General features: G+C 70.8%; 43 protein-coding genes. 14 read left to right on the top strand and 29 right to left on the bottom strand.

Translation table 11 applies throughout. The features are described 5' to 3' along the window. Both J1M46_RS01300 and J1M46_RS01295 read left to right on the top strand, forming a co-directional pair. The coding region (locus J1M46_RS01300; RefSeq protein WP_206446186.1) for an HTTM domain-containing protein at nucleotides 1-595 on the top strand (595 nt) is incomplete at its 5' end. A gap of 27 nt (nucleotides 596-622) precedes the next feature. Continuing rightward, nucleotides 623-2,830 (top strand): heavy metal translocating P-type ATPase, encoded by a 2,208-nt coding sequence (locus J1M46_RS01295; protein WP_206446185.1) that lies wholly within the window; start codon nucleotides 623-625, stop codon nucleotides 2,828-2,830. Between the two features lie 46 nt (nucleotides 2,831-2,876). Here the strand turns inward: J1M46_RS01295 and J1M46_RS01290 are convergent, their stop codons facing one another. The 4 genes from J1M46_RS01290 to J1M46_RS01275 all read right to left on the bottom strand — a co-directional run bounded on the left by J1M46_RS01290 (nucleotide 2,877) and on the right by J1M46_RS01275 (nucleotide 7,398). Then, complete coding sequence (locus tag J1M46_RS01290) at nucleotides 2,877-3,737, bottom strand: phospholipid scramblase-related protein (protein ID WP_206446184.1); 861 nt, start codon at nucleotides 3,735-3,737, stop codon at nucleotides 2,877-2,879. A gap of 114 nt (nucleotides 3,738-3,851) precedes the next feature. Further along, complete coding sequence (locus J1M46_RS01285) at nucleotides 3,852-5,132, bottom strand: acyltransferase family protein (protein ID WP_206446183.1); 1,281 nt, start codon at nucleotides 5,130-5,132, stop codon at nucleotides 3,852-3,854. Between the two features lie 78 nt (nucleotides 5,133-5,210). Continuing rightward, the gene (locus J1M46_RS01280; RefSeq protein ID WP_206446182.1) at nucleotides 5,211-5,843 is read right to left on the bottom strand and encodes an arsenate-mycothiol transferase ArsC; all 633 of its coding nucleotides are present in this window, start codon (nucleotides 5,841-5,843) and stop codon (nucleotides 5,211-5,213) included. Between the two features lie 121 nt (nucleotides 5,844-5,964). Further along, entirely contained in the window at nucleotides 5,965-7,398 is a 1,434-nt protein-coding gene (locus J1M46_RS01275) for a helix-turn-helix domain-containing protein (RefSeq protein ID WP_206446181.1), read from the bottom strand. Nucleotides 7,399-7,568: 170 nt separating this feature from the next. On the opposite strand from J1M46_RS01275, the gene J1M46_RS01270 reads away from it, so the two are divergent. Beyond that, nucleotides 7,569-9,446 carry a phosphoenolpyruvate carboxykinase (GTP) gene (locus J1M46_RS01270; protein WP_206446180.1) on the top strand — a complete coding sequence of 626 codons (1,878 nt, stop codon included), beginning with the start codon at nucleotides 7,569-7,571 and terminating at the stop codon, nucleotides 9,444-9,446. Nucleotides 9,447-9,642: 196 nt separating this feature from the next. On the opposite strand, the gene J1M46_RS01265 is transcribed toward J1M46_RS01270, so the two are convergent. The 8 genes from J1M46_RS01265 to J1M46_RS01230 form a co-directional block, all read right to left on the bottom strand. Beyond that, complete coding sequence (locus J1M46_RS01265) at nucleotides 9,643-10,317, bottom strand: hypothetical protein (protein ID WP_206446179.1); 675 nt, start codon at nucleotides 10,315-10,317, stop codon at nucleotides 9,643-9,645. Nucleotides 10,318-10,668: 351 nt separating this feature from the next. Beyond that, nucleotides 10,669-12,393 carry a thiamine pyrophosphate-binding protein gene (locus J1M46_RS01260; RefSeq protein ID WP_241248970.1) on the bottom strand — a complete coding sequence of 575 codons (1,725 nt, stop codon included), beginning with the start codon at nucleotides 12,391-12,393 and terminating at the stop codon, nucleotides 10,669-10,671. Nucleotides 12,394-12,539: 146 nt separating this feature from the next. After that, entirely contained in the window at nucleotides 12,540-13,199 is a 660-nt protein-coding gene (locus J1M46_RS01255; protein WP_206446178.1) for a helix-turn-helix domain-containing protein, read from the bottom strand. Between the two features lie 5 nt (nucleotides 13,200-13,204). Continuing rightward, complete coding sequence (locus J1M46_RS01250) at nucleotides 13,205-14,284, bottom strand: arginase family protein (RefSeq protein ID WP_206446177.1); 1,080 nt, start codon at nucleotides 14,282-14,284, stop codon at nucleotides 13,205-13,207. A 55-nt stretch (nucleotides 14,285-14,339) separates the two neighbouring features. Beyond that, the gene (locus tag J1M46_RS01245; protein ID WP_206448511.1) at nucleotides 14,340-15,734 is read right to left on the bottom strand and encodes an NAD(P)/FAD-dependent oxidoreductase; all 1,395 of its coding nucleotides are present in this window, start codon (nucleotides 15,732-15,734) and stop codon (nucleotides 14,340-14,342) included. Between the two features lie 82 nt (nucleotides 15,735-15,816). Beyond that, nucleotides 15,817-16,593, bottom strand: coding sequence for an amino acid ABC transporter ATP-binding protein (locus J1M46_RS01240; protein ID WP_206446176.1), 777 nt, complete (start codon nucleotides 16,591-16,593; stop codon nucleotides 15,817-15,819). Further along, nucleotides 16,590-17,342: an amino acid ABC transporter permease gene (locus J1M46_RS01235; RefSeq protein ID WP_206446175.1), complete on the bottom strand. Its 753-nt coding sequence runs from the start codon at nucleotides 17,340-17,342 to the stop codon at nucleotides 16,590-16,592. Before J1M46_RS01235 ends, J1M46_RS01240 begins: the two co-directional genes overlap by 4 nt. A 2-nt stretch (nucleotides 17,343-17,344) precedes the next feature. After that, nucleotides 17,345-18,193 (bottom strand): ABC transporter substrate-binding protein, encoded by an 849-nt coding sequence (locus J1M46_RS01230; RefSeq protein ID WP_206446174.1) that lies wholly within the window; start codon nucleotides 18,191-18,193, stop codon nucleotides 17,345-17,347. A gap of 365 nt (nucleotides 18,194-18,558) precedes the next feature. Here J1M46_RS01230 and J1M46_RS01225 point away from each other — a divergent pair, with 365 nt between their 5' ends. The 5 genes from J1M46_RS01225 (at nucleotide 18,559) to J1M46_RS01205 (ending at nucleotide 23,803) form a co-directional block, all read left to right on the top strand. Beyond that, the gene (locus tag J1M46_RS01225) at nucleotides 18,559-19,224 is read left to right on the top strand and encodes an FMN-binding negative transcriptional regulator (RefSeq protein ID WP_206446173.1); all 666 of its coding nucleotides are present in this window, start codon (nucleotides 18,559-18,561) and stop codon (nucleotides 19,222-19,224) included. Between the two features lie 50 nt (nucleotides 19,225-19,274). Then, nucleotides 19,275-19,802, top strand: coding sequence for a sigma-70 family RNA polymerase sigma factor (locus J1M46_RS01220; RefSeq protein WP_342384217.1), 528 nt, complete (start codon nucleotides 19,275-19,277; stop codon nucleotides 19,800-19,802). Further along, nucleotides 19,799-20,623: a hypothetical protein gene (locus tag J1M46_RS01215; protein ID WP_206446172.1), complete on the top strand. Its 825-nt coding sequence runs from the start codon at nucleotides 19,799-19,801 to the stop codon at nucleotides 20,621-20,623. The genes J1M46_RS01220 and J1M46_RS01215 overlap by 4 nt, the downstream gene beginning before the upstream one ends. 142 nt (nucleotides 20,624-20,765) lie before the next feature. Further along, nucleotides 20,766-22,904 carry a TPM domain-containing protein gene (locus tag J1M46_RS01210; protein ID WP_206446171.1) on the top strand — a complete coding sequence of 713 codons (2,139 nt, stop codon included), beginning with the start codon at nucleotides 20,766-20,768 and terminating at the stop codon, nucleotides 22,902-22,904. Nucleotides 22,905-23,017: 113 nt separating this feature from the next. Beyond that, nucleotides 23,018-23,803: a PspA/IM30 family protein gene (locus J1M46_RS01205; RefSeq protein WP_206446170.1), complete on the top strand. Its 786-nt coding sequence runs from the start codon at nucleotides 23,018-23,020 to the stop codon at nucleotides 23,801-23,803. Nucleotides 23,804-24,062: 259 nt separating this feature from the next. Here J1M46_RS01205 and J1M46_RS01200 read toward each other — a convergent pair whose 3' ends face one another. Continuing rightward, nucleotides 24,063-25,322 carry a glycosyltransferase gene (locus tag J1M46_RS01200; protein ID WP_206446169.1) on the bottom strand — a complete coding sequence of 420 codons (1,260 nt, stop codon included), beginning with the start codon at nucleotides 25,320-25,322 and terminating at the stop codon, nucleotides 24,063-24,065. Between the two features lie 34 nt (nucleotides 25,323-25,356). Here J1M46_RS01200 and J1M46_RS01195 point away from each other — a divergent pair, with 34 nt between their 5' ends. From J1M46_RS01195 to J1M46_RS01185, 3 genes are all read left to right on the top strand, one after another. Continuing rightward, entirely contained in the window at nucleotides 25,357-25,827 is a 471-nt protein-coding gene (locus J1M46_RS01195) for a hypothetical protein (protein ID WP_241248968.1), read from the top strand. A gap of 132 nt (nucleotides 25,828-25,959) precedes the next feature. After that, on the top strand, nucleotides 25,960-26,370 hold the full coding sequence (locus J1M46_RS01190) for a hypothetical protein (protein ID WP_206446168.1): 411 nt from the start codon (nucleotides 25,960-25,962) through the stop codon (nucleotides 26,368-26,370). Further along, entirely contained in the window at nucleotides 26,315-26,518 is a 204-nt protein-coding gene (locus J1M46_RS01185) for a hypothetical protein (protein WP_206446167.1), read from the top strand. The genes J1M46_RS01190 and J1M46_RS01185 overlap by 56 nt, the downstream gene beginning before the upstream one ends. Nucleotides 26,519-26,589: 71 nt before the next feature. On the opposite strand, the gene J1M46_RS01180 is transcribed toward J1M46_RS01185, so the two are convergent. Further along, entirely contained in the window at nucleotides 26,590-26,844 is a 255-nt protein-coding gene (locus J1M46_RS01180) for a type II toxin-antitoxin system RelE/ParE family toxin (protein WP_206446166.1), read from the bottom strand. A 181-nt stretch (nucleotides 26,845-27,025) separates the two neighbouring features. Beyond that, nucleotides 27,026-28,486 carry an amidase gene (locus tag J1M46_RS01175; RefSeq protein WP_206446165.1) on the bottom strand — a complete coding sequence of 487 codons (1,461 nt, stop codon included), beginning with the start codon at nucleotides 28,484-28,486 and terminating at the stop codon, nucleotides 27,026-27,028. A gap of 31 nt (nucleotides 28,487-28,517) precedes the next feature. Here J1M46_RS01175 and J1M46_RS01170 point away from each other — a divergent pair, with 31 nt between their 5' ends. Then, nucleotides 28,518-28,979 carry a nucleotidyltransferase domain-containing protein gene (locus J1M46_RS01170; protein ID WP_206446164.1) on the top strand — a complete coding sequence of 154 codons (462 nt, stop codon included), beginning with the start codon at nucleotides 28,518-28,520 and terminating at the stop codon, nucleotides 28,977-28,979. Here J1M46_RS01170 and J1M46_RS01165 read toward each other — a convergent pair. From J1M46_RS01165 to J1M46_RS01100, 14 genes are all read right to left on the bottom strand, one after another. Next, nucleotides 28,976-29,374: a hypothetical protein gene (locus tag J1M46_RS01165; protein WP_206446163.1), complete on the bottom strand. Its 399-nt coding sequence runs from the start codon at nucleotides 29,372-29,374 to the stop codon at nucleotides 28,976-28,978. The genes J1M46_RS01170 and J1M46_RS01165 overlap by 4 nt on opposite strands. A 68-nt stretch (nucleotides 29,375-29,442) precedes the next feature. After that, nucleotides 29,443-29,868 (bottom strand): hypothetical protein, encoded by a 426-nt coding sequence (locus J1M46_RS01160; RefSeq protein WP_206446162.1) that lies wholly within the window; start codon nucleotides 29,866-29,868, stop codon nucleotides 29,443-29,445. A 137-nt stretch (nucleotides 29,869-30,005) separates the two neighbouring features. Beyond that, a complete protein-coding gene (locus J1M46_RS01155; protein ID WP_206446161.1) occupies nucleotides 30,006-30,707 on the bottom strand; it encodes a uracil-DNA glycosylase in 702 nt (233 codons plus the stop codon). Continuing rightward, complete coding sequence (locus J1M46_RS01150) at nucleotides 30,704-31,414, bottom strand: Type 1 glutamine amidotransferase-like domain-containing protein (RefSeq protein WP_206446160.1); 711 nt, start codon at nucleotides 31,412-31,414, stop codon at nucleotides 30,704-30,706. Before J1M46_RS01150 ends, J1M46_RS01155 begins: the two co-directional genes overlap by 4 nt. A gap of 77 nt (nucleotides 31,415-31,491) precedes the next feature. Then, nucleotides 31,492-31,989, bottom strand: a complete 498-nt coding sequence (locus J1M46_RS01145) for a GNAT family N-acetyltransferase (protein ID WP_206446159.1) — start codon at nucleotides 31,987-31,989, stop codon at nucleotides 31,492-31,494. Then, on the bottom strand, nucleotides 31,986-32,297 hold the full coding sequence (locus J1M46_RS01140) for a type II toxin-antitoxin system TacA family antitoxin (RefSeq protein ID WP_206446158.1): 312 nt from the start codon (nucleotides 32,295-32,297) through the stop codon (nucleotides 31,986-31,988). The genes J1M46_RS01145 and J1M46_RS01140 overlap by 4 nt, the downstream gene beginning before the upstream one ends. A gap of 128 nt (nucleotides 32,298-32,425) precedes the next feature. Continuing rightward, entirely contained in the window at nucleotides 32,426-33,733 is a 1,308-nt protein-coding gene (locus J1M46_RS01135) for an aspartate aminotransferase family protein (protein WP_206446157.1), read from the bottom strand. A gap of 43 nt (nucleotides 33,734-33,776) precedes the next feature. Beyond that, complete coding sequence (locus tag J1M46_RS01130; RefSeq protein WP_206446156.1) at nucleotides 33,777-34,955, bottom strand: ABC transporter substrate-binding protein; 1,179 nt, start codon at nucleotides 34,953-34,955, stop codon at nucleotides 33,777-33,779. Between the two features lie 55 nt (nucleotides 34,956-35,010). Continuing rightward, nucleotides 35,011-35,850 carry an ABC transporter permease gene (locus tag J1M46_RS01125; RefSeq protein WP_206446155.1) on the bottom strand — a complete coding sequence of 280 codons (840 nt, stop codon included), beginning with the start codon at nucleotides 35,848-35,850 and terminating at the stop codon, nucleotides 35,011-35,013. Then, on the bottom strand, nucleotides 35,847-36,692 hold the full coding sequence (locus tag J1M46_RS01120; protein ID WP_206446154.1) for an ABC transporter ATP-binding protein: 846 nt from the start codon (nucleotides 36,690-36,692) through the stop codon (nucleotides 35,847-35,849). The genes J1M46_RS01125 and J1M46_RS01120 overlap by 4 nt, the downstream gene beginning before the upstream one ends. Beyond that, nucleotides 36,689-37,564, bottom strand: coding sequence for an ABC transporter permease (locus J1M46_RS01115; protein ID WP_342384216.1), 876 nt, complete (start codon nucleotides 37,562-37,564; stop codon nucleotides 36,689-36,691). Before J1M46_RS01115 ends, J1M46_RS01120 begins: the two co-directional genes overlap by 4 nt. Before the next feature lie 4 nt (nucleotides 37,565-37,568). Continuing rightward, on the bottom strand, nucleotides 37,569-38,621 hold the full coding sequence (locus J1M46_RS01110; protein WP_206448507.1) for a TIGR03842 family LLM class F420-dependent oxidoreductase: 1,053 nt from the start codon (nucleotides 38,619-38,621) through the stop codon (nucleotides 37,569-37,571). Nucleotides 38,622-38,673: 52 nt separating this feature from the next. Continuing rightward, on the bottom strand, nucleotides 38,674-40,110 hold the full coding sequence (gene hydA / locus J1M46_RS01105) for a dihydropyrimidinase (protein WP_206446153.1): 1,437 nt from the start codon (nucleotides 40,108-40,110) through the stop codon (nucleotides 38,674-38,676). Nucleotides 40,111-40,120: 10 nt separating this feature from the next. Beyond that, entirely contained in the window at nucleotides 40,121-40,969 is an 849-nt protein-coding gene (locus tag J1M46_RS01100) for a nitrilase-related carbon-nitrogen hydrolase (RefSeq protein ID WP_206446152.1), read from the bottom strand. Nucleotides 40,970-41,224: 255 nt separating this feature from the next. On the opposite strand from J1M46_RS01100, the gene J1M46_RS15570 reads away from it, so the two are divergent. Further along, nucleotides 41,225-42,349, top strand: a complete 1,125-nt coding sequence (locus J1M46_RS15570; RefSeq protein WP_206446151.1) for an ABC transporter substrate-binding protein — start codon at nucleotides 41,225-41,227, stop codon at nucleotides 42,347-42,349. Nucleotides 42,350-42,627: 278 nt separating this feature from the next. After that, entirely contained in the window at nucleotides 42,628-43,632 is a 1,005-nt protein-coding gene (locus J1M46_RS01090; protein WP_342384215.1) for an iron chelate uptake ABC transporter family permease subunit, read from the top strand. The last annotated feature ends 41 nt before the right edge of the window (nucleotides 43,633-43,673 follow it).

Raw genomic sequence — 43,673 nt, 5'->3', positions numbered from 1 at the left:
GGTGCTGCGCCACACGGACCACGTCGTCGCGAAACTCCTTGGGAAACGGCTTGGGCATGATGACATCCTTCCAGGCCAGCCCTCCGGGCTAGCCAACTCAGATGTCACCTATCCGTGCAGCAGACCCTTCAGCCGCAGCGGCGGCCGTTGGGGTGTGGCCGCACTAGGGCCATCCGCACCGCCGACGGTGCCGTGGTGGCCGCAACTGCTGATGCTCACGCAAGTGACGGTCCTATACCTGTTCGCAGGGTTATCGAAGATAAACCCCGTGTTCCTCTCCGGCAGGCCTCTCCAGGGCTGGCTCTGGCTCGACTTACCTGACTGGATTTTCCCGGCACTGTCTGTCGCCACCATTCTCACCGAGCTATTTCTGGCGTTCGCACTCTGGGTTCCTAAGCTGCGGGTGCTCGCAGTGCTGGTCGGCGTCGCATTTCATGCATCCATCGTGCTTGGCATCACAGGTCCCACCGTGTCCCTAGTCGCATTTGCGGCAGCCTCGGTCAGCAGCTACTGGTTATTCCTCGCGCGGCCGAGCCTCTCCGCTGCCCTCGACACCTCGGCAGCCCGCGCTGAGAGCCGGTCCCCGTTGCGATAGATACCCCCTGGGGGTATAGTGAACGGCATGACGGACACTGCACTCGCGACCACCATCGATCTCGAGATCGGCGGCATGACCTGCTCCTCGTGCGCCAACCGCATCGAGCGCAAGCTCAGCAAGCTGCCCGGCGTCGAGGCGAGCGTCAACTACGCCACCGAGGTCGCGCACGTGTCGCTGCCGGCGGGCGTGTCGGTCGACGACGCCATCCGCACGGTCGAGGCGACCGGCTACACCGCCGCGCTGCCCGAGCCGGCGACCGAAGACGACCACGACGCCCGCGGTGCGAGCCTCAAGACGCGCCTCATCGCATCCGCCATTCTCGGTGTGCCGGTGGGTGTGCTCTCGATGGTGCCGTCGCTGCAGTTCGCGGGCTGGCAGTGGGTGGCGCTCGCGCTCACCCTGCCGATCGCGATCTGGGGCGCGTGGCCGTTCCACCGCGCGGCCGCCGTCAACCTGCGCCACGGCGCAGCCACCATGGACACGCTCGTCTCGCTCGGCGTCATCGCCGCGATGGGCTGGTCGCTGTGGGCGCTCATCTGGGGCAGCGCAGGCGAGATCGGCATGCGCATGGAGATGCAGTGGTTCGGCGGCCACGGCGACGAGCTCTACCTCGAGGTCGCCGCGATCGTGACCGTCTTCCTGCTCGGCGGCCGCTACATCGAGCACCGCACCAAGCGCTCGAGCCAGCAGGCGATGCGCTCGCTCGCGCGGCTGGGTGCGAAGGAGGCGAGCGTCATCCGCGACGGCGTCGAGTCGCGCATCGCCGTGAGCGACCTGGTCGTGGGCGACCGCTTCCGCGTCGTGCCGGGCGAGAAGATCGCCGCCGACGGCGTGGTCGTCGAGGGCGCGTCGGCGATCGACGCCTCGCTGCTGACCGGCGAGTCGCTGCCGGTCGAGGTGACCGAGGGCTCCGAGGTCGTGGGCGCCACCATCAACGGCCACGGCATGCTCGTCGTCGAGGCCACCCGCGTCGGCGCCGACACCGAGCTCTCGCGCATCGCCTCGCTGCTGCAGCGCGCGCAGGAGGGCAAGGCCGACGTGCAGCGGCTCGCCGACCGGGTCTCGCAGTACTTCGTGCCGACCGTGCTCGTGCTCTCGCTGCTCTCGCTCGTGGGCTGGCTGCTCATCACCGGCGACGTGCCCGCTGCCTTCACCGCCGCCGTCGCGACGCTCATCATCGCCTGCCCGTGCGCCCTCGGCCTCGCGACCCCGACCGCGCTGCTGGCCGGCACGACCCGCGGTGCCGAGCTCGGCATCCTCATCCGCGACGCGCGCGTGCTCGAGTCGAGCCGCGGCATCACCACGGTGCTCGTCGACAAGACCGGCACCGTCACCGAGGGCCGCATGAGCGTCGAGACCGTCGTCGCCGCGTCTGGCGAGTCGGCCGACGAGGCCCTGCGCGTCGCCGCCGCCGTGGAGCGCGCGAGCGAGCACCCGATCGCGCGGGCGATCGTCGAGGCCGTCTCCTCGGTGGAGGTGGCAACCGACGTGCGAGCCGCGCAGGGTGCGGGCGTCGTCGGCGTCGTCGACGGGCGCGCCGTGCAGGTGGGCAAGCCCGCCTGGCTCGCCGCCGACTGGAGCGTGCCGATGCCGGCAGACCTCGCCGACGCCTTCGAGGCCGCCGAGGCGAAGGGCGCGACCGCGCTCGCGATCGCCTGGGACGGGCGGATGCGCGCCGTCGTGGCCGTGCGAGACACCGTCAAGGCCACCAGCCGTGCCGCCGTCGAGCGGCTGGCTTCGCTCGGGATTGACGTCGTGATGCTGACGGGCGACCACGAGCGCGCCGCGCAGGCGGTGGCGGCCGAGGTCGGCATCCGCCGGGTGATCGCCGGCGTGAGCCCGGCGCAGAAGGTCGACGCGGTCGTCGCCGAGCAGGCTCGCGGCGCGCGGGTGGCCATGGCGGGCGACGGTGTGAACGACGCCGCCGCGCTCGCCGCCGCCGACCTGGGGCTCGCGATGGGCACGGGCACCGACGCCGCCCAGCAGGCCGCCGACATCACGCTCGTGCACGGCGACCTCGCCGGTGCCGCCGACGCGATCGCGCTGTCACGCCGCACGCTGCGCACCATTCGCGGCAACCTCTTCTGGGCCTTCGCCTACAACACCGCCGCGATCCCACTGGCGATGCTGGGTCTGCTGAGCCCGCTCATCGCCGGCGCCGCGATGGCATTCTCGAGCGTGTTCGTGGTGCTGCACTCGCTGACGCTGCGGGGGTTCCGGCCCACGTCATAAGCTACGGCGCAGCGAAATGCGGAGGCAGCGCCAGCGCAACGGGGTACTACCGGCTCCAGCGGCTCCGGCCCCGACGCCTTCTGTTGCTCCGCGCTGCAGCGTCCTCCTCGAACAGCGTCGTATCCAGAGCGAGTGCGGCAGCAACCACGAGCGCTCGCAGGCGCGGCTCCAGCGTCTCGTGCACCTGCAGTGCGTAGTGGTCTCCAGAGGTGAATCGCTCCTTGAGGCCTCCTGCCCACTGCTTTGTGATTCGAGCGATCTCGGCACCGGTCGTATCTTCGATGCCGAAGGTTCGCGAGCGCCAGCCGTCCGACTGCAGCGTTGCGGCATCCCGACCGTCGATGGTCAGGACGAACCGGTCCTTCCCGAGTCCGAGGCTTTTCTGCGAAATCTGTCCGATTGGACGACCGTCCGGCCACGCGACGATCATCTTCGAGCGGATCAACGTCGCCGGCCTGTCGAGGCTGAGCACGACCTGTCCACGCTCGTCCTGCACCTGCAAGCGGTATCGCCTCGTCGCGTCGGAGCGCCCGCTGATTGCCTTGGTGAACGCATTGCGGCCGATCTCTTTCACTGAGCCGATCTGGCGAGCCGCCTGGTCGTAGATCGCGAACTCGACGGTCACTTCGAAGAGTTTTCCACGCTGGTTGATGATCAGCACCGGCTCTGTGAGAATCGGGCTCCCGACGGCATTGACGTGCTGGCTCACTCCCAGATCGCGCACTTGGCGTCGAATTGCGTTGTCCGTGGATCGAGGCGTAGGCGCAGGGGGAGCGACCACTGGTAGGTCGAACGACTGCGAGCCTTGCGAGCCGACATGCTCCGTCCAGCGCACGCCATCCCAATAGCGATGCTGGTAGCGGCCGAACGGATCCGGATACCAATCGGGAGGCACCTGGCTGGTCATGCTTGAGGTTAACCCGATCGTGAGCGGAGGCCAGGACAGCGCGCTTACGTTGCAGCCATCGCCGCAGAGATCCCAACGACCGACTGACCGCACCCCAGCGCCGAGAAACAGTCCTCAGGGCGCGACGAGCTTGGCGCGGCGGCCGCGGATCAGCCAGATCGCGGCCGTCGTGCCGGCCACGCTCAGCGCCGCCAGCAGCGTGTCGAGGCCGAGCACCATGATGAGGAACGGGCCTGCCGCGAACAGCAGCACCGCCACGACGGTGACGGGCAGACCCGGATGCCTCGGGCCCACCAGGTGCGCCGGCCCCTGCTCGTAGCGCACCAGCGCGAGCGAGAGCAGCCACACGACGCCCAGCACCAGCAGCAGCATCGGGATGCGCGTCAGCCACCAGGCGCCGGTCGCCGGCTCGGGCAGCGGCATCGGCAGCAGCAGCTGCACGCCGACCAGCAGCATGATCACCGGCAGGTGCCAGAGGTAGATGGTCATCAGCCGGCTGCCGGCGAACCATACAAGGCCGCGAGCTGCTTTGGTGCGCATCAGCGCGCTGAGCGGGCGATGCAGCAGCGTGAGCGCCGCCGCCTGCGCAAGGCCGAGCACGAGCATCGGCAGCGTCGGCGGGTACTGGTTCGAGAGCATGCTCCACGAGTAGCCCGCCCACGGCACGAGCACCAGCAGCGCGCCGAAGCCGACCACGATGATGAGCGCGAGCATCCATGGGGGATGCGACCGGAACCATCCGTCGTGCATGAAGAAGCCGAGCTGCTGCACCGCCACCCACACGAGCACCACGTTCGGCAGACCCAGCAGCTCGATGCCCGACAGCAGCCGCACGGCATCGACGGCGACCACCGCGAGCGTCAGCGCCAGCATCGTCGCGACCGGCCGGCGCCGGTGCAGCCCGATCATGACGGGCGCGAGCGCCTGCGCCAGCACGTAGGCGGCGAGGAACCACAGCGGCGAGCCGATGCCGATCGCGACCGTGTCGACCAGGGCGGCGTCGACGCCCAGCGCCCACGCGGCGAACAGCGCGACGGTGAGGAAGATGAACAGCGGCAGCGCTGGCCGCGCCAGCCGCGCGAGCCGCGTGCGTACGAAGGCGCTCGCACCGACCGGCGTGCCCGCGGGCGTGCGGCGCTCGAGGCTCTGCCACCCGGCCATCGCCGCGAAGCCGCCGACCACGAAGAACAGCGGCATGATGTCGCCGACCCAGGTGGCTGCCGCGAACCACGGCTGCGCCTCGACCGTGCGCTCGATGACGAGCGAGCCGTCAGCGGCACGCCCGACGCCGACGAACAGCAGATGCACCACGACCACCAGCAGCACCGCCGCGACGCGCGCGAGGTCGAGCGTGAGGTCGCGGGAGGCGAGCTTCTGCTCGGCGTCGGTGGTCATGGCGAAAAGATAGCGGCACAGGGCGCGAGCGGCCGCGCACCGCGGCTCGACCAGCAGGTCGGGCTGACCGGCGAAGCGTCAGCCGTCCAGTGCGTCGAGGTACTCCTGCACGCGGCGGCGCACACGGTCGCGGATGCGTCGCACCTCGTCGGTGCCGCGGCCGGCGGGGTCGTCGAAGTCCCACCGCTCGATGCGCTGCCCCGGCGCGAGCTCGAAGGGGTGCTCGATGAGCATCGTCACGATCACGTCGGCGGCGCGGGCGACATCGTCGGTGACCGGCTTCGGGAAGCTGTCCGTGAGCGGCACCCCCGCCTCCTCCATCACGTCGGCGACGCTGCGCAGCACCTCGTCGGCAGGGCTGATGGCGCCGGAGAGCGCCTCGACGCGGCCGTCGCCGAGCGCGTTGAGGTAGGCGGCGGCCATCTGCGAGATGCCGTCGTTGCGGATCGACTCGATGAGGATGCGCACCGGCCCGCCCTCGCCGCGCCGGTCGCCGCGCTCGAGCGCGCGCAGGCGGTCGGCGGCGAACCTGAGGGCGAGCGCCGGCAGATGGGTGCGGATGCGTGCGCCGCGAGCGAGCGTCGCGTGCGACTCGAAGACCATGCGCTCGACCAGCTGCGCATCGAGCGCCGGGTGCTGCTCCGCGAGGCGCTGGGCGCCCTGCCGCAGGGTCTGCTCCGGAGAGTCGAGTCCATCGCGTGTCTCAGTCATGTCGGCTCCCTCGGTCGACGTGGCGAGATCAGGGTAGGCCGGTGGTGACCGCCTGCCAAGGGCCTTGCGACCCAGGATGGCGGGCCGACGCATCCGCCCCCGCATCTTCATGCGCGCACCTTCACAGCTCTGGCGCGTGGCGCTCGAGGAACTCGTAGAGCTCGGCGTCGTCGACGCCGGGGTAGGTGCCGCGCGGCAGCGGCGCGAGCGTGTGCTGGTGCATGCGCGCCGAGGCCCACGACTTGTGGCGCCAGCGGCCCGCGAGCGCGTCGTCGGGGCGGGCGCAGCAGCGCTCGTCGGGGCAGGTGGAGACCTGCCGGAAGGCGGTCTGCGCGCCGCGGAAGAACTTCGCGTCGTCGAAGGGCACGCCGAACGAGATGGAGAACTCGCCGTCGTGCCCGGCGCCGATCTGCGTCGAGCACCAGTAGGTGCCGGCAGGCGTGTCGGTGTACTGGTAGAACTCGGTCGTGCGGCTGGTGCGCTCGAAGGCGCTGCGGGCGGCGAACTTGCGGCACACCACCTGCCCCTCGGCGTGGCCGGAGGCGTCGACGGGCACCGGGATGCCGTCGTTCTCGTACACGCGCGAGAGGGCGCCATCCTCCTGCACGCGCAGGAAGTGCACGCGCAGGTCGAGGTGGGTGGTGGCGAGGTTCGTGAAGCGCATCGCCGCGGTCTCGTGCGTGACGCCGAACGCGTCGCGGAAGTCCTCGACCGCGAGGTTGCGCTCCTTCTTCGCACGCTTGAGGTAGTCGACCGCCCGCGAGCGCGGCATCAGCGTCGCGGCGGCGAAGTAGTTGATCTCGAGCCGCTGCTGCAGGAACTCGGCGTAGCCGCGCGGCTCGTGGTGGCCGAGCAGCCGGTGCGCGATCGCCTGCAGCGCCATCGACCGCAGGCCGTGCCCGCCGGGGATCGACGCCGGCGGCAGGTAGATGCGACCGGTCTCGAGGTCGGTGACCGAGCGCGTCGAATGGGGCAGGTCGGTGACGTAGACGAGCTCGAAGCCCAGCCGCGCCGCGATCTCGCTGACCGTGCGGTGCGTGAGGCTGCCGCCGTCGTAGCCGACCGCCCGCAGCTGCTCCTCGGCGAGCTCGTCGATCTCGGGCAGCGCGTTGTGCTGCTGGCGCATGCGGTGGCGGATGGCCGTGGCGTCGCGGCGCGCCTGCTCTGGCGTGGCGATCGCCTCACGGGCGCGGCGGTCGAGCTCGCGGTGCAGGCCGACGAGCGCGCGCAGGTGGTCGTCGCTCATCGACCGCGTCGGGCGCACCGCCGGCAGGCCGAGGCGCTTGTAGCTGGCGCCCTCCTGCAGCCGCTGCAGGTCGAGCTCCATGCGGCTGCGCTCGCTGGGCGGCTCGGGGTCGAGCAGCTGCGCGCTCGTGACCCCCAGCACCTCGGCGATCGCCTGCAGGTGGCTGAGCTTCGGCTCGCGGTGCCCGTTCTCGATCAGGCTCAGCTGGCTGCCCGCCAGCCCGATGCGCTCCCCCAGCCCGTCGAGCGTGAGCTCGGCGCCGGTGCGGAAATGACGGATGCGGTGCCCCAGGACTGCTGCGTCGACCATGCGCCCAGTCTACGAAACTTTCGTCGAATCTTCGCCATATTTGTCGCGAACGTCGTCATACACGGTGCGCTCCGCCCCTGGGGCGTCCAAGTTTCGTGGAAGTGAAGGATGGATGGATTCTTCTCTCGGATCGGCGACACCGGGCGGTGCTCGCGGGCAAGACTCGAGACATGACGCTCCTCCCTCCCGCGCCGACCCGCTCATCCGCCAAGCCCGTCAAGCCGGCTCTGGTCAATGCCCCCGAGGGCGCCGACCCGGGTGTGGTCTCGTGGGTGGCGTCGATCGCCGAGCTCACCGAGCCCAAGGACATCGTCTGGGCCGACGGCACGCCCGAGGAGTACCAGCGGCTGGTCGACATCATGCTCGAGGCCGGCACCATCGTGCCCGTGCCGGCGCGGCCCAACAGCTACCTCGCGCGCTCGAACCCCGACGACGTCGCCCGCATGGAGAGCCGCACCTTCATCTGCGCCGAGGATTCCGACGACGCCGGCCCCACGAACAACTGGCGCGACCCCGAGTCGATGCGCCAGGTGCTCGGCGGCCTCTTCGACGGCGCGATGCGCGGCCGCACGATGTTCGTCATCCCCTTCTCGATGGGCGTCGTCGGCGGCCCCATCTCGAAGCTCGGCATCGAGATCACCGACTCCCCCTACGTGGTCGCCTCCATGCACGCGATGACGCGCGTCGGCACGGCCGCGCTCGAGGCGATGCACGGCACCAAGGACTGGGTGCCCGCGGTGCACTCGATCGGCGCGCCGCTCGCCGAGGGCGAGCAGGACGTGCCGTGGCCGTTCAACAGCACCCGCTACATCTCGCACTTCCCCGAGACGCGCGAGATCTGGTCGTTCGGCTCCGCCTACGGCGGCAACGCCCTGCTGGCGAAGAAGTGCTTCGCGCTGCGCATCGCCTCGGTGCAGGCTCGCGACGAGGGCTGGCTCGCCGAGCACATGCTGCTGCTGCGCATGCGCCACGAGGACGGCCGCGTCATGCACCTCGCCGGCGCCTTCCCCTCCGCCTGCGGCAAGACCAACCTGGCGATGCTGCAGCCGACCATCCCCGGCTGGAAGGTCGAGACGCTCGGCGACGACATCGTCTGGATGCGCCCCGGCGACGACGGCCGCCTCTGGGCCATCAACCCCGAGAACGGCTTCTTCGGCGTCGCCCCCGGCACGAGCGAGAAGACCAACGCCACCGCCATGGCGATGATGACGCACGACACGATGTTCACGAACGTCGCCCTCACCGCCGACGGCGACGTCTGGTGGGAGGGCATGACGAAGGAGGCCCCCGAGGGCCTCACCGACTGGCAGGGCCGCCCCTACGACCCGGCCAACGGCCCCGCCGCCCACCCGAACGCGCGCTTCACCGTGCGCGCCGAGCAGGCGCCCTCCATCGCCCCCGACTGGGAGGAGGCCGTGCCGCTCGACGCGATCATCTTCGGCGGCCGCCGCCCGACGCAGGTGCCGCTGGTGATGCAGGCGCGCGACTGGGAGCACGGCGTCTACATCGGCTCGACGGTCTCGAGCCAGCAGACGGCCGCCGCTGAGGGCACCGTCGGCGACATCCGCCGCGACCCCTTCGCGATGCTGCCCTTCTGCGGCTACAACATGGGCGACTACTTCTCGCACTGGATCGACATGGGCCACCGCCTCGGCCGCCACGCGCCGAAGATCTTCTCGGTCAACTGGTTCCGTCGTGATGAAGACGGCGGATTCCTGTGGCCCGGCTTCGGCGAGAACGCCCGGGTGCTCGAGTGGATCGCGGGCCGCGTCGCAGGCACCGCCGAGGGCGTCGACACCGCGATCGGCGTCATGCCGGCCACCGGCGCGCTGAACCTCGAGGGCCTCGAGCTCGACCAGGAGACGCTGAACGAGCTCTTCGAGGTGCGCCCGAAGCCGTGGCTGTCGGAGCTCGTCGACGTCGAGGCGTTCTTCGGCCAGTTCGGCCACTCGCTGCCCACGGGTCTCGTGCGCCAGCTGAACCACGTGCGGTGGCGCCTCGAGCACATGCAGCAGACGCAGCTGCAGGCGCAGGCCGTCCCGGCCTGAGCCGCGGGCTCACCGCCGAGCGGCCTGCGCCGAGCGGCAAGCGCCGAGCACCCGCGCCGAGCGACCAGCGCCGAGCGACCACGAAGGGCGCGCCTCCTCACCGGAGCCGCGCCCTTCGTGCTCTCCCCCGCCCCTACGCCACCCCACAGGTATACGGCGGTTTGCTCACCCAGGCGCCTCGCAGGAGCAACGCGCCCTATACCTGTGAGAGGCCACCTGCGCGGCGGGCAAGCGCGGCCCGCACACGCTCCACGAAGTGCGCGCCGCGACGCGCCATGTGATCCTTCGTGACGCGCACGGTGATCCAGCCGGCCGCCTCCATCGGTGCATAGCGCTCGATATCGACGGCCCACTGTCGCTCGTCGCGGTGGCCATCCCCCTCGTACTCGATGGCGATCTTCAGCTCCGGATACGCCAGATCTGGGTGCATGTCGATGCCGTCGATCACGACCAGCGGATGCACCACTGGCTCGGGCAGCCCGGCCTCCACGATCAGCAGCCGCGTGATCGTCTCGAAGCGCGAGTCGGCGCCGACGCGCGCATCCGCCGCAGCGGCGCGCAGCGCCGGGACGCCGACGAGACGACTGCAGCTCTCGATGAAGCGCCGCAACTGCTCGGGTGTCGCGTGTGGCTCGCCCGCCGCTCGCGGCAGCTGCAGCCCGGGGTACCAGCGCGACGGCGTCAGCAGCGCGTCGAGCACCTGCACCAACGCTTCCTGCGGCAGATCGCGCGCGAGCGTGAGCGCGGTCGGCATCGGAGCCAGCAGACGGACGCCGTGCATTGCGTCGCGCTGCAATCCTCCGTGGACGGCGATGTGCCGCGTGCCGCGTGCGTAACCGGTTGCCGTCCGATTTGGCCGCGCGATCACCAACTCCTCAGCGAGCGTCCACGCTTCGGCGATCGGGAGCCCCCACAGCCTCGCGGCAGTGATGCCGCCGTAGACGTGGTGCGGCGCCATGACCGTCGCATACGCCGCAGCCTGCTCGCAGACGCTCGCGATCGATGTCGCTCGCACCCGGTGGAACGGCATCGTCAGGTCGCTGCCTCGCAACCGGCCATCGCCGATGCCTGCGCGCCGGGCCTCGGCGACGAGGAACGGGCCGTCGAGGAACGACTTCGGCAACGGTCGGCGCGCTGGCATGCGCGCAGTGTGCCCCGCGCCCGTACCGCAGTGCTCGTCGGGCGTTCGACGCTGTGGACAGCCGTCGTCTAGCCCAACTGTCTACGCGCCGAACAACCCGAACGGCACGTGCACGAGCGTCACTCCCGGATGAGCGATGGCGCGCACCACGACGGCTTCCAACTCCTCCGCATCCGTGACCCGGAATCCGGTGCCGCCGAAAGCATCGACGAGCGCGGCCCAGTCAGGCTGGGTGAGGCGTACCCCGATAGGTGGGATGCCCCGTTCGGCCTGATTCTGCTCGATCTCGCCGTAGCCGCCGTTGTCCACGCAGATGACTGTCAGATCCAGTCGCTGTTCCACCGCGGTCTGGAACTCCTGCACGGAGAACATGAGCGCTCCGTCGCCGACCACTGCGATGACAGGTCGGTCTGGGCTCGCCACCTTGGCGCCGATCGCTGCCGGCAATCCGTAGCCGAGAGTCGCATAGGTAGCCATGTAGAGGAAAGCACCGGGCTCTTCGGAGCGCACCCGGCTGGTCATGCCGTAGTAGGTGATCCGAGATGAGTCTCCGGTCAGTACCGCGTCCGAAGGCAGGACCGCTGCGAGTCGCGCGGCCAGGCGATCCTCGACCAAGGCGATCTTCGACGACTCAGCGGCGCATGCCACCCGCACAGCTTCCACATCCTGCGGTTCTGCGCTGAGCGCTCGACCGCGAAGCGACGCGATCAGTGCAGGAACCAGGAGCGCCGAGTGGCCGATGATTGCATGCGTCGACTGGAGGTGGCCACGTTCCTCCGACGGCAGGATGTCGACGGTGATCATTGCGCCGGATGGGGCGATCGCGCCGCCCCACAGCTCGGCTTCAGCAATCTTCGAGCCGATGACAAGGAGCGCGTCCGAGCCGTTCGCGACCCGTCGCGCGGCATCGAGTCGAAGCTCCGCACCGATAGACAGCGGATGCGACTCGGGCACCGCACCCTTCGCGTTCAGGCTGGTGATGACGGGCGCGTCGAGCAGTTCGGCGAGTTCGGTCAGCGCGCGGCCAGCAGGCAGGGCTCCACTGCCTGCAAGGATCACAGGCTGCCGTGCAGCCGCGAGCACCGTCGCCACCTGCTCGACTTCGTCGAGGACCGGCTGTGTGAGTTTCGGACGAGCCGCCGCGTTCACGGCACCATGCACCTCGACCGGGAGCCCGCTCGACTGCCGAGGCAGGAGCGCCTCTGCGGGCAAGTTCGCGCAGGCTTCCAGGAGATCCAATGGGACTTCGATCACCACCGGGCGCGGCCGGCTGCTGCGCGCCAGCTCGAACGCATCATGGACCGCTTCGATCGCTTCGGACGCCGAGGACACCCGGCGCGCCCACTCCACGACGCCTGCGGCGGCTGCGCGCTGATCCTTCGTGGCGTGCAAGGCTCCGGTCTCGACCCCCTCGCTGCCGCGCGGGGCGCCGGGAGTCAGGATGATGAGCGGACGGGACTCGCAGTAGGCGGTGCCGGCGGCCGCGAGGGAGTTGAGGAACCCCGGTCCTGATGTCGTGATCACCACCCCAGGGAGCCGCGTGCGCTGGTGCCAGCCGTCGGCCGCATAGCCTGCACCCTGTTCGTGGCGGGTGGTGACCGTGCGGAAGCCCAGTCGCGGAAGATGCCGATAGAACTCCAGGTTGTGCGTACCCGGGATACCGAACACGACGTCCACACCGTAGGCACGGATCAGCGCCAGGATCGCGAACCCGACATTTTCCTCACGACTGCTGCCAGGCACGATGGCGGCATGTTCCACCGGCATCGAGACAGTGGTGCGCACGGTCGGCACTTGGATCGACATATAGGAAGCGTCCTTTCAATGGGTGGCAAATCCAGCACCCACGGGTGGCTGCGGCAGTGCGCCGCTAACCCGGTGACTGCAGTTCACTCCGCAGGTCTGTCTTGGTGCACGTCGCTCTCGGTCGAGAGCTGCTCGTCCTGAGCGAACTACTCGGGCTCGACATCCCGATTGCTGCCCATCGGATGCGTGAATTGCGGGAAGTGGGGAGAGTCGACGACCTGCAGCACTCGAACCTGTCGCGAACCCACCACCTTCCAGGAGTGCGGCAGCTCGCCCGCGTAGGTCATCACGTCGCCTTCGTGGAGTAGGACCGGCTGCTCATCGGCGACGGTGATCTGCAGGCTTCCTTCCGCCACGTAGACCATCTCGATGCCCTCGTGCGAGAAGTCCCCCTCGATGTCGTCCTCCTCGGTGGCATTGAACTCCGTCACCGAGATGGATCCGATCGTCAGGATCGCCCGGAAGTGCCCGCCGTTGTTGCTCGTGCGGATGGGATACCTAGTCCCCTCCGTGGACGCGACGACATTGACCCCCACGCTGTCGGACGTGCGGCGCAGCAGATTGACCGGGGTCGAGCCGAGCTGCTGCGCGAGCGCGTACAGCACATACAGGCTCGGCATCGCCTTCCCCGCCTCGATCTCGCTGATATACGGCTGCGAGACACCGGCGCCCTTCGCGAGTTGCACCATGGTGAGACCCTGCTGCTTCCGCAGCGCCTGGATGGTGCTTCCGAGCAGCTTCCTGTCGACGAGCTCGTCAGGGTCGTCGGCTGAGGAATTCGCAGTGGCCTCCGTTGTCTCGCGCATCAGTCCTACCCCTCCTCTGCCCTGCCTGCCGCGATCGCTGCGATGACCTCGACGTAGCAGCGTCCGGCGACAGCCGAACCGTGGTGCTGGTGATCGTACGCGGGCCCGAGGCATGAGAAGTCGAAGCCGACCAGTTCCCGACCGTCGCCGAGGACCGTCCGCAGCGAACGAAGCATCTCGCGGGTGTCGAGCCCGCCCACCTCCGGGTACTTCTGCGCCGGCAGCGCTGCCGGGTCGAAGACGTCGACATCGATGGAGACGTAGAGCGCGTCCACGCCGTCCAGCGCACGCTCGCGAGCTTCCTGGCTGACGGCCTCCACGCCGCGCTTGTCGAAGTCGTCGATCGTGTAGACGTTGGTCTGCAGCTGCTTCGCAGCCGCATGCCAGAACTGTGAATTGCGGACCCCGCGGATGCCCAAGTGCACCAGGTTCTTCGGATCGAGCGCACCCAGCTCCATCGCCCGCGCCCACTGCGAACCCGCCCAATACTTGGGATACCACGACAGGTCATAGTGGGCGTCGTAGGTGATGACGCCGAGCTTCTTGCCCTTCGCCTGATAGATGCCGGCGATCGTCGGCAGCGACACACTGTGGTCCCCGCCCAAGATCAGCGGCACCGTTCCAGCCGCAGCGATCTGCGCGATCTCGGCCGGCAACCAGGTCAGGATCTCCTCCATCGACTGCTGGCCGATCGGTGCGTCACCGAGGTCACCCACCCGCACGTGCTCGCCGAGCGTCAGGCCACCGCGCTCGGGCAGCAACCAGTTCGAATGGTCGATCGAGTAGAACTTCGAAGCCTGCCGGATGGCTCTGGGCGCGTCGTACGCGCCCGGACGCGAGTACACGTCATGACCGGGGCACGGGGCGGTCCCCTGCGGGTAGAAATTGCGAGGGTCTTTGACGACGAATCCTTCATAGGGGACGCCGTAGACCAGCGCATCAAACTTGTCGGCCTCGGCGAGCGTCGCATGCTCCACTTCGGCGAACGTCGGAACCCCCGGTGCGATGAGACGCTCAGGTCGACGCTCTACGCGAGTGTCACTCGCCTCGGCCGCAAGCTCGGCCTGCTGGAAGGCCCGTTCCACACTCGAAGTGCTCATTGTCTCTCTCCTTGTTGCAATCTGGACGATGTTCGCGCGTTCAACGGCCGGAGATCCGGTCTGCGGCTGTTCCGAGGAAGCTGGATCTGGCTGAGCCGTGCAGCTCTCGACGATCCGCCTGGCGGTAGAGCCCGTAGATGAGTTGCGCTCCGATCCAGCGCAGCGGTTCCGGCTCCCATTTCCTGATCCGCCGATTCACGAGCGGGAGTGCCGTGCGCTCGGTCTGCTCGCCCAAGACCAGTTCCGCCAGCGTCCGTCCTCCCAGGTGGGCGAGCGCGACGCCGTGGCCTGCATACCCGCCGGAATGACCGATGCCCGTACTCGGGTCGAAGGCGACCGTCGCGCACCAGTCACGGGCGACTCCCAGAGTCCCGCACCACGAATGCGCGACTTTCGAGTCGCGCACTGCGGGGAAGAACGTCGTCAGCTGCTTCCACAGCGCGTCGACGTCCTCCGGCCGGGCCATCGCGTTGGTGTCGGTCTTGGAGCCGAAACGATAGGGGTTGCCTCGACCCCCGATCGCGATCCGCCCATCAGGCGTGCGCTGCGCATACATGAACACGTGGCCGATCGATCCGAGGAGGACATCGCCCCGCCAATCGATCTCGCTCCAGGCGGCGTCGGACAGTGGCTCGGTCACGATCATCACGCTGTTCATCGGGAGCCAGTCACGGCGCCGCCCGGGCAGGCCGGCGGTGAACCCCTCGGTCGCGATCAGCACAGTCTCCGCACGAACCCGGCTGCGTGTCGTCATCACGCCGCCCTGCTGCACCTCAGTGACAGGGGTGTGCTCGTAGATACGCACTCCCATCGCTTCGACCTCTCGAGCAAGACCGGCGACCAGTTTTGCCGGATTGATCCGCGCTCCGTGCGGGCTGAAACCGAATGCGGTGGCGCCATGCACATTCACCGGTCGCCCATCGTTCGGCGAGAGGATGCGGAAGTCATCGGGGGTGCGACCCCATGCTCGCTGATGCGCTTCCTTGTGCTGCAGGCGCTTCGCCTGGCTCAACGTCGTCGCGACGTAGACCAGACCGTCATGCGCGATCTCAGCGTCGATCCCGCGCTCGCCTGCGATCGTGATGACTTCGTCGATGCTCGCCACCAGATGGGCCTGCATGCGTGAAACCGCGGCTGGCGAGGACTCCGCCGCATACTTCTCCTGCGATCCACCGAACTCGCCAGACAGCCAGCCGCCGTTGCGCCCCGAGGCGCCGTAGCCGACCGTCTCGGACTCGAGCACGACGATCCGCATGTCGGGCGCCTGCTGCTTCAAATAGAACGCGGTCCACATCCCTGTGTAGCCGCCGCCGACGATGACGACATCTGCAGTCGCGTCGCCTGGGAGCGCGGGGCGCGATCCGGCCGCCTCCAGCGTCCTTCGCCAGAACGAGACATTCCCGTTCTGGTAGTCAGGGCTCAATGGTGTCGACATGAGCGCCACCCCTTCTGCTTCGTTCGGGCCTCGAGCGTCGCTCTTGGCTGTCCAGCGGTGCGCTGTCCCACCGCTCGCCTGTTCATTTGGCGAGGTGCGCAAGGAACTTCTTCGTCCGCCCGTGCTGCGGGTCGTCGAAGAACTCCTCTGGCGGTCGCCGTTCGACGACTTCGCCCTCATCCATGAAGATGACCTCGTCGGCGACATGCTTCGCGAACGACATCTCGTGCGTGACCGTGACCATCGTCATGCCCTCGTGCGCCAGCTCTTCCATGACGTCGAGCACCTCCTGCACGAGCTCCGGGTCGAGCGCGCTGGTGGGTTCGTCGAAGAACATGATCTTCGGCTTGAGCGCAAGGGCGCGGGCGATCGCCACGCGCTGCTGCTGACCCCCCGAGAGCTCTGCCGGGAAGCGGGTGACGAACGCCCCGAGCCCCACTCGAGTGAGCTGTTGGATCGCTCTGTCACGCGCCTCGTGCTTGTTCAGGCCCGCCGTTCGTCGCAGCGCGAGCGACACGTTGTGCTCGACCGTCATGTGCGGGAACAGGTTGAAGCGCTGGAAGACCATGCCCAGATGCTGACGTTGCTCCCAGAGCTTGTTCTCCTCCACAGGCACGATTCGGCCCTTGGAGTCTTCGCGCATCCCATGGAGCTCCCCTGCGAGCCGCATCGTGCCCTCGCTGAGCGGCTCCAGCAACGCCATGCAGCGGAGGATCGTGCTCTTCCCTGAGCCGGACGGTCCCAGGACGACGGTCGTCGTGCCCTGCGCGACGTCGAGGTCGATGCCATGGAGCACTTCGACGTCACCGTAGGCCTTGTGCGCGTTGCGCACCGAGAGGAACGGCTGCTCGACGTTCATTTGTTTCCCCCTGTGAGACTCGGCAACCTGATCGCGCGAGTGATGGCGCCCATGGGTGTCGAGCTCACCTTTCGCGAGGTCCATTCGTAATTGCGCTCGAGTCGCCGCTGGATGAGCGTGAAGATGGACACGATGACCAGGTAGTACACGGCGGCGGCCAGGTAAAGCTCGACGAATGCGAATGTCAGAGAGACCTGCTGCGCGGTGACGGTCAGGAGCTCTTGCAAGCTGATGACTGAAGCCAGGCTCGTGAGCTTCAGCATGTTGATGAGCTCGTTGCCCATCGGCGGCAGGCTGACGCGGATCGCTTGAGGCAGGAGGATCCATCGGATGATCGCTCCCGGCTTCAGCCCGACGGCGCGCCCGGCCTCACGCTGCCCGTCATCGATCGACAGCAACCCTGCCCGCACGATCTCTGCGACATACGCGCTCTCGTTGATGATCAGTGCGATGAGCGCAGCAAGGAAGGGAGAGAACCAGTTTTCGCGAAGCGCGGGGAAGAGTTGCGGAAGCGCATTCCAGGTGAAGAGGAGCTGCAAGAGCGTCGGAATCGCCCGGAAGAACCAGATGTAGCCCGCGGCGAAGGTCCGAAGCGCCGCGATCCTGCTGTCGCGCAGCAATGCCATGACGAATCCCAGCACCGCTGCGCCAGCGAGCGAGAGCACCGCGAGCGCGACCGCGATGAGCGCGCCCTCGAGGAAGACTCGGGAGAACAGCGCATCGATGAAGATCTGGAGATCGAGCGTCATCGCTAGTCGACTTCCGTCTGCAGATTGTGGTCAGCAGCGATCCGGTCGATCTCCCCACTCTCGGAGAGGTTGGCGACGGCCTGCTCCAGCGCTGATCCGAGTCCCTCGATCTGATCGCTGTAGTAGATCCCGAACGTCTCAGTGTCCGGCAGCACGATGGCGACCTCGAAGGTGCCCGGGTCCTCGCCGATCCGGTAGGCGGCCTCGGTGTCCTGCGTGACTACCGCATCCGCACGACCGACCAGCAACTGCTGCACCGCGTCCGTCTGCTTCGGATAGCGGTGGATGTTGATCTCGGGGCTGCCGGCCGACCGCAGCTCATCGTTCCAACCGTCGACGACGGCTTCGTAGCTCGTTCCGCCTTCGAGCGCGACATTCAGGCCGGAGAGGTCCTCGAAACTGGTGATCCCCCGCGGATTGCCATCCGCCACCATGATGACTCGATGGGTGTCGAGGTAGCCCACAGCAGGAACCTGCTGCGTGCGTTCCTCCGTGACGAGAATGCCGCTGATGACCGTGTCGCAGCGGTTGGCAGAGAGCGCGGGCAGCAGCCCATCGAAGCCGGTCGGCTCGATCTCGACAGGCAGGCCGAACTGCTCCCCGATCGCGTACGCCAGGTCGACGTCGACACCCTCAGGAGTCTCCGTGCCCTCGCCGGAGTAGTACTCCATCGGCGGGAAGGAGATGTCCATGCACACGGAGAGGCTGCCGTTGAGACCCTCGGGTGCGCTGACCGCGGCCTCGGCGGCGGTCGGGGCTTCACTCTCGTCGACCGGCAAGGCTGCGGAGCACCCGGAGATGAGTGCTGCCGCCCCAACGGCGCCGATTGCGGCCAGGATGCGTCGGTTCATGTGAGGAACTCCTTAGCGTCATTGCTTGGTGTCTCAGTGGTATGGCCGGCTTCCGCGAAACGTAGAACCGACGCCGATATCGCTGATAACGATATCGCTGAGAGTGATGCTAGCAGAGCGGAGCACCCGCGCAACTGCGCCTATGCAGCCAGCTCGCCGTGACACGTCCTCTCGCTGAGCCCCTCACCCGTAGGTATAGGGCTGGTTGCGCTTATCGCTGCAGCGCCGGAGCAAATCGCCGTATACCTGCCGCGCGAACAGCGGAGGGTCGCGCCAGCGGGCGGGAGCGGGCGCGGAAGGCACGGTTCGGTCACGAAGTCGCGCCGTTCGCGGCCGCTCGGCCGGGCGTGGGAGACACTGAGAGCATGCAGCCGAACCCGCTCTACAAGCTCGGCGTCGCCGACGTGCGCGAGCTGATCACCCGCAACCCGTGGATGCAGCTGATCTCGCATCCCGCATCCGGGCCGGTGGCCTCGCCCTCGCCGGTGCTGCTCGCGCCGCAGGATCCGGGCGGTGAAAACGAGCCGATCGTGCTCGAGACGCACCTCGGCCGAGCCGACGGGCGCCTGCACGGCCTGCTGCAGCCGCGCGAGGACGGCGAGCCGCACCGGATGCTCGTCATCGTGCAGGGCGACCACGGCTACATCTCCCCCAGCTGGTACCTCGGCGGCGACGCCGGGCAGATCCCCACCTGGAACTTCGAGCAGGCGACGCTCACGTGCGACGTCGAGGTGCTCGACGCACAGGCGAACATGGAGACGCTGCAGCGGCTGGTCGAGCACTTCGAGCAGGCCTACGCGCCCGAGGACGGCATCCGCCTCGACATCGACGACGACGGCAACCGCGGCATGGCGATGGGCACCATCGGCCTGCGGCTGACGGTGACCGGCTTCGACGCCAAGAGCAAGATGAGCCAGAACAAGTCGGACGCGACCCGCGCTTCCGTGCTCGCGCATGTGGAGGCATCCAACCCCGGGCTCGCGGCGCGCATGCGCCAGACGGGCAGCACCGACGCGCCCACGGCAGACTGACCCCAACCTTCGACTGCGGTCGTTCGTCTCAGTAGATAGAGGGAGTGCGCGTGGCAGCCAGGTGGGAGCTGGTCGTGGCAGAGCTCGTCGCCCAGCGCGGCGAGGCGCTGGTGCGCTACGCGATGCTCCTCTCGGGAGACGAGGAGGAGGCGCGCGACATGGTGCAGGACGCCCTGACGGCCACGTTCGGCCGGCTGCGCAACGGCTTCGCGGTCGAGCAGGCAGAAGCCTACGTGCGGAAGGCGATCGCCAACCGCTTCCTCGACCGCGCCCGCCGCGGGCAGCGGTGGCGGCGCATCGCCCCGCTCGTGACCGAGCGCGAGCTGGTCGACTCGGGCTCGACGCTCACCGGCGAGCGGCTCGACATGGCGCACCGGCTGCAGAAGCTCGCGCCGCGCGAGCGCGCCTGCATCGTGCTGCGCTACGACGAGGATCGCACCGTCGAGCAGATCGCCGCCGAGCTCGGCATCTCGGCGGGCGCAGTGAAGCGGTACCTGTCGGATGCGCTGGGCAAGCTGCGCGGGATGCTCACCCAGGAGGCGGAGCGCGATGAGCGCACCATGGGAGGTGGCGCATGAGCGGCATCGAGCCCGGCCACGACGACGAGCTGCGGCGGCGCCTGCGGGACATTCCGACCGCGGGCGCGAGGCTCGACACCGACGCGATCATCGCCGGCGCCAGGAAGCGGCGCCGGCCGAAGACCATCGCGCTCTCCTCGGCCGCGACCGTCGCGGGCGTGCTGATCGTGGCGCCGTTCGTCGCGCCGGGGCTGTCGCCGCTGCAGCCGGACGGCATGAGCACCGTGGCCGACTCCGGCGCTGCCCCGGAGTCGGCGCAGGAGCCGGCCGAGCAGCCGGCGCCCGACGCCGGCGAGTCGGGCGCGGCCGAGCAGGACGAGTCCGGCGCAGCAGACGCGGGCGAGGGCGACACCGGTGCATCCGGCGACCAGGGCGCGCCCGGCGACACGGGTGCGTCCGGTGACTCGGGTGCCGCCGGTTCGTGGCCCGCGGATGCTCGCACGCTGCCGCTTGAACCCGCTGCCGCCTGGTGCGGGCTTCCACAGGCGGGCGACGCGGGACTCGCGCTGATGATGCTCGACCCGCCGCAGGGCAGCGGCTTCGCAGCCGTCGAGCTGACGAACATCGGCACCCGGTCGGTCGCGCTCGAGGTCGAGCCGGTCATCGCGCTCGAGATCGAGAACGTCAGCGGACGGATCGCCGGCGGTGAGGCGGCATCGTTCGCGCTCGCGCCGGGTGCGTCGGCGGTGCTCGGCGCACCCACCGCCGTGCTGCCGGCCGGTGTGTGCGGCGACGGGACGCCATCCGCCGAGGCGCCCGTGGTGATCGTGCAGCTCGACGGCGGCGAGCCGTTCGCGGTCGTGGGCACACCGATCGAGTGACCCTCCCGTTCGCCGCGACCGACGGGGTACAGCCGTTCGCTGAGAGCGGTGCACGGCGTCGCGATCTCCAAGGTTCGCGGCAAGGTGCGCTCGTTAGACTCGCGCCAAGCCGGCACCCCTAGGCCGGCGGCTGGGAGCACAGATGCACGTCCGGATCGTTCGCCCGTTGGCCGTGGTGGCACTCGGTGCTGCCGGATTGCTCGGGCTCTCGGCTGGTGCGCTCGTCACCGAGGACCCCGTCGACCTGGGCGCCGACACGTTCGTCGACACGACGGGGGAGTTCTCGAGCGACGCGGGCGACCTGAACTCCTTCCTCGACCAGCACAACGCCGAAGCGGAGGCAGACCTCTACGTCGCCGTCGTCGGCACCTTCGACGGCATGGACCGCGGCGAGTGGGCCGTGCAGAGCGCCGAGGCCTCCGGGCTGCCGCAGGATGCGCTGCTGGTGACGATCGCCTGGGAGGACGGCCAGTGGGGTCGCGCGGTCGCGAACGCGTACCCGCTCTCGGCCACCGAGGTCGACCAGGTCGCGCAGCAGTCGCTCGTGCCGGCGCTCAACAACGGCGACGTCGCCGGCGGCGTGATGGCGATGGCGGATGCCATCGACGCGGCGGTCGCGAACGGCGGCACCGGCGGCACGGGTGGCGGCGGCACCGAGGTGAACGTGGACGGCTCGGCCGTCTGGCCGGTCGTGGCGCTCGTGGGCGGCGCGGCCGTCGTGGGCGGCGGCAGCTACCTCGTCTACCGGGGCGCGAAGGCCAACCGCAAGCGCAAGGGCGTGCAGGCGGCGCAGAAGCAGCAGCAGCTCAGCCTCGAGGAGCTCAAGCAGCGCGCCGACATCGCGCTCGTGCAGCTCGACGACACCGTGCAGCAGAGCGAGCAGGAGCTCGCCTTCGCGAACGCGCAGTTCGGCGAGGCGGCCGTCGCGCCCTACCGGCAGGCGCTCGACAAGGCAAGGGGCGGGCTGACCGAGGCGTTCCAGCTGCAGCAGCAGCTCGACGACGCCTTCCCCGACACCGACCAGGAGGTGCACGACTGGTCGAGCCGCATCCTGCAGATCGCCGAGGGCGCGGGCACCGAGCTCGCCAGCCACGGCACCTCGTTCGAGCAGCTGCGCGACCTCGAGCAGAACGCCCCGCAGGTGCTCGAGTCGGTCGCGCAGTCGCGCGCCGCGCTCGACGACCGGATCGCGAACGCCAAGCAGATCCTCGACCGCCTCGACGACGTGCACTCGGGCGCCTCGATCGACCCGGTGCGCGAGAACATCGCCGGCGCCGAGCGGCAGCTGCCCAACATCGACCAGTCGATCGCCGCCGGCCGCGCCGCGGTGCAGGCCTCGAACGGCGCCGACGCGGCGCTCGCCGTGCACGCGGCCGAGGCCGCGCTCGCGCAGTCGTCCGGCCTGCTGGCGGCCGTCGAGCGCGCCGAGGGCGACCTCGCGAACTCCTCGCGGCAGCTCGCCGACCTCGTGCAGGACTCGATCGGCGACATCGCCGCGGCCAAGACGCAGCGCGCGACATCCACGACCGACCTGACCCCGCTCATCCGCTTCGTGGAGGAGCAGGTGGCCATCGCGCAGCAGCGGCCCACCGACACGCTCACCGTGCTGGCGAACCTGCAGCGCGCCAACCAGCGGCTCGACGAGGCGACCGGGCAGGCGCGGGTGCAGGGCGAGCAGCTGCAGCGCTCGAAGGCGGGCCTGGAACGCTGGATCAGCTCGGCCCGCTCGAACATCGACCGCGCCGAGGACTACATCGCCACGCGGCGCATCGGCGTCGGCCCCCGCGCGCGGCAGCTGCTCGCGACCGCGCAGCAGGAGCTCGCGCAGGCGCTGCGGCTGCAGGGCCAGGACGACACTTCGGCCGCGCAGTACGCGCAGGCCGCCTCGCAGCACGCCGAGCAGGCGATGCAGGATGCCTCGGGCGACATCGGCGGCTGGGGCGGCCAGTCGCGCAACCCCTACTACGACCGCCGCGGGGGCGGGGGCGGGCGGGCGCGGGCAGGACATGCTCACCGGCGGCCTGCTCGGCTACATCCTGGGCGACATGATGCGCGGCTCCGGCGGCCAGGGTGGCGGCTACTCCGACCCCTTCGCCGGCGGCTCCGGCGGCGGGGGCGGCGGCCTCGGCGACCTCTTCTCCGGTGGCGGCGGCTCGTTCGGCGGCGGCGGCGGCGGCTTCTTCGGCGGCGGCTTCGGCGGCGGCGGAGGAGGCTTCGGCGGCGGAGGCGGCGGCTTCGGCGACTGAACCGCGAGTCCGACCGTCAGCGATGCGCACCATGACCCGACCCACCACCGTGACCCGACCCAGCAGCGTGACCTGAACCATCCATCGACCACCACCGAACCGACACGATCCAACGGCCGCTCCGGCGGCAACCGCAGGAAGGAACACCATGTCCAAGCAGTCCATCCTCGGCCGCATCGCGCAGCTCGCGAAGGCCAACATCAACTCGCTCCTCGACCAGGCCGAGGACCCGCAGAAGATGCTCGACCAGATGGTTCGTGACTACACGAACTCGATCGCCGACGCCGAGGCTGCCATCGCGCAGACCATCGGCAACCTGCGCATGCAGGAGCAGGACTACCAGGAGGACGTGCGCGCCGCCGAGGACTGGGGCCGCAAGGCGCTCGCCGCCTCGCAGCGCGCCGACGAGATGCGGGCGTCGGGCTCGGGCGAAGCCGCCAAGTTCGACAACCTCGCGAAGGTCGCGATCGGCAAGCAGATGCAGTCGGAGTCTGAGGCCCGCTCGGCCGAGCCGTCGATCCAGTCGCAGAACGAGGTCGTCGACAAGCTGAAGACCGGACTGCAGACGATGAAGGGCAAGCTCGACGAGCTGAAGTCGAAGCGCTCCGAGCTCATCGCGCGCTCGAAGGTCGCCGAGGCGCAGACGCAGGTGCACGACGCCGTGAAGTCGATCGACATCCTCGACCCGACGAGCGAGATCGGCCGCTTCGAGGAGAAGATCCGCCGCGAGGAGGCGAAGGTGATGGGCCAGCAGGAGCTCGCCGCCTCGTCGCTCGACGCGCAGTTCGAGGCGCTCGAGGACGTCGGCCAGCAGACCGAGATCGAGGCGCGCCTGGCCGCGCTCAAGCAGGGCTCGCAGGGGCAGCTGGGCGCCGGTTCGTCGCAGACGGCGGATGCGTCGGGTGCCGTCGACGCGGAGGTCGTCGACCGCTGATGCACGGGTGACGAAGCAGTGGGGTCGGGCTCGCGCCCGGCCCCACTTCGCGTGCTGCGGGCGCGGCTGGTGCGCTGCTCGCGCGCAAACTGGTGCGGGACGCAGCACTCACGCGCCTGCACGCGTTCACGCGCCCCGCGCGCCTTCACGCGCCAGCGCGCGTCACGAATTGAGGACGCGTGCTGAACAGAGGACGCTCAGTCCTCTGCTCGTGACGCTTCGCGAATTCTTCCTCGGTTCGGGACCGCCCGCGAGCCGGCTACTGGCGGGCGCGCACCGTGGCGCGGTAGACCGCCTCGAGCTCGAGCGCGACATCCTGCCAATCGCGTCGACTCGCAGCCCGCCGCCCGGCGAGGCCGAACTCGACCTGCAGGTCGTCGTCCTCGAGGATCGAGCCCACCGCCTGCGCCCAGTCCATCGGATCGCGGCCGTCGACCAGGATGCCGGTCTCGCCGTCGATGACCGACTCGACCAGGCCGCCGACGCGCGACGCGACGACGGGCGTGCCGGACGCCGCCGCCTCGAGCGGCACGAGCCCGAACGACTCGGTGCGGCTGGGCACCACGACCACGTCGGCGGCGTCGAGCAGCTGCGCCAGCGCCTCGCGGTCGAGGCTGCCGATGTGCCGCACGCGGCCCTCGACGCCGAGGTCGCGCGCAAGGTCGTGCAGCGACTCCAGATAGCGCTCCGAGCCGGGCGTCGCGTCGCCCGCGAGCACGAGCACCGCGCCGGGCAGGTGCTGCAGCATGCGCACCGCCAGCTCCTGCCCCTTCAGCGGCTGCACGCGGCCGACGCACACCACCAGGCCGTCCTCGGGGCGCACGCCGAGCCTGGCGCGCACATCCATCCGGGCCGCGAGCGGCGCGGGCTGGAACAGCATGGTGTCGACCGCGGGCGGCACGAGCCAGACGCGTTCGGCGGATGCGCCCACGCCGTCGCAGAGGACGTCCACCTCGGCGCGCGAGACGGCGGCGATGGCATCGACCTCGTTCGCGAGGTAGCGCTCGGTGAGCAGCCGCCGCTCGGGCTCGGGCCGGTCGTCGTCGCCGATGCGCCGATTCTTCTCTTCGGCGAGCGTGTGGAAGGTCTGCACGATCGGCATGCCGAGCGAGAGCGCGACCGGCAGCGCCGCCAGGCCCGAGAGCCAGTAGTGCGCGTGGATCACGTCGAACGGCTCGTCGGCAGCGAACGCGAACCGCTGCAGCTGGTCGCCGAACTCGTCGGCGAGGTTGGGCAGCTCGTGCTTGCGCACGATGCCGCCGCCGGTCTCGAGCGCGTGCAGCGCGACGCCCGGCGCGAGCGACTCGGTGTGCGGCGCGCCGCTGGAGCGGGTGAAGATGTCGACCCGGTTGCCGCGGGCGGCGAGCGCCATCGCGCTCTCGAGCACGAGCACGTTCAGGCCGCCGGCGTCGCCCTTCCCGGGGCGGTCCGCTGGCGAGGTGTGCATCGACACGACGGCGACCCGCAGGGGTGGCTGCGCAGGCGCCCCATCGGGATTGCCGTACGGCTCCGGGCACATGAGTCCAGGGTATCGGCGCGCTATCGTCGACTGCATGGCAGATTCGCGATCCAGCCTCCTCGCCCGCTCCGGCACTGCCCTCGGCTCGATGGGCCGCACGCTCGGCGGCCCGGCGTTCCGGCTGGTCACCGCTCCCCCGCTCGCCCGCGGCGGCGCCCGCATCGCGACGAAGGCGGCGCGACTCTGGGGCCGCATCCTCGGCGGTGACGAGCGCACCGAGGGCGAGCTGCACGTGATCACCGGCCTGCCGAAGTGGGCGTTCGGGCGGGGCGGCACGACGGTCGGCGCGACCTACCTGACCCACGCATCCGACGCCCCCTCGGTGCTCGAGCACGAGGACGTGCACCGTCGGCAGTGGGAGCGCTACGGGCTGTGGTTCATCCCGATGTACTTCGCGGCCGGGCAGGACGCGCACACGAACCGCTTCGAGATCGAGGCGGGGCTGGAGAAGGGCGGCTACAAGCCGCGGCGCAGTCTGCCGCCAGGAGGCGCCGCCTCACCTTGAGCGAAGCGAGGACGATCGAGCGCCATTTCCCACGTACACGGGCTAACCGGGATATGGGTGCGCGGCCGCGCTTTCCACAGGCCGCTCGCCGAACCTGACGCCGGGCGACGAGCACGACGTAGGTTTCGGCCCGTGGAGCACCTCGATTCCGTTGCCTTGGCCCCGGCCGGCGGCATCGCCTGGACGACTGTCATCGCCGCGGCCATCGCTGCACTGGTCGGCGTGGCGAATCTGTGGGCTTCGCTGGTGACGGGTGCTCGGCAACGCTCGATCGATCGCCGCGCACAATGGTGGTCTCGCTTTACGTGGGCGGCCGAGATGTCGGTGACCGGCAGCACCGGCATGGAGACCGATCTCGGGCTGACCGTGCTCGACACACTGATCGGAGCGACCGATGGCGAGGCCAAGGACAGCACGCTCGCACTCGCCATCGCGGAGAACGTGCGAGAGACTGGACGCAATCGCGAGAACCGCGAAGGAGGCGGCGATGACGGACACCCCGAAGTTCAGCCCCAGGACGATGGAGCTGGCCAGGAAGCTTGAGCGCCACGCCGCCGCGAAGCTCCAGGCGGCCGGTCGAACCGTCTGGTACGACGCCGAGAACGATCGGTGGGTGCTCGAACCCGAGGGCCCGACTGAGCCGAGCCTCGAACCGCGGGTGCCGCGTCGCAGGTGGTGGCAGCGGCGCTGAGCGATCAGCGCTCAGCGCTCATTCCTCAACGCGAATACCATCTTCTCCCGAGCGCCCCGAACGCGCACACTTCAGCCGTAGGCGTCGCGGCGGTGACCGAGCGCGACGACGACGATGAGCAGCACGTCGTCACGGACGGTGTAGATGATGCGATAGTCGCCGACTCTCACCCGCCAGCCCGGCCTTCCCTGGAGCGCTCGCGCTCCCGGCGGGCGCGAATCCTGGGCGAGCAGCGCGATCGCTCCGCGGATGCGATCGCGGTCCTGGCGCTCGACCTTCCGCAGCGCGCGGGCGGCGGCGGGCCGCAGCTCGATCCGGTAGCTCACTGCCAGCCCAGGTCGGCCTTCACCTGATCCCAGGGGATGTTCGGCCCCTCTTCAGCCATGGCCGCATCGAAGGCCGCGGCATCTTCCGCATCCTCGAACGCCTCGAGCATCCGCTCCTAGCGGTAGGGGCTGATGTACATCAGCGCCATCGGCGTCGACGCGCTGCGACTCGGCTGGCTCGTCAGGGCCGCATGCGGTCCACGACGCGCTGCGTCCACGGGATGCGGCGCTCGAGCTGGCGGCCGATCGCCAGCAGCGTCGCCTCCTCCCCCGGTGGGCCGATGAGCTGCGCACCCATCGGCAGCCCCGCATCCGTCTCGTGCACCGGCAGCGTCATCGCCGGCAGGCCGGTGAGGTTCACGAACGAGGTGTGCGGCGTGTGCAGCACCTGGGCGCGGAAGTCGGCCTCGCCGTCGTCGATCGGGTACCAGTCGAGCGGCCGCGGCGTGAGCGCGGTCGTGGGCGTGAGCACCGCGTCCCAGGGCGCGAAGGCCGCGATCACGCGCCGCTCGTACTCGGTCGCCCAGAGCTGGGCTCGAGCGAGGCCGCCGGCGGTGAGCGCGTCGCTGGTGTCGATGATCCAGCGGGCGAGCGGCTCGAGCAGGTGCCGCTGCTCGCGCGGGATCGGCACGGTCGCCGCCCCGCCCCGCCACAGGTCGGTGAAGGCCGCCGCGTACCCGTCGACTCCCGGCACGCCCAGGTCGCCCGACGCATCCGGCAACGCCACCTCGCCCACCTCGTGGCCGAGCGCCTCGAGCGCGCGCACGGTGGCGGCGACCGCATCGTCGGCCTCAGGAGAGATGCGGATGTCGTCGCTCGCGTCCCAGGGCGTGCCACCGGACAGCACGGCGATGCGGAAGCGCCCCTGGCCGCGCATCGCCGCCGCCAGCAGTGAGCCGTCGTCGTGCTCGGGCGCGCGCAGGCTCAGCTCGTGGGGCGTGCGGCCGTTGACCCGCCCGATGAGCGCGTCGGTGAGCAGCGCCACGTCGATCACCGAGCGGGCGATCGCGCCGGCGGTGGTGAGGCCGCCGACCTGCCCGACGCCGCCCTGCCCGGGGATGCGGCCGCGCGTGGGCTTGAGCCCGACGAGGCCGCAGGTCGCTGCCGGGATGCGGATGGAGCCGCCGCCGTCGGAGCCGGGCGCGAACGGCAGCAGCCCCTGGGCGACCGCCGCCGCCGCGCCGCCGGAGGAGCCGCCGGCGTGCAGGTCGGGGCGCCCTGGCAGCGTCGTCGCGCCGTGCAGCGCCGAGCGGGTGTAGCCGGCGAAGCCGAACTCGGGCGCTGCGGTGCGCCCCAGCACGACGCCGCCGCCGGCGTCGAGCACCTGCGCGAGCGGATGCGTCGCCTCGGCGATCGTGCCCTCGAGCCAGCGGCTGCCCATGCTCGCGGGCTGGCCGGCGCGCGGCGTGAGGTCCTTGTCGGCGAAGGGCAGCCCGTGGATGATGCCCGTGCGATCGGCTGCCGCGTCGGCGGCGCGGGCGCGCTCGAGGGCGAGCTCGGCATCGACGTGCACGAAGGCGTTCGCCTCGTCGAGGCGCTCGATGCGGTCGAGGAAGTGCTCGGCGACCTGCACGGCGCTCAGCTCGCGCGCGTGCAGCAGCTTCCACAGTTCCAGGGCGCCGAGCTCGTGGATGGCGGTCATGCCTCGAGCCTACGTCGCGTACCGTGGCGGGATGCAGCCGGACGACGTCGCTCTCGCCCTCGACGCGATCGGCGAGCCGGTGTGGATTGCGGGCGGCTGGGGGGTCGACGCGCTCGTGGGGCGGCAGACGCGCGAGCACCGCGACCTCGACGTGCTGGTCCCCGCTGCTCGCCTCGAGGCCGCGCTCGCCGCCCTTGCCGAGCTCGGCTGCGAAGTAGAGACGGACTGGCTCCCGGTGCGCGTCGAGGTGGCCGGCGCCCGCCTGCGGGTCGACCTGCATCCGGTGATCGAACGGTCGGATGCGCTCGTGCAGCGGGTGCTCGACGGCGAGCTGTGCTACCCGATCGAGCGCCTGACGACCGGTCTCATCGGCGATCGACCCGTGCGGTGCATCGATGTCGAGCTGCAGCGCGAGCTGCACAGCGGCTACGAGCCGCGCGCGGCCGACGTGCACGATCTCGCACGGCTCGACGAGATCGGGAGCCGCTCCTAGCCCAGGAAGCGGCCCGCCCGTCGCTGCAGCCGCTTGCGCTCGGTGCGCTCGCGCATCTGGTCGCGCGAGGCGTAGTTCGTCAGCTCGCGGAACGGGTCTCGCCCGACGAACCGCGGCGGCTCGGCGAGGATCGCCGTGACGGCCTTCTCGAGCTCCCAGTACTCGCCGATGCGGGTGCCCTGGCCCGGGTTCATGTGGCGCAGCCGGGCGTCGTAGCGCGTCTCGCCCCGCACCTCGATCTGCACGATGAAGCCGCGCGTGGCGCCGGCGACCGACACCATCCAGAAGCCCGGCCCGAGATCAGTGACGGTGGCGCTGTCGTCGCTCGCGGCGGCCGCCGCGGCCTGCGCGTCGGTGCGCTCGCGCTTCGCGCGCCACTGTTCGAACTCGGTCACGCCACCATCGTGCCACCCCGGACCGACACGACGACGGATGCCACGCATCCGCCGGGCATGCGCGGCCGTCAGTGGCGTCGGTGCGTGGCCTGGCTCGGGTGCTCGCTGCGCTGGGCCAGCCAGAGGCCGACGCCGAGCGAGAGGGCGCCGGTCGCGACGCCGAGCGCCGCGCCCACGGGAGCCATGGAGACGTCGAACTGGGTGAGCGCGAACAGTAGCGCGGCGATGAGCACCATGACCGAGAGCCCCAGCGCGGTCACGAGCCACGGCTGGGCCCCCTGGTCGACGAAGCGCCGGCCGAAGACGACGGCGACCGACGCGGGCACGCCGAGCGCGAGGCCGAGGATGAGCCCGCGCTGCAGCCCCTGGCCGCCCGGCGCGGAGGCGAGCCCCAAGGCGAAGCCGGCGACCACGCCGACGGCGAGGGCGATCACGGCGGCCCAGGCGAGCGGCACCCTGTAGTCGATCGGCGCCCGGTGCTGTGCGATGGCCATGATCGCTGCCTCCTCCGCGGCGAGCCTCGTCGCTGCTGCAGCCAGCGTGCTCCGCGGAGCACCCGTTTGCAACCGCTGTTACAGAACCTTGCGGCTTCGCTCAGCCGCGCCTGCGCAACGGCTCTGCGCACCCTGGGTCAGGCGTCAGGGATGCGCCAGTCGATCGGCGCAGCCCCCTGCGCCGCCAGCGCCGCGTTCGCGCGCGAGAAGGGGCGCGAGCCGAAGAAGCCGCGGTGGGCGCTCAGCGGCGACGGGTGCGGCGAGGCGATCACCGGCACGCCCTCGAGCAGCGGCGTGAGCGACTGCGCGTGCGCTCCCCAGAGGATCGCCACGAGCGGCACCCGCGCGCCCGCGGCGTCGCGCCGGGCGACCAGCGCGCGGATCGCCGTCTCCGTCACCTGCTCCCAGCCCCAGCGCCGGTGCGAGCCCGTGACGCCGGCCTCGACCGTCAGCACGCGGTTGAGCAGCAGCACGCCCTGATCGGCCCAGCTCGAGAGATCGCCGTGCGCGGCGGGCTCGATGCCGAGGTCGTCGTGCAGCTCGCGGTAGATGTTGCCGAGCGAGCGCGGCAGCGGCCGCAGGTGCCGCTCGACCGCGAACGCAAGGCCGATCGAGTGCCCGGGCGTCGGGTACGGGTCCTGGCCGACCACCAGCACCCGGGTATCGGCCATCGGCCGCCGGAAGGCGCGCAGCACCGCGTCGCCGGGCGGCAGCGCGGGCCTGCCGGCGGCGGCCTCGGCGCGCAACCGCTCGCCCAAGTCGTGCACGACGTGCTCGACGGGCGCCAGCGCATCCGCCCACCCCGCATCGACGAGCTCGGCGAGCGGCCGGGCGCTCATGCCGCGAGCACCCCGATGCTGACCCGCTCGCCGTCGCGGTCGGCCGTCCAGACGCTGCCGTCGCCGGCGACCTCGAGGCCGCCCGGGCCGATGATGAGCGAGGTGTTCTCGTCGATCGCCACCACCCGCTCGGCCAGCCCCGCGTGCACCAGCGCCACCGCGCGCGAGAGCGTGCCGAACTGCGCGCAGTGCACGTCGACGACCAGGTCGATCAGGCCCAGGCCCGCGTCGAGCGTGACGTCGTCGAGGCCCTCGGCGTTCGACTGCGCCGTGACGGGCACGCCGCCGATGCGCCAGCCGCCCAGCAGCGCCACGTCGCCGGCGATCATCGCGCCGGCCGAGAAGCCCGCGTAGGGCACGCCGGTGGAGACCAGCCCGCGGATCGTGTCGGCCGCCGGCATGACGGCCGCGTGATAGCCGGGGGTCAGGCCGCCGCCGATGAAGATGCCGTCGGCGCCGCCCAGGTCGGTCGGCAGCAGTGTGCGCTCGGCGGTCAGCTGCACAACGTTGACGGTGCCCGCGCCGAGCTTGGTCAGGTCGTCGACGTAGTCGGCGTGCCACGTCGCGCCCTCGGCCTCGTCGGCCGCCCACAGCACCACCACGATCGTCGGCGGGCCGCCGGCGCGCTGCCGCGCCTCGTCGATGAAGCGGCCCGTCCAGCGCGACTCGTCGTCGGCCCAGCCGCCGCCCAGCAGGTGAATGCTCATGGTGGCAAGTCTCTCAGGCTGCGACGCCGACGTCTCGCGGCCGCCCGACTGACCACGTGACACCCGCGCCAGTCCCGTCAGCCGCCGAGCGACGCGCGTGCGTCGGCGAGCAGCACGTACAGGTGCAGTGGGTCGGTCGGCGACGGCACGAAGCCCAGCGATGCGTAGAACGCAGCAGCTTCGGCGTGCAGCCCGTGCACGAGCAGCACCCGAACTCCGATCCGGTCGGCCGCCGCGAGCGTCGACAGGATGGCATCGCGGACCAGGTGCATGCCGAGCCCCGTGCCCTGGGCGCTGCGGTCGACGGCGAGCCGGCCCAGCAGCACCGCCGGCAGCGGGTCGGGCGTGTTGCGTCGGACCCGCCCCGCAACCTGCGAGTGCGCGATCGTCACCGCCGACAGCGTGTAGTAGCCGACCACGCGACCGCCGGCGACGCTCACGTAGCAGCGCGCGACACCGGCGAGCTGGTTCGCCAGCGCCCGTTCGGCGAGGTAGCGGTCGAGCGATTCCTCACCCGAGTCGAACCCGGCCGTGACGTCCGTCGCAGTGATCGGTCGCGGTCGCTCCACGGTCACGCCGGCCGCGGCACGGCGGCCGCATCCCACGGACTCGGCTCGCCCAGCAGCGCCGCCAGCTCCGGGATGCGCTGCGCAGGCCGGTCGAGGATCGTCTCGAACTCCTGCCACGCGGCATCGTCGAGCCGGAAGAGCCGGCGGTCGGCAAGCGTGTCCTCCGCTCGCACGACGGCAGCGGCCGTGACGAAGTCGGTGAGCGTCTGGCCAGAGGCCGTTGCAGCATCGCGGATCAGCGCGTCCTGCTCGGGGGTGAGGCGCACAGCAAGCCGAGCCTGCTTGCGCGCTGTGGCGCCTGGAGTCGCGGTCATTTCATGAGTGTACGCCTGTTGGGCGCACACGGACAGACGATCAGCCGCCGCGGCAAGATCTCAACGTGTGAGGTGCTCGTTCGGCGCACACCATGCAGCGAACCGCCACCTCACACGTTGAGAATCGCTCAGCCGTGCGCGGCGAGCACCTCGTCGAGGATCGCGAGGCCCGCGTGGGCGTCCTCGTCGCTGATCACCAGCGGCGGCACGACGTGGATGCGGTTGTCGGCCCCGAACGGCACGTAGCCGCGCTCGAGCAGCGCCGCCTTGATGGAGGCGATGACGGATGCGTCGACCGGCTCACGGGTCTCGCGGTCCTTGACGAGATCCAGGGCCCAGAAGACGCCGCGGCCGCGCACCTCGCCGATGATCGGGTGCCGCTCGGCCATCTCGCGCAGCGCCGGGCCGAAGACGTCCTCCCCGAGGTGCTTCGCGTGCTCGACGATGCCCTCCTCGGTCATCGCATCGATCGACGCGACGATCGAGGCGGCGGCGAGCGGGTTGCCCGAGTAGGTGAGGCCGCCCGGGATCGCCCGCTCGCGGAAGGTCGCCAGGATCTGCTCGCTGATGACGACGCCGCCGACCGGCACGTAGCCCGAGTTCACGCCCTTCGCGAAGGTGACCAGGTCGGGCTTGACGCCGTCGTGCTGGTGCGCGAACCAGTAGCCGGTGCGGCCGAAGCCCGCCATCACCTCGTCGAAGATCAGCACGATGCCGAACTCGTCGGCGAGCTCGCGCAGCCCCTGCAGGTAGCCGGGCGGCGGCAGCAGGATGCCGGCCGTGCCCGGCACCGCCTCGACGATGATGGCCGCGAAGGTCGACGGCCCCTCCGCCTCGATCACCCGGCGCGCGTGCCGCAGCGCTCGCTCGCCCTCCTGCTCCTCGGTCTCCGCCCAGAACTCCGAGCGGTACAGGAACGGCCCGAAGCAGTGCACGTGGCCGGTCGCGTACTCGTTGCCCACGCGGCGCGCATCGCCGGTCGCGTTGATCGCCGAGCCGGTGTTGCCGTGGTACGAGCGGTAGTGCGAGAGCACCTTGGCCCGCCCCGTGTGGACGCGGGCCATCCGGATCGCGTTCTCCACCGCATCCGCCCCACCGTTGGTGAAGAAGACGGCAGCCATGTCGTCGATCTTCGACAGGATGCGCTCGGCCGCCTCACCACGACGCAGGTTCGTGGTGGGCGGCGCGATCGTCGCGAGCTCGGCGGCCTGCTGCTGGATCGCCGCCACGACCTTCGGGTGCGAGTGCCCGATGTTCGTGTTGACCAGCTGGCTGGAGAAGTCCAGGTACTCTCGGCCCTCGTAATCCCACATGCGCACGCCCTCGGCGCGCGCGATCGTGAACGGATTGACCTGGCCGTGCTTCGACCAGGAGTGCAGCACGAGCTCGTCGAGCTCGCGTGCGCGGTCGCCTGCAGCAGGGTCGGGTGTGGTCATGCTCGCTCCTCGCGTGGTGTCTGACGGGGCCTGTCTTCGGACTCTACTGGCCGCCCTCCTGCAGCTCGACCTCGATGGGTGCGTAGTCGGCGCCGAACACGTCGACGCCCTCGGCCTCGAGCTCGTCGAGCGCCTGCTGCACGTACTCGTTCGTCCATGCGCCCTCGTCGGGCTCGGCGGTCAGCACCGTCGCGCCGTCCTGGTTGGCGGTGTTCATGGCGATCTCGACGGTCTGATCCCAGGCGGCCTCATCGATCAGGCCGATGCCGCCCTCTGCGGGCCACACGAGCCGGTTGGTCTCGTTGACCATCCACTGCTGGTGCGAGGCGCCCAGCTGGCTGCCCGCGTCGACGACGATCTGCGCCGTCCCCTCCGGGTTGTCGCGCGCATACATCCAGCCCTGGATCGACGCCTTGATGAACGCGACCGTGGTGGCCTGGAACTCCGGGTCCTCGAGCCGGTCGCTGGCCGTCCAGATGGCGTCCTGCAGCATCGCGGTGCCGACGTCGTTCCAGTCGAGCACCGAGAAGTCCTCGGCGGTGTAGAGCTCGCCCGTGTCTGGGTCGACACTCTCGAGCAGCTGCGCGTACTCGTTGTAGGTCATCGCCTGCGCGGCGTCGATGTCGCCGGAGAGCAGGCCCGACATGTCGAAGGCCTGCTGCACGAGCGTCACGTCGCTCATCGGGTCGAGCCCGGCCTCGGTGAGCGCGGCGAACAGCTCGAACTCGTTGCCGAAGCCCCACGAGCCGACGTTCTTGCCCTCGAGGTCGGCGACCGAGTCGATGCCGGCGTCGGCGAACGACACCTGCAGGGTGCCCGAGCGCTGGAAGATCTGCGCCACGTCGGTGATCATCGCGCCCTGCTCGCGGCTCGCGAGCGCCTTCGGCACCCACGCGATCGCGAAGTCGGCCGAGCCGCTGGCGACCGCCGTCTGCGGCACGATGTCGGCGCCGCCCTCGGCGATGGTCACGTCGAGCCCGGCGTCCTCGTAGAAGCCCTGGTCGAGGGCCGCGTAGTAGCCGGCGAACTGGCCCTGCGCGAACCACTGCAGCTGCAGCGTGATGGGGGTGAGCTCGTCACTGCCCTCGGCGCCCGGCTCGGATTCGCTGGGTGCGGCTCCTGGCGAGCAGGCGGCGAGGATGACGGATGCGGCTGCCGCGGCCGCCGCGAGGAGGGTGCGGCGGCGCTTCGATCGACCGGGCGTGGCTGCGTTGCGTTGCATGGTGGTCTCGATTCTGGTGAAGGGTGGTGCTGGTTGGTGTGCTGGTGAGGGGATATCAGGTGATGGGGATGTGCGCCCAGCGGCTGGCGAGCCGCTCGGCGAGCAGGGTGACGCCGTAGAAGACCAGGCCGAGCACGATCGATGCCACGACGTAGGCCCAGGCGCGCGGGTAGCCGGACTGCGCGGCGGCGCTGGCGATGCGGCTGCCGAGGCCGTTCTGCAGGCCGCCGAAGTACTCCGCCACGACCGCGGAGATGACGGCGATCGACGAGGCGATGGTGAGCCCGCCGAAGACGTAGGGCACCGCGCCCGGCAGCGTGACGATGCGGGTCGCCTGCCAGCCGCTCGCGCCGTAGGCGCGCATGAGGTCGAGGTGCACGGGGCGCACCTGCCGCAGGCCCCGGAGCGTGGTGATGAACACCGGCACGAACGAGGCGATCGCGACGACCAGGATGCGCGGCATCTCGCTGGTGGCTCCGTACATCGTCTGCAGCACCGGCGCGAGCGCCACGATCGGCACGACGGCGATCGCCGCCACCAGCGGCGCCACCAGCTGGTCGATCCAGCGCACGCGGGAGGCGAGCGCGGCGATGACCACGGCGACCGCCGCGCCCAGCAGCAGCCCGATGAGGGCGTTGGTGCCGGTGGCGATCGTCGCCTGCGCGATGCCGCCGATGGCGCTGACCAGCTGGTCGAGGATGGCGCTGGGCGCCGGCAGCAGGTAGGGCTGGATGTCGAGCAGGTGCACGGCCGCCTCCCACACCCCGAGCGCTGCGGCGCCGAGCGCCAGCGGGGCGGCGACGCGCACCCAGCCCTGCCCGCTCCAGTGCCGGCGGGCGGCCCTGCGCCCGCCCGCCTGGCCCAGCGCGATCTGCCGGGTCGCCGTGTCGGTCATCGCGTCTCGACCCCCCTCGCCGCGGCCTCGGGCGCCGTAGCGCCGCTCGCCGTAGCGCCGCGCTCGGCAGCGGTGTCACGACCGTGGAGCGCCTCCCGCACCGCCGTGACCGAGCGGAAGAACGCATCCGACTCTCGCATCGACTCGGGGTCGGCCGACGCATCCGGCCGGTCGATGTCGACGATCTCGGTGATGCGGCCGGGCCGCGGGCTCATCACCACCACCCGGTCGGCGAGGAAGACCGCCTCCGGGATCGAGTGGGTGACGAAGACGACCGCCGCGCCCGTCTCGGTGCGGATGCGCAGCAGCTCGCCCTGCAGCCGCTCGCGGGTCATCTCGTCGAGGGCGCCGAAGGGCTCGTCCATCAGCAGCAGCCGCGGGTGCTCGGCGAGCGAGCGGGCGATCGCGACGCGCTGCTGCATGCCGCCGGAGAGCTGATCGGGGTGGTGGTCGGCGAAGTCGCCCAGCCCCACCAGCTCGACCAGCTCGTCGGCCCGCGCCCTGCGTGCGGCGGCGGATGCGCCGTGCAGCTCGAGCGGGAGCTCGACGTTGGCGCGCACGGTGCGCCACGGCAGCAGGCCCGCCTGCTGGAAGGCGATGCCGTAGGCGCGCTCGAGGCGCGCCTGGCGGGCGGGCATGCCGAAGACCCGCACCTCGCCGGCGCTCGGCTCGTCGAGGTCGGCGATCAGCCGCATGAGCGTCGACTTGCCACAGCCCGACGGCCCGATCAGCGCCACGAACTCGCCGTCTGCGACGGTCAGGCTCACCTCGTCGAGCGCCCGCACCGAGTCTGTGCGGGTCTCGAACACCTTCGTGACGGCTTCGACCTCGACCGCGCTCATCGCGCCTCCGCTCTTCGGTAGTTGTGGAGCAGCAGCCCCGCGAGTGCGACGGCGCCCGCCGCGACGAGCCCGAGCACGACGGCGCCGGCGATCGGCGCCCACGCCTTCGCGGGATCGGAGGAGCCCGACTGGGCGTACTCGACGATCAGCCTGCCGATGCCGCCGCGGGCGCCGGTGGAGACCTCGGCCACGACGGTGCCGATGATGGCCGTCGCCGTGCCCAGCCGCAGCGCGGCCAGCAGGTGCGGCACCGCTGCCGGCAGCCGCAGGTAGCGCAGCGTCTTCCACCAGCCGGCGCCCTGCGCGCGGAAGAGGTCGAGGTGCGCCTGCTCGGGGCTGCGGAGCCCCCGCAGCGTGCCGATCGCGACCGGGAAGAAGGCCAGGTAGGAGGCGATCACCGCCACGCTCATCCACCGCTCCCATTCGAACGGCCCGAGCTGCAGCCTGCCGCCCCACGCCACCACCAGGGGTGCCAGCGCGATCAGCGGCACGGTCTGGCTGAGGATGAGCCAGGGCAGCACGGCACGGTCGGCGAGCAGGAAGCGCTGCATCAGCAGCGCCAGCAGCACGCCCACCACCGCGCCCAGCAGCATGCCGACGCCCGCGATGCCGAGCGTCGAGGCCGCCGCCTGCGCGACCGCCACGATCACCAGCTCGTCGCTGGCGCTCGAGGCCGGCTGGAAGGCGCGCGCCACCGAGTCCCACACGTGCGGCATCGCCAGCTCGGTGGTGCGCGGCAGCAGCACGGTCTCGCCGATCGAGATGCCCTCGGCGGGCCCGAGCAGCTTGTAGCCCTCCCAGAGCACGGCCAGCGAGAGCACGCCGAGCGCGCCGAAGCCGATCGCCCGGGTCTGCCTGCTGCTCAGCCGCAAGGAGTCACGACCTGGCCGCGGTGTGCTCGCGCAGCGCCGGGATGATGCGCTCGCCGTACTGGCGCAGCGTCTCCTCCTTGTCGTCGTGCATGACGTAGGCGGCGAACTGGTCGACGCCGAGCTCCTTCAGGCGCGTGAGCTTCTCGATGTGGTCGTCGGCGCTGCCGAGCACGCAGAAGCGGTCGACGATCGCATCCGGCACGAAGTCGACGTGGTCGTTGTCGGCCTTGCCGTGCGAGTTGTAGTCGTAGCCCTCGCGCTGCTCGATGTAGTCGGCCAGGTCCTTCGGGATCGCGCCCGCCTCGCCGTCGGTGCCGGCGGACGTGCCGTAGCGCTCGACGATGTCGGCCACGTGGTTGCCGACCATGCCGCCGAACCAGCGCGACTGCTCGCGCTGGTGGGCGATGTCGTCGCCCACGTAGGCGGGCCCGGCGACGCAGATCTTGATCGACATCGGGTCGCGGCCGGCGTTGTCGGCGGCGCTGCGCACGTGGTCGATCATCCACGCGGTGATCTCGGGGTCGGCCAGCTGCAGGATGAAGCCGTCGGCGACCTCGCCCGTGAGCTTGAGCGCCATCGGGCCGTAGGCGGCCACCCACACCGGCAGCTCCGAGCCGTGCGACCAGGGCAGTCGCAGCGTCACGGGCTCGCCATCGGCGGCCGCCACCTCCACCTCGCGGCTCGAGCCCAGCTCGCGGATCACGTGCACCGCCTGGCGCAGGTCCTTCAGCGTGGTGGGCTTGCCGCCGCCGACGCGCACCGCCGAGTCGCCGCGGCCGATGCCGCAGATCGTGCGGTTGCCGTACATCTCGTTCAGGGTGGCGAAGACGGATGCGGTGACCGACCAGTCGCGCGTCGCCGGGTTGGTCACGAACGGGCCGACCGTCACCCGCCGGGTGGCGGCGAGGATGGCCGAGTGGATCACGTAGGGCTCCTGCCACAGCACGTGGCTGTCGAAGGTCCACACGTTGTCGAACCCGTGCACCTCGGCGAGCTGCGCGAGCTGCACCGTGCGGCTCGCGGGCGGGTTGGTCTGGAAGACGGCGCCGAAGTCCATCATGCTCCGATCGGTCGAGGGGTCGGGGTGGCCCTGTGCGGTGTCGGGCAGGTCACAGCAGGTACTGGCTCAGGCCGCGCCGCACGTACGCACCGTCGCCCGCCTTGCCCAGGTACGCATCCGCATCGACGATCACCCGGCCGCGGCTCATCACGGTGTCGACGTGGCCGTCGATCTCGTAGCCCTCCCACGCGGAGTAGTCCATGTTCATGTGGTGGGTCTTCTCGAGGCCGATCGAGGTGTGGCCCTTCGGGTCGTAGACGACGATGTCGGCGTCGGCGCCGGGCTGGATGACGCCCTTCTTGCCATACAGGCCGAACATGCGCGCGGGCGTGGTGGCGGTGATCTCGACCCAGCGCTCGGGCGTGAGGTGGCCGTCGACGACGCCCTGGAAGAGCAGGTCCATGCGGTGCTCGACCGAGCCGATGCCGTTGGGGATCTTCGAGAAGTCGCCCAGGCCCAGCTCCTTCTGATCCTTCATGCAGAAGGGGCAGTGGTCGGTGGAGACCATCTGGATGTCGTTGGTGCGCAGCGCCGTCCAGAGCTCGTCGCTGTGGTGCTCGTGCTTCGAGCGCAGCGGTGTCGAGCACACCCACTTGGCGCCCTCGAAGCCGCCCCACTGATCGCCCTTCGCCCCCAGCTGGTCCTCGAGCGAGAGGTAGAGGTACTGCGGGCAGGTCTCGCCGAAGACGTTCTGGCCGCCGTCGCGGGCCGTGGCGATCTGCGCCACCGCCTGCTTCGCGCTCACGTGCACGACGTAGAGCGGGGCGCCGGTGAGGTTGGCGAGCATGATCGACCGGTGCGTCGCCTCCTCCTCCATCTGCCAGGCGCGCGCGATGCCGTGGAAGTAGGGGTCGGTCTTGCCCTGCGCGAGCAGCTGCTGCGCGAGCACGTCGATCGCCGGGCCGTTCTCGGCGTGCATCATCGTCATCAGGCCCGTGTCGGCCGAGACCTGCATGGCCTTCAGCACCTGCGCGTCGTCGGAGTAGAACACGCCGGGGTAGGCCATGAAGAGCTTGAAGCTCGAGACCCCCTCGTCGAGCAGGCCGCGCATGGCCTGGAGAGACTCGTCGTTGACGTCGCCGATGATCTGGTGGAAGCCGTAGTCGACCGCGCAGTTGCCCGCCGCCTTCTCATGCCAGGCGGCCAGGCCGTCCTCCACCCGCTCGCCGTACTTCTGGATCGCGAAGTCGATGATCGTGGTGGTGCCGCCCCAGGCCGCCGCGCGCGTGCCGGTCTCGAAGGTGTCGCTCGCCTCCGTGCCGCCGAAGGGCATCTGCATGTGCGTGTGCGCGTCGATGCCGCCGGGGATGACGTACTTGCCGGTCGCATCCACCACCGCGTCGACGCTCTGCTTGAGGTCGACGCCGAGCAGCTCGCTGCCGGGCTCGAGCACGGCGCGGATGGTCTCGCCGTCGACGAGCACGTCGGCGAGCGAGCGGCCGGTGGCGGAGACGACGGTGCCTCCCGTGATGAGGGTCGTTGCCATCGTGCGCTCCTTACGGCTTCGCGATCTGGGTGTACGAGTCGGGCCGGCGATCCCGGTAGAACTGCCAGTCGTCGCGCATCTCCTTCACCAGATCCATGTCGAGATCGCGGATCAGCAGCTCCTCGTCGGTCTCGGAGCCGCGCTCGCCCACCCAGTTGCCGCGCGGGTCGATCACCTGGCTGGTGCCGTAGAAGTCGACGGCGAGCTCGCCGTACTCGTTGTCCTCGCGGGCGACGCGGTTGGGCTGCAGCACGAAGTAGCCGTTCGCGACCGCCGCCGCGGGGCCCTCGACCTCCCACAGCCGGTTCGACAGGCCGGGCTTGGTGGCATTGGGGTTGAAGACGATCTGGGCGCCCGAGAGGCCGAGCTCGCGCCAGCCCTCGGGGAAGTGCCGGTCGTAGCAGATGTGCACGCCGACCTTGCCGACGGCGGTCTCGAACATCGGGTAGCCGAGGTTGCCGGGGCGGAAGTAGAACTTCTCCCAGAAGCGGTCGAGGTGCGGCAGGTGGTGCTTGCGGTACTTGCCGAGAATCGTGCCGTCGGCATCGACGACGACCGCGGTGTTGTAGTAGACGCCGGTCTGCTCCTCCTCGTAGATGGGGAGGATCGTGACCATGTGCAGCTCCTTCGCGAGCGCCGCGAAGCGCTGCACGATGGGGCCGTCGGCCGGCTCGGCGAAGTCGTAGTACTTCTTGTCCTGCGTGATGCCGAAGTAGGGGCCGTAGAAGAGCTCCTGGAAGCAGATGACCTGCGCGCCCTGCTCGGCGGCTTCTCGCATGAACGCCTCGTGGCGATCGAGCATCGACGCCTTGTCGCCCGTCCACGTCGTCTGGGTGATCGCTGCACGAACTGTGGTCATGCTTTCCTCAACTTCCTCGTCGCGGGGTCCGGCACACGCCGGAGGGCCAGTCAACCCCAGACCGTCGCCGAGCGGTAGGGGGCGGGGTCGAACGTTATAGAGCGCTCGGGAAAACCGCAGGTCGGATCGTTCCGCTGGCACCGTCGGCGCGGTGCCAGCACCGCGGCGCAGGGGTAGACTGCAAGCGCGCCGGGCATCACCTCCGCGCGCGAACCGCACGATCGTTCGCGTCAGCCTGCCCTGGAGGCCCCTTCGATGCCCGCAACCCGCCGCACCTCGCCCGCTCGAGTGCTCATCGCCGACGCGCGACTGCGCTCCCGCGTGCTCGCCGCATCCGTCATCAGCGTGCTCGCACTCACCGGGTGCAGCGTGCAGCCGACCGGCGGCGGGCCGACCACCGAGCCCACCGGCGCGGGATCGACCCCTGCGGCCGCAGCTGCCGTCGACGACTGCGGCGTGAGCGTGCCGCCGATGGCGCAGCCGGCCGAGCGGATCGTGGCGATCAAGTCGACCGCGGCAGAGCTGGTGGTGGCGCTGGGCCTGGGCGACCGCCTCGTGACGACCGCCTTCCTCGACGGGCCGCTGGAGGCATCCGACGGCACGCCCATCGAGGCGCCCACGATCGAGGGCATGCCCTCGCGCGAGGCGGTGCTCGATCTCGAGCCGGATGCGGTGGTGGCGGGCTGGGAGTCGGCCTTCGCCCCCGAGGCGGTCGGCGACCGCGAGCAGCTGCAGCAGCTGGGCGTGACCACGTGGGTCTCCCCCGCCGCCTGCTGGTCGACCGAGGTGCCGCCGCTCACCTGGGACGCGCTGTTCGGCGAGTTCGCCGACGCCGGCGCCGTGCTGGGCGTGCCCGAGGCCGGGGCCTCGCTGGCCGAGTCGCAGCGGGCGGCGCTCGAGGCGGTCGAGCCGGTGGCTCGCGGTGGCGCGGGCGGCGGTGCGGCCGGCGCGGGCGGCGCGGCCGGCGCGGGTGGCGCGGCCGGCGCGGGCGGCGCGGCCGGCGACGAGCTGACCGCCCTCTGGTACTCCTCGGGCGAGGACGCCCCCTACGTCGGCGCAGGTTCGGGCGCCCCGCAGCTCGTGCTCGACGCGGCCGGCCTCACGAACGTCGCCGCCGACATCGACGAGACGTGGACGACCCTGTCGTGGGAGGCGCTCGCCTCCAGCGACCCCGACGTGATCGTGCTCGTCGACGCCCCCTGGCACACGGCCGAGTCGAAGATCGAGCGGCTGCGGGCGAACGCCGCGACGGCGCAGCTCGAGGCCGTGCAGCAGGAGCGGTTCGTGGTCGTGCCGTTCCCGATGGCCGAGGCGGGCGTCGGCACCGTCTCCGCAGCGCAGACGGTGGCGGATGCGGTGCGCGCGATGGGCGTGGAATGACGCGAACCGATCGTGGCGCCTCGGGCGCCGCCGCCGACTCGCGGCCGCCGACCGACTCGCGGCCGCCGACCGAACGGTCGCAAGCGGCACCTCTCGCGCCCGGAACCGGGCCGAACGCGCCCGCTCGGGCGGCAGGTATAGGGCGGGTTGCTCACGAACGCGGCGACGAAGCGCAACACGCCCGATACCTGGGGCGCGCGCGGAGCGCGGAGGGCGCGCGGAGCGCGGAGGGCGCGCGGAGCGCGGAGGGCGCGGCGCGCGCGCGGGGCGCGCGGGGAGTGGCGCGCACGCGGCGCTGGGCGCTGCCGGCGCTGGGGGCGGTGCTCTTGGCTGCGGCGCTCGCGGCGGTGTGCTTCGGCGCCGCGGGCATCGCGCCCGCCGACGCGTTCGCCTCGCTCGCCGCGCGGCTGGGCATCGGCACGACGCCGCTGAGCGCGATCGAGGACGCCATCGTGGTGGAGCTGCGCCTGCCGCGCGTGCTCGCCGCCTGCGCGGTGGGCGCCGGGCTCGCGATCGTCGGCGTGGTCATGCAGGCGCTCGTGCGCAACCCGCTCGCCGACCCCTACCTGCTGGGCGTCTCCTCCGGCGCGTCGGTCGGCGCGGTGCTGGTGCTGATCGCCGGACTCGGCGTGCTGCTGCCGGTGGCGGCGTTCGCCGGCGCGCTGCTGGCGCTGCTGGCGACACTCGGCCTCGCGGGCGCGGCGGGTGGGGCCACGCCCACCCGCACCGTGCTCGCGGGCGTCGTGGTCGCATCCGCCGCCTCGGCCCTCGTCTCGCTGGTGATCTTCTGGGGGGCCGACGGCGATGCGTACCGGGAGATCCTGGCGTGGCTGCTGGGCTCGCTCGCCTCGATCAGCTGGCAGAGCGCCCTCATCGCGCTGGTGGGCGCCGCGCTTGCGCTGCCGCTGCTCGTGAGCGGGCGGCTGCTGGATGCGCTCTCGCTCGGCGACAGCGCGGCCGGGGCGCTCGGCGTCGACGCCCGCCGCACCCGCTGGGTGCTGCTGGTGGCGTGCGCGCTCGTGACCGGCGTGCTGGTGTCGGTCTCGGGCGCGATCGGCTTCATCGGCCTGGTGGTGCCGCACGCGGTGCGGCTGGTGGTGGGCTCCTCGCACGCGCTGCTGCTGCCCGCCTCGGGGCTCGCCGGAGCGATCGTGCTGCTGGTCGCCGACACCGTCGCGCGCGCCGCCTTCGACCCGCGCGAGCTGCCCGTCGGCATCGTCACCGCGCTGATCGGCGCTCCGGTGTTCGCGGCGCTCATGCTCACCGGGCGAGTGCGCACATGAGCGGCATGGATGGGCACGCCACCGGGGCGCCGGGCGGGCTC

Source organism: Agrococcus sp. KRD186 (assembly GCF_017168255.1).
Lineage (GTDB): Bacteria > Actinomycetota > Actinomycetes > Actinomycetales > Microbacteriaceae > Agrococcus.
This window is presented reverse-complemented; position numbering and strand designations above follow the sequence as displayed.

Bases quoted from the DNA above. Each gene is read 5' to 3' on its own strand.
- J1M46_RS01295 (WP_206446185.1), top strand. From the start codon at position 623: ATGACGGACACTGCACTCGCGACCACCATCGATCTCGAGATCGGCGGC.
- J1M46_RS01290 (WP_206446184.1), bottom strand. From the start codon at position 3,737: ATGACCAGCCAGGTGCCTCCCGATTGGTATCCGGATCCGTTCGGCCGC.
- J1M46_RS01285 (WP_206446183.1), bottom strand. From the start codon at position 5,132: ATGACCACCGACGCCGAGCAGAAGCTCGCCTCCCGCGACCTCACGCTC.
- J1M46_RS01280 (WP_206446182.1), bottom strand. From the start codon at position 5,843: ATGACTGAGACACGCGATGGACTCGACTCTCCGGAGCAGACCCTGCGG.
- J1M46_RS01275 (WP_206446181.1), bottom strand. From the start codon at position 7,398: ATGGTCGACGCAGCAGTCCTGGGGCACCGCATCCGTCATTTCCGCACC.
- J1M46_RS01270 (WP_206446180.1), top strand. From the start codon at position 7,569: ATGACGCTCCTCCCTCCCGCGCCGACCCGCTCATCCGCCAAGCCCGTC.
- J1M46_RS01260 (WP_241248970.1), bottom strand. From the start codon at position 12,393: ATGTCGATCCAAGTGCCGACCGTGCGCACCACTGTCTCGATGCCGGTG.
- J1M46_RS01255 (WP_206446178.1), bottom strand. From the start codon at position 13,199: ATGCGCGAGACAACGGAGGCCACTGCGAATTCCTCAGCCGACGACCCT.
- J1M46_RS01245 (WP_206448511.1), bottom strand. From the start codon at position 15,734: ATGTCGACACCATTGAGCCCTGACTACCAGAACGGGAATGTCTCGTTC.
- J1M46_RS01240 (WP_206446176.1), bottom strand. From the start codon at position 16,593: ATGAACGTCGAGCAGCCGTTCCTCTCGGTGCGCAACGCGCACAAGGCC.
- J1M46_RS01235 (WP_206446175.1), bottom strand. From the start codon at position 17,342: ATGACGCTCGATCTCCAGATCTTCATCGATGCGCTGTTCTCCCGAGTC.
- J1M46_RS01230 (WP_206446174.1), bottom strand. From the start codon at position 18,193: ATGAACCGACGCATCCTGGCCGCAATCGGCGCCGTTGGGGCGGCAGCA.
- J1M46_RS01225 (WP_206446173.1), top strand. From the start codon at position 18,559: ATGCAGCCGAACCCGCTCTACAAGCTCGGCGTCGCCGACGTGCGCGAG.
- J1M46_RS01215 (WP_206446172.1), top strand. From the start codon at position 19,799: ATGAGCGGCATCGAGCCCGGCCACGACGACGAGCTGCGGCGGCGCCTG.
- J1M46_RS01210 (WP_206446171.1), top strand. From the start codon at position 20,766: ATGCACGTCCGGATCGTTCGCCCGTTGGCCGTGGTGGCACTCGGTGCT.
- J1M46_RS01205 (WP_206446170.1), top strand. From the start codon at position 23,018: ATGTCCAAGCAGTCCATCCTCGGCCGCATCGCGCAGCTCGCGAAGGCC.
- J1M46_RS01200 (WP_206446169.1), bottom strand. From the start codon at position 25,322: ATGTGCCCGGAGCCGTACGGCAATCCCGATGGGGCGCCTGCGCAGCCA.
- J1M46_RS01195 (WP_241248968.1), top strand. From the start codon at position 25,357: ATGGCAGATTCGCGATCCAGCCTCCTCGCCCGCTCCGGCACTGCCCTC.
- J1M46_RS01185 (WP_206446167.1), top strand. From the start codon at position 26,315: ATGACGGACACCCCGAAGTTCAGCCCCAGGACGATGGAGCTGGCCAGG.
- J1M46_RS01175 (WP_206446165.1), bottom strand. From the start codon at position 28,486: ATGACCGCCATCCACGAGCTCGGCGCCCTGGAACTGTGGAAGCTGCTG.
- J1M46_RS01170 (WP_206446164.1), top strand. From the start codon at position 28,518: ATGCAGCCGGACGACGTCGCTCTCGCCCTCGACGCGATCGGCGAGCCG.
- J1M46_RS01160 (WP_206446162.1), bottom strand. From the start codon at position 29,868: ATGGCCATCGCACAGCACCGGGCGCCGATCGACTACAGGGTGCCGCTC.
- J1M46_RS01155 (WP_206446161.1), bottom strand. From the start codon at position 30,707: ATGAGCGCCCGGCCGCTCGCCGAGCTCGTCGATGCGGGGTGGGCGGAT.
- J1M46_RS01150 (WP_206446160.1), bottom strand. From the start codon at position 31,414: ATGAGCATTCACCTGCTGGGCGGCGGCTGGGCCGACGACGAGTCGCGC.
- J1M46_RS01140 (WP_206446158.1), bottom strand. From the start codon at position 32,297: ATGACCGCGACTCCAGGCGCCACAGCGCGCAAGCAGGCTCGGCTTGCT.
- J1M46_RS01135 (WP_206446157.1), bottom strand. From the start codon at position 33,733: ATGACCACACCCGACCCTGCTGCAGGCGACCGCGCACGCGAGCTCGAC.
- J1M46_RS01130 (WP_206446156.1), bottom strand. From the start codon at position 34,955: ATGCAACGCAACGCAGCCACGCCCGGTCGATCGAAGCGCCGCCGCACC.
- J1M46_RS01125 (WP_206446155.1), bottom strand. From the start codon at position 35,850: ATGACCGACACGGCGACCCGGCAGATCGCGCTGGGCCAGGCGGGCGGG.
- J1M46_RS01120 (WP_206446154.1), bottom strand. From the start codon at position 36,692: ATGAGCGCGGTCGAGGTCGAAGCCGTCACGAAGGTGTTCGAGACCCGC.
- J1M46_RS01110 (WP_206448507.1), bottom strand. From the start codon at position 38,621: ATGGACTTCGGCGCCGTCTTCCAGACCAACCCGCCCGCGAGCCGCACG.
- hydA (WP_206446153.1), bottom strand. From the start codon at position 40,110: ATGGCAACGACCCTCATCACGGGAGGCACCGTCGTCTCCGCCACCGGC.
- J1M46_RS01100 (WP_206446152.1), bottom strand. From the start codon at position 40,969: ATGACCACAGTTCGTGCAGCGATCACCCAGACGACGTGGACGGGCGAC.
- J1M46_RS15570 (WP_206446151.1), top strand. From the start codon at position 41,225: ATGCCCGCAACCCGCCGCACCTCGCCCGCTCGAGTGCTCATCGCCGAC.